Origin of the sequence: Variovorax sp. 54, from assembly GCF_002754375.1 — a bacterium.
Lineage (GTDB): Bacteria > Pseudomonadota > Gammaproteobacteria > Burkholderiales > Burkholderiaceae_C > Variovorax.
Window position 1 is genome coordinate 2,838,887 of sequence record NZ_PEFF01000001.1, and the last position, 55,465, is coordinate 2,894,351.

A 55,465-nucleotide genomic window follows, 5' to 3' on the forward strand; every position below is an offset into this window, starting at 1 on the left:
CTGCAGCGGCTGCTGGAGGCCTCGGCCCGCAGCGGCCGCGCCGCCGAGCTGGCCCAGGTGCGCTACCGCGAAGGCGCCGCGCCCTACCTGAGCGTGCTCGACGCGCAGCGCACCCTGCTGCGTGCGCAAGACGCCGTGGCCGAGGCCGAAACGGCTTCTTTCACCAGCCTCGTGGCGCTTTACAAAGCGCTCGGCGGAGGCTGGCAAGCGCCCACGGATTTGAGGGGAGGCCCAACGACCTGACAATGACGCTGTTTTCCCTCCCCACGACCGAAGCTGCCATGTCCGCCCCCGATGCCACCAAGCCCACCTGGATGCCGCACCAGCCGGCAGACCGCATCCTCTCCACGCTGAAGACCCGCGGCGCGCTCGGCATCCCCGACATCGCCAAGGTGCTGAACGTGACGGTCGAGGCGGTGCGCCAGCAGATGTCCAAGCTCGAGACCGAAGGGCTGGTGGACGCCGAGAGCCGCTCCAGCGGCCGCGGCCGTCCGACCCAGATCTGGCGGCTCACCGGCGAAGGGCACAAGCGCTTTCCCGACACGCACGCCGAGATGACGGTGCAGATGATCAGTGCCGTGATCAGCGTGTTCGGCGAAAAGGGCATGGACCAGCTCATCGGCGCGCGCGAAGCCACCATGCGCGCCACCTACACCGAGGCCATGCGCGGCGCGCGCAACCTCGAGACGCGGCTCGAACGGCTGGCGGACATCCGCAGCCGCGAGGGCTACATGGCCGAGTACCGGGCCGAGGGCGACGGCTTTCTCTTCATCGAGAACCACTGCCCCATCTGCACCGCGGCGCAGGCCTGCACCGGCTTTTGCCGCAGCGAGCTGCAGCTCTTCGACGAGGTGCTGGGGCCCGAGGCCGACGTGAGCCGTGTCGAGCACGTGCTTGCAGGCGCGCGGCGCTGCGCGTACCGCGTCGTGCCCAAGGCACGCGCCTGAAGCGCCGAAGCACCATCTTGTTTTTATCCACCAACTAGAAAGAAAGACCCCCATGGAACACACCCTTCCCCCGCTGCCGTACGCCATCGACGCGCTGGCCCCCGAGTACTCGCAGGAAACGCTCGAGTTCCACCACGGCAAGCACCACAACGCCTACGTGGTGAACCTGAACAACCTGCAAAAGGGCACCGAGTTCGAAGCGATGACGCTCGAAGAGATCATCAAGAAGTCCACCGGCGGCATCTACAACAACGCCGCGCAGATCTGGAACCACACCTTCTTCTGGAACTGCATGAAGCCGCAAGGCGGCGGCGCTCCCACCGGTGCACTGGCCAAGGCCATCGATGCCAAGTGGGGCAGCTACGACGTCTTCAAGGAAGCCTTCGTCAAGTCGGCCGTGGGCAACTTCGGTTCGGGCTGGACGTGGCTCGTGAAGAAGGCCGACGGCTCGGTGGACATCGTGAACACCGGCGCCGCCGGCACGCCGCTGACCACCGCCGACACCGCGCTGCTGACGGTGGACGTGTGGGAGCACGCGTACTACATCGACTACCGCAACATGCGCCCGAAGTTCGTCGAGACCTTCCTGGCCAAGCTGGCCAACTGGGACTTTGCGGCCAAGAACTTCGGCTGAAGCCGGCGTTCTCGCCCTGAAGGAAGCCGACCCGAGGGTCGGCTTTTTTACGGGCGCTCGGTTCAGCGCGGCGCCGTCACCATCCAGTCGATCCAGCGCGCCACGTAGGCCTGGTCGAGGTCGAAGTAGTGGGTGTGGGCGCCGCGGCCGAGGCAGGCCTCGTGCTCGGCCGTGGCGCACCAGGCGGGTGGCGCCGTCACCGGCTCGTACGACTTGTCGTCAGCGCCCCAGAGCCAGCGCCCGACGTAGTCGCCGGCCGTGTAGAGGTTGACCCAGCGGTCCACGCCGACCTTGGCCGCGCTCGGCCCGCCGCCGTTCGCGTCTTCCGCCGTCACCCAGGCATAGAGGTGCGGAAAGCGCGCCGCATACAGCTGGCGCAGCGGGCAGCCGGCGGTGAGCAGCAGCAGCCGGCTCTTGTTCAGCGCCGTCCAGAGTTCCGTCACCCGCGTGTCGACCTTCTGCTCGGCGCGGAACTGCAGGTAGCGCAGCAGCTCCGTCGAGATCACCGTGCCCTGGCTGTGGGCCACGATCACGATGCGGTCGTAGCCCTGCGCCGCCACGTGCTCCAGCAGCGACACGTAGCGCGAGAAGATGCGCGCACGCGGAATGGCGCGGCGCGGAAACTCGCGGAAGTGGCCGTCGACGTCGAGTGCCACGTCGAGCGGCATGCGCAGGCCCGGCACGGTGCGCGACAAGAACCCGCCGAGCAGCGAGACGGCAGCCGTCAGCGTGGCGGCGGTGAAGATCAGCGGCTTGAGGCCGGTCTGCGACACCCCCGACAAGGCGATCACCACGCCGTCGAGCCACGCGCCGACCTCGACATCGCACTGCTTGAGCACCAGCAACAGGGCGACCACGCAGGCGCCGAACACGCTGAGGGTCGTGAGGAAGGTGACGAAACAGTCGAGCCGCCGGTAGCCTGCGCCGAGCCACAGGCCCAGGCCCTCCGACGTGCCGAAGGCCACCTTGAGCTCGGCGAACAGGCTGGGCACCAGCACCGCCACGAGGTAGGCCAGCAGCGACAACGTGAGGCCCGCCGTCAAGGCGAAGGTTTGCGTGCTTCGTTCATAGCGGTCGTGCAGAAAGTTCGCACCGTCGCCCCAGCACATGTCCTTGGAAAACCAGAACGGCGCATAGGCCACGCCCCGTGCGCCGAGTTCCACCAGGTTCGTCAGCACGGCCCACGCCACCATCGTCAGTGCCACGAACGCCGCCAGCGACACGAACAGCCCGAGCCGCCCCGTCGCGATGCTGCCGCGCGCGGCCGGGCTGCGGTCGGGCACGGCCTCCCCGGCGATGAGCCAGGCGATGAGCAGCAAGGCGGCCCCGCCCCACCAGACCACGACGCCTATCAGCAGGTACTCGACCACCCGCATGCCGGCGCGCACCCAGTGGCGCAGGTCGTCGATGGCGCCCGCCGCCGCGGCGTTGATGGCCACGTGCACGAGCAGCGCCGCCACGGTCAGCGCCATCAGGCCCAGCCCCCAGGTGCGTGCGGCCGGAAAGCGGTCGCGCGCGATGCGCAGGGCGCGGTCGGCCAACGCCACGAGCAGTGCCACCCAGGTCACGCCGACCACCCAGTGCGCGGGCACCTGGGTCCACAGGAACACCACCGCCACACAGGCGTACAGGCCCACCACGATGCGTGCGGACGCAGTGCTGCGCGCCTGGTAGCAGTACCACCAGAAAGCCAGCACCGGCACGACGACGGCCAGCACCCGTCGCAGCAGTTCGGTGAGCGAGAACGCGTCAGGTGCGGGCTCGGCCCGCGCCAGGCCGCCGAGCCCCGCGATCACCAGCCCGACGAGCAACAGCTGCAGGAAGATGTTGGCCAGCAGGTTGGCAAAGACCCAGTCGAGCGCGGTCTGCAGCTTCGCCAGACAGGCCCAGGGCCGCGCGTCCGGAGGTCTGGGCTTCTTGTTCGCACCCGCCGCTTCGGCCGCCCGGTCCACCGCGTCGCGGCCGAGCTGCGACAAGCGGAACACGATGGTGAACAGCTCGGCGACGATGCGCGCCACCGAGCCCGGCAGGCGCGACAGGTCGGCCCAGTACATCTCGTGCACGTCGATGCGCTGCTGCACCGGCTGCCCGTTCGCATCGGTGGCGTCGCGCGTCATGCGCACGCGCGTGGCCTCGTAGGCCTCGTGGTCGGGTTCGGCGCGCTGCGACTTGAACAGCAGGTAGTCGCTGAAGGCGATGTCGGGGTTGCTCTTCTTCAGCTCGCGCGGCGTGAGCGGTCCGTGTCCCTTGGCGGCGCGCACCACGCCCGCGTCCTCGGACTCGGCGGTCGAGATCCAGTCGTCGGCGCTGAAGTCGGAGGTCTTCGACTGCCGCATCGCCTTGCGCACGGGCGGCACGTAGGCCTTCTGCGCGGCGGCGCCTTCCGTGGCGGCCTTCTCATTCTTGTCCTGATGCTGGGTGCGCTGTTGCACCATCGAGGTCAGCGGCGGCACCGGCAGCAGGTGGGTGTCGCAGTCTGCCTGCCGGTAGGCCGTGCCGGGGCCGGGGTTGTTGAGCATCAGCGAGGCGATGGCGCGGGCTGTGTCGCCGGCCTTCTGGTCAGCCACGCCGTGGATGGCGATGACCGCGACGCGCTCGGGACGTGCGGGTGGCTCAGACGTTGACGGCTCGGGCGACGGTGCGCGCATGGAGTGACTCCTCATGCCACGCGGGTGCATGGCAGGAGGGATTGTCCGCAGCGCGTCGCGCTTGGCTTCCCCCAAACGAGGGATGCCGGACGGCCAGTGCCTCAGCCGCCGATCAGGTGCAGGATGTTCCCGTCCGGGTCCTTGAACCACGCCATCTTCATGCCGCCCGCGACGTGGAGGTCGCCTTCGCGCTTCGTACCGGGCATGTCGTAGTGCTCGAAGCGCACGCCCTTGGCCTTGAACGCGGCGACGAGGCGCTCGATGTCCGCGCCGACCTGCCAGCTCACGGCCGTGGCCTGGTTCGTGCCTGCGAACGACGAGCGGTACACCTGGACGCGCGTGTTGCCGCTTTGGTAGACGACGACCTCGTCGCCCTCCGAATCGACCTGCGCAAGGCCCAAGGTGTCTTCGTAAAAACGGCGCGCCACGGTCATGTCTTTCACCGCGAGATTCGCCACCGCATCGATGTTTCCGAGCATGGGTGTCTCCTGTGGGGGGAATGGACTTTTCATCTTCGGCGGCCAGATGGCCCTGTCAAGTCGGCGCCGTCCGATACGGGGCCCATCGCAAACCACGAAAATGGGGGGATGCCCCTTCCGGCACACTGCACCGTGGGTGCAGTGAGGTCGAAAGACCTCCACCGACACTGCCGCCCCCCGATCCGCTCAGACCGAGAGAGACAAACCCATGATCCGAAGAAAACTCACCCGCTCGCTGGCCCTCGTGCTCGCACTCCCCCTGGCCTTCGCCGCCGTGGCCGCGCAGGCCCAGACCGCCGCCTACCCCGCCAAGCCCATCCGCATGGTCGTGCCCTTCCCGCCCGGCGGCGGCACCGACATCCTGGCGCGCCTGGTCGCGCAGAAGCTCACCGAGGCCAACCACTGGACCGTGGTGCCCGACAACCGCGGCGGCGCCGGCGGCACCATCGGCATCGCCGAGGCGGCGCGCGCCGCGCCCACGGGCTACGACATCGTGATGGGCCAGAAGGACAACATGGTCGTCGCGCCCTGGCTCTACAAGAGCCTCAGCTACAACCCGGTGAAGGACCTCACGGCCGTGGCCCACGTGGCCTACACGCCGGTGGTGATCGTCACGCAGGCCAACTCCAAGTTCAAGACGCTCGACGACGTGGTGAAGGCCGCGCGCGCCGCGCCCGACACCGTCACCTACGGCTCGCCCGGCAACGGCACCACCATCCACCTGGCCGGCGAGATCTTCAACGGCGCCGCCAAGATCAAGATGCGCCACGTGCCCTACAAGGGCTCCAACGCGGCCATGATGGACGTGCTCGCGGGCAACGTCGACCTGATGGTGTCGTCGGTGCCTTCGGCACTGGCGCAGATCAAGGCCGGCAAGCTGCGCCCGCTGGCCGTCACCTCCGCCAAGCGCAGCACCTCGCTGCCCGACACGCCCACCGTGGCCGAGCTGGGCTACAAGGACTTCGACGTGAGCACCTGGTACGGCGTCTTCGTGCCGGCCGGCACGCCCAAGGACATCGTCACCACGCTGAATGCGGCGGTCAACAAGCTGCTGGCCACGCCGGAGATGAAGGCGGCCATCATTGCGCAGGGCGCGGAGCCGCAGAGCATGACGCCGGAGCAGTTCGGTGCGCTGCTGAAGACGGACTATGAGAAGTGGAAGGGGATCGTGCAGGCCTCGGGGGCGACGATCGAGTAAGAACAGCGATGCTGTCTTTCTCCTTGCCCTCTTGGGGGCAAGGAGCAACGCTCAGACTCGAACGAGATCCATGCCCAGCTGTGTTCAGTGCACACCCTGAATACAGTTCAACGGCTTCACGCCGGAACCCATGCTCGTAGGCGCGCGTTTACTTCGTCCATCGGAAGCCGGCATCGCCTATGGGAACACACCCGTGTAAGCCCCTCCCACAAGGCAAGGCTCGAAACCAGACCAGATGCAGCCATCTGATCGAGCAACCAAAGCAAGCCAAAAGTAGGGACGTGGCGTCCCACTGCTTCATTGCGAAGCGCTCGATCGCCAGTTACCAGTGCATGAGCGGGCCTTGTCGCGCAGCTCAACGCAAAGCAATCTGCCAGTGACAGCCCGGCTCTTTGTGCTTTCACCTGCTGCACAAGCGTCATTTCATCTGGCGTCAATGCCACAACCCCCAAGCCTAGCGCGCGCAGGTAAGGACCGTTCTCTGCTTCAAGTTCATTCGCGTAAAGCAGATCAGGCACCACCATAGTCAAGCCGCAGCCGAACGCGGCCTCCAACAGGCCTCCTCGCTCCAGATCCACCAAGACAGACGTGTCCGAGACGAGGATGATCATGTTCGATCAAACTCCTTGTGCCATCAATCTGCGATCCAGCTCCCGAACACTGATTTTCAACAGCTCCGCAGCTTTCGACTCAGACAACGCGTTTTCAGCGACAGCGCGCAGGCACATCCGCTCCATCCTCTGAGGCACCTCAGGCGGAAATTTATTCGGCTCATTTGAGTCCGGGCCATTCCACCCAAGTGCTCGGATTTGACCCCACAGGCGACCGTATGCCCCCTTGGGAAGCACACCCAGCTGAGCGCACCGCACCACTAGCGCCGCAACAGAAACCTTAAAGAGCTTCTTCAATTCAACGAGTTCGCCTAGAGAGATTGACGTCCGGTGCGCGCCGAGAAGTCGATGCATCATGTCCTGGGCCATCAAGAAAGCCCCCGCAAAACGATCTGCGGCCTTCTCTTGGTCGGCATCATCTAGCCCGGAGAATCGCAGCACCAAATGAGCGAGCTCGTGCGCAAGGGTAAATCTCTGGCGCTCACCGTTGTGCCGTTGGTTCACAACGATCACTGGGACGTCGTACGCGTGGGGACGCGTAACAAAGGCTTTCGAACCCGACACCTTCTCAGGAAGATCAAGAGCGATCACTTTGACCCCCTTGTCTTCGAGTATTTCGGCCAAGATCGGAATCGGATCGATTCCTAGCGACCATATGCGTCGCAACGACTCTGCCGCTTGTTCTGCATCCTCAATGCAATGAATATCGAACTCGACACCACTAGGCGCTAGCCATGCCTCATCCACCCCGGGCATCAAATCTTCGAGTTCCAAGTAGCGCTCAACTTGATCCAGTACCCTCGCTTCGACTAGTCGCTCTTCCTTGGCTCCCGCTTGCGGTGCTTTCCGAAAATCAACGCCCGTCAACTCGATCGCACGCTCGCTAAGTAGGTATTCCGGCGCCACATTCAACGCACGCGCCAAAGCGAAAAGCACCGTTGAGCCCGGCATCATCTCGTCCCGTTCGTACTTTCCGATGGCTTGGGCAGACACTTGCCCCTGAATCGCTGCCTCCAAGTCACGCAGCGACATCCCTGCTGCGTCTCTTGCTCTTTTAAGTCGGTTTCCAATCATTGCGTTCTCCCGACGGTTGGTTTACATATTGACTTTCAAAATTGTCGTTTGTAAACTTCACTTCGTCAACTTCGAAAGGACACCAAGATGGCAAATCGCAACAACGTTCACGTAGTTCAACGCGGCAATCAATGGGGAGCGCTTCGCGAAGGCGGGCAGCGCGCAAGCCACGTTGCAGGCACTCAGGCCGAGGCCATTCAAGCAGCGCGGCAGATGGCGCGCGATGGCAAGGGGGAGCTCTTGATTCATGGTCAGGATGGGCGAATCCGAGCCCGCGACTCTTATGGCAACGATCCATTTCCACCGAAGGACGCCGCATGAACAAGTCGAGAAACGCAAAAAGCCCATGAACTGAGAGCAGTTCATGGGCCTTTGGGCAGGGTGATCCTGGGTCTACCAAGCCACCCACTTCTTCGTCTGGGGAGACGCCGCGAGTCTAGCGACTCGTGTGGGAGTGGGCAAGCCAAAACCCAGCGTGCTTCAAAAGGAGGTGGCTATGGCATACCGACAGCTGAGGAGCGTTTTTGTCAGCGCATACACGCGAGTTCGTCGAGGACGAATGGAGTTCGTATGCCAGCACTGGCGCTCGCATCCAGGTCAACTGGAACTGTTCGCGATGTAAGGGAGGCGGTGGGAAGTATCAATTCCCACCGCCCAGATACCGAAACGGGCGGGGCATCGGAAGCTCGTTCAAGAAGCCCGCAGAATTGCTCAGTAAAACCACGCTCTATTGCATTCGGGGCTGGCCTGCATCAGCCCATGCAGTTGAGCAAAACTAGCATGCCACTCAACCGGAGCAAGCCAACTTCTAGGCTTAGCAGGTGGAGCGCGAAGCTCCCAAAGGCTCAGTCCGGCACGAACTTCGTATTGAAGATCTCGACGTCCGCCGCATCCTCGAACGTCGCCACCTGCCCCATCTTCCCGTCGCTCATGCGGCAGGCCGAGAACAGGCTGAAGCGGCCCTTGAAGTAGAACTCGTCCATCACGATCAGCGCGTACGGGTAGGGCACGAACACCTGGTGCTCGAAGACGACGCGGTGCACGTTCCTCGGTGACGGGAAGAGCTTGTATTCGACGGTGTCGATGGACTTTGCGGTGGCCATGATGTGCTTCTGTCTTCGGTGCTCAGGCCGGGTCGCGCACGTCGGCCACGGGGTTGCTGCCGAAGTCGGCACGTGCCAGGTAGGCGAGCACCTTGCCTGCGGCGCTCGCGGGGCTGTCGAGCCGGCCTTCTTCCTTCATGCTCACGAAGCGCGTGCGGTCCGGGAACTGTTCGGCCGACGCGCCGCGCAGCTGCACCTGCATGTCGGTGTCGATGATGCCGGGCGCCAGCGACACGATGCGCGCGCCATTCGGTGCCACCGCTTCTTCGAGCGCCACGGCGCGCGAGAAATGGTCCATGCCGGCCTTGGCCGCGCAGTAGGGCGCCTGGCTGCCCAGGGCGTTGCGGCCCAGGCCCGACGAGATGTTCAGCACCTTGCGTGCGCCGCGCCATTCGCGCGTGGCCCCCAGGAAAGCGGCCGTGAGCAGCATCGGCGCTTCGAGGCCGATGCGCAGTGCTTGTGCCAGTTCGGCCGGCACGGCACGCGACAGCGGCGCGGGGTTGCCGACGGTGCCGGCGTTGTTGATGAGCGTGACGCTGTCGAAGCGCTGGCCGTCCAGCGTCTGGAGCCAGTCCGACAGGCGCGCCGCGGCGGCCACCGGGTCGGACAGGTCCTGCTCCCATTGCGTCAGTTCAGCGCCGCCGGCCTTCGCCGCTTCGGCAAGTTCAGACGACGGCTTGCGCGCAATGCCGAGCACCGTGTGGCCGGCCTGCAGCAGCTGTTCGGCCATGGCACGGCCCAGGCCGCGCGAGGCGCCGGTGATGACGGTGAGGTGGGAAGGGGCGGAGGTGGTCATGTTTTTTGGGGGGCAGGAGAAGGCCGCAAGGCTAAGGGATATCGAAAGGCCGCGTGCATCAGCCGGTACGGAACTGGGCGCGAAGGAAGTTGCGGTGGCGGGCGATGTGCTGCAGCTGCGCGGGTGCGATGCTGCCGCCGAGATCGACCTCGTCCGCGCCGTTGAGCACGGCATTGGCGTTCGCCATGGCGCGCGCCACGACTTCTTCCTCGCTCACGCCGAGCTGCGCCGCCAGGTCGATCGCGACGCGGCGCATGGCGCGCTGCGACAGCATCCACATTGCGCCGAAGCGGTCCCAGGCCAGCGCGGCCTCTTCCGACTTTTCGCGGTCGGCAAGGATGTCTTTCAGCGGGCGCGCCAGGATCTCGTTGAGCGCGTCGATCTGTTCGCCCAAGGCCTCGGCGCGGTCGATGGCTTCTTCGAGCGTCGGGCCGTCGTCTTCCTCGTTGCGGGCCTGCGTGGCCTGTTGCTGCTGCGGCGGCAGAAAGCTCGCCTGTGCGTCGGCGGGCACGATCTGCAGGTGGTCGGAGAGGGCCATGTTTTTTTTCTTTCAGGTTCAGGTCGAAGTGCTGTTGTTGTTCTTGCGGCTGGACATCGCGGTCGCGCGCAGGCCCGGCAGGTCGAGCACGCGCAGGCCACCGTACTCCACGCGGATCAGCCCCTGTGCCGACAGCGCATTGAGCGCCTCGTTCACGCGCTGGCGCGACAGGCCGACAAGATACGCCAGCTCCTGCTGCGTGATGCGCAAGACCTCGCCCACACCGGGGTAGAGCACGGGGTTGAACAGCGACACCAGGTTGCGCGCCACGCGCGCGTCGGGGTTGTTGAGGCGATCGATCTCCAGCGCCGCGATGAACTGGCCGAGCCGCTCGTTGAGCTGGTTCATCACGAAGCGGTTGAAGCCGATGGAGTGGTCGAGCAGCCAGTGGAAGCTCTCGATGGGCAGCCCCGCCACCACGCTGCGGCGCAGCGCCTGGATGTTGTAGCGGTAGGGCTCGCGCTTCATCACCGTGCCCTCGCCGAACCAGCCGCCGGGCGGCACGCCGGTGTAGGTGACCGAGCCGCCGTCGGCGTTGTCGTTGCTCATCTTCAAGAGGCCCTCGACCACGCCGAACCAGTAGGTGGGCGAGCGGCCGACGCGGCACACCAGGTCGCCGGGCTCGGCCTCGCCGACCACGAGCGTGGCCTCGGCGCGGCGGCGCTCGCTGGGCGTGAGCGTGGGCAGCCACGGAATGCCATCGAGTTCGGTCGCACTCGCGGGGCGCACGCGGTCCTTGATGGAACCGCCGAGCACGTTCTGTGGGTTGAGGTTGCCAGGAGGCATCGGGAAACTCCGGGGAGTAGTGTCCCTAGGATTGTCGTTGGAACGACAACCGGACGTCAAAGTGAGACCTACGATCCGGCCACTGTGCAAACCACCGCCCCCACCTTCCCCCGTCTGCTGCTCGCGCATGCCGAGGCCCGTCCCGAGGCCCCCGCCGTGCGCGAAAAAGACCTTGGCATCTGGCAAACCTGGACCTGGAACGCCGTGGCGCAAGAAGTGCGCGAGATGGCCTGCGGTCTGGCGAGCCTTGGCTTCAAGGCCTTCGACAACCTTGCCATCGTCGGTGCCAACCGGCCGCACCTGTACATGGCGGTGCTCGCCGCGCAAAGCCTGCGCGGCGTGCCCGTGCCGCTGTACCAGGACGCGGTCGCGGGCGAGATGGTCTTCATGCTGAACGACGCGGGCATCGAGTTCGTGATCGTCGAAGACCAGGAGCAGGTCGACAAGCTGCTCGAATGCCGCGAGCTGCAGCAAGGGCAAGAGGGTCAAGAGGGCCGGCCATCGGGCATCCGCCACATCATCTACGACGACCCCAAGGGCCTGCGCCACTACGACCAGCCGGGGCTCATGGGCTACGAGCAGCTGCGCGAGCTGGGCCGCGCCTTCGACAAGGCCAACGCCGGTTATTACGACCGCGCCGTGGCCAGCGGCGAGGCGGCCGACGTCGGCGTGATCCTCTACACCTCGGGCACCACCGGCCGCCCCAAGGGCGTGTGCCAGACGCACGCCAGCTTCATCGCGGCGGGCCGCGGCGGCGTCGAGACCGACAAGCTCGGCCCCGGCGACAACATCATGAGCTACCTGCCGATGGCGTGGGTGGGCGACCACCTGTTCTCGGTGGCGCAGTGGCTGGTGGGCGGCTTCACGCTCAACTGCCCCGAGTCGGCCGAGACGGTGATGAACGACATGCGCGAGATCGGACCGAGCTACTACTTCGGCCCGCCGCGCACCTTCGAAGGCCTGCTCACGGCCGTGTCGATCCGCATGGAAGACGCGGCCGCGCCCAAGCGCTGGCTGTACGCGAAGTTCATGGCGCTGGCACAGCGCGTGGGCGCCGACATCCTCAACGGTGCGCCGGTGAGCACGGGCGACCGCGTCATGTACAGCCTGGGCAACCTGCTGATCTACGGCCCGCTGCGCAACGTGCTGGGCATGAGCCGCATCCGCGTGGCCTACACGGCCGGCGCGGCCATCGGGCCCGACCTGTTCCGCTTCTACCGCTCCATCGGCGTGAACCTCAAGCAGTTCTACGGCCAGACCGAGACCTGCGCCTACGTGTGCCTGCAGCAGGACGGCAAGGTCAAGCTGCAGACCGTGGGCACGGCCGCACCGGGCATCGAACTCAAGATCGCCGAAGACGGTGAGGTGCTGGTGCGCGGCGTGTCGGTGCTCAAGGAGTACTACAAGCGCCCCGACGCCACGGCCGAGGTGCTCGACGCCAACGGCTACTTCCACACCGGCGACGCCGGCGTGCTCGACAGCGAAGGCCACCTGCGCATCATCGACCGCGCGAAAGACGTGGGCAAGCTCGTGCGCGGCGCGATCTTTGCGCCCAACTACATCGAGAACAAGCTCAAGTTCTTCCCGCAGATCAAGGAAGCCGTGTGCTTCGGCAACGCCCGCGACGAGGTCTGCGCCGCCATCAACATCGACTTCGAAGCGGTCGGCAACTGGGCCGAGCGCCGCGGCCTGGCCTACGGCGGCTATGTCGACCTGGCCGGCAAGCCCGAGGTGCTCGCACTCATTGCCGAGTGCATCGGCAAGGTCAACGCCGACCTCGCGGCCGAAGACGGCATGGGCGAAACACAGATCGCGCGCTTCCTCGTGCTGCACAAGGAGCTCGACCCCGACGACGACGAGCTGACCCGCACGCGCAAGGTGCGCCGCGGCTTCATCGCCGAGAAATACGCCGTGCTGGTCGACGCGCTCTATGGCGGCAAGACCGAGCAGTACATCGAGACCCAGGTCAAGTTCGAGGACGGACGCACGGGGGTTGTCAGCGCCACGCTGAAGATCACCGAAGCCAAGACCTTCCCCATCGTGAAGGCCGCTGCATGAGCAACCGAAAGATTGGCGAGGTCATCCTCGACGTCCAGAACATCAGCCTGAGCTTCGGCGGCGTGAAAGCGCTGACCGACATCAGCTTCAACGTGCGCGAGCACGAGGTGCGGGCCATCATCGGCCCCAACGGCGCGGGCAAGAGCTCGATGCTGAACTGCATCAACGGCGTGTACTGGCCGCAGCAGGGCTCCATCACCTTCCGCGGCCAGACCTTCAAGCACATGAACTCGCGCCAGGTGGCCGAGATGGGCGTGGCGCGCACCTTCCAGAACCTGGCGCTGTTCAAGGGCATGAGCGTGCTCGACAACATCATGACGGGCCGCAACCTCAAGATGAAGAGCGGCCTGCTGGCGCAAGCGCTGCGCTGGGGCCCGGCGGAACGCGAAGAGCTGCAGCACCGCGAGTTCGTCGAACACATCATCGACTTCCTGGAAATCCAGGCGCACCGCAAGACGCCGGTGGGCCGCCTGCCCTACGGCCTGCAAAAGCGCGTCGACCTTGGCCGCGCGCTCGCGATGGAGCCGCAGGTGCTTTTGCTCGACGAGCCCATGGCCGGCATGAACGTCGAAGAGAAGCAGGACATGAGCCGCTTCATCCTCGACGTGAACGACGAGTTCGGCGCGACCATCGTCCTCATCGAGCACGACATGGGCGTGGTGATGGACATCTCCGATCGCGTGGTGGTGCTGGACTACGGCAAGAAGATCGGTGACGGCACGCCGGACGAAGTGCGCAACAACGAAGACGTGATCCGCGCCTACCTTGGCGTCGAGCACTGATCACGAAAGAACACGATGGGCTTTTTCCTCGAAACCCTCTTCGGCGGCCTCATGGTCGGCATGCTGTATTCGCTCATCGCGATCGGCTTCGTGCTGATCTACAAGGCCTCGGGCGTCTTCAACTTCGCACAAGGCGCGATGGTGCTGTTCGCGGCGCTGGCCATGGCACGCTTTGCCGAATGGTTCCCGCTGTGGTTCGGCTTCCAGAGCCTGCTGCTCGCGAACATCCTGGCCTTCATTGCAGCGATGGCGGTGATGATCGTCGTGGCCTGGCTCATCGAGCGGCTCGCGCTGAGCAAGCTGGTGAACCAGGAAGGCATCACGCTGCTGATGGCCACGCTGGGCATTGCGTACTTTCTCGACGGCGTGGGCCAGACGATCTTCGGCAACGACATCTACAAGATCGATGTCGGCATGCCCAAGGAGCCGCTGATGGTGCTTGAAAGCACCTTCCCTGGTGGCCTGCTGCTGAGCCAGGAAGACCTGGCAGCCGCGGCGGTGTCGGCCGCGCTCGTGGTGGTGCTGGCCATCTTCTTCCAGAAGACCGCCACGGGCCGTGCGCTGCGTGCGGTGGCCGACGACCACCAGGCCGCGCAGTCCATCGGCATTCCGCTGTCGCGCATCTGGGTGATCGTGTGGTCGGTGGCCGGGTTCTCGGCGCTGGTGGCCGGGATCATCTGGGGCTCCAAGCTCGGCGTGCAGTTCTCGCTCTCGCTGGTGGCCCTGAAGGCACTGCCGGTGGTGATCCTCGGCGGGCTGACCTCGATCCCCGGCGCCATCATCGGCGGCCTGTTGATCGGTGTCGGCGAGAAGCTGTCTGAAATCTATCTCGGCCCCATGCTCGGTGGCGGCATCGAGATCTGGTTCGCTTATGTGCTGGCACTGGTCTTCTTGCTGGTTCGCCCGCAAGGCCTGTTCGGCGAAAAGATCATCGATCGGGTCTGACATGTTCTACAGAGAAAACGGCCAGTTCAAGTCGAGCTACCGCGCCGACCAACAGATCTTCCCGATCGCGCAGGACCGCATCGCGATCCTCGTGCTGCTGCTCGTGGCGTTCGTCGTGGTGCCGATGGGCGTCTCCGACTACTGGATGCGCGCCATCCTCACGCCCTTTCTGATCCTGTCGCTTGCGGCGCTCGGCCTGAACATCCTGGTCGGCTACTGCGGCCAGATCTCGCTGGGCACCGGCGCCTTCATGGCGGTGGGCGCGTATGCGGCCTACAACTTCCAGGTGCGCATCGACGGCATGCCGCTCATTGCCTCGCTGCTGCTGGGCGGGCTGTGCGCCACGGTGATCGGCGTGCTGTTCGGCATTCCGAGCTTGCGCATCAAGGGCCTGTACCTGGCGGTGGCCACGCTGGCCGCGCAGTTCTTCACCGACTGGGCGTTCCTGCGCATCCAATGGTTCACCAACAACTCGTCCTCGGGTTCGGTGAGCGTGGCGGGGCTGAACGTGTTCGGCGTGCCGATCGAGTCGCCGGTGCAGAAGTATTTGTTCTGCCTGATCTTCGTGGTGGTGTTCGCCCTGCTCGCCAAGAACCTGGTGCGCAGCGCCATCGGCCGCGAGTGGATGGCGATGCGCGACATGGACGTGGCCGCCGCGGTGATCGGCATCCGCCCGGTGTACGCCAAGCTCACGGCCTTTGCGGTGAGCAGCTTCATCGTCGGCGTGGCCGGCGCGCTGTGGGGCTTCATCCACCTTGGCGCGTGGGAGCCGGCGGCGTTCAGCATCGACCGCTCGTTCCAGCTGCTGTTCATGGTGATCATCGGCGGGCTCGGCTCGATCATGGGCAGCTTCTTCGGCGCCGCCTTCATCGTGCTGCTGCCGCTCTTTCTGAACCAGCTGCCGGGGTGGCTGGGCTTCTCGATCTCGACCGCACTGGCCTCGCATCTGGAGACCATGATCTTCGGCGCGCTGATCGTGTTCTTCCTGATCGTCGAGCCGCACGGCCTGGCGCGGCTGTGGTCCACGGCCAAGGAAAAGCTGCGGCTGTGGCCCTTCCCGCACTGACAACGCATTGCAAGAGTTCCCGTTCGTTCGCACGTAAAAACCCGGCACCGAGGTGCCCACAAAAGGAGACAGGCATGACATTGAAATCGCTCGCTCTGACCGCCGCCCTGGTGGCCACCACCCTGGGCACGGCGCTGGCGCCGTCGCTGGTCCAGGCACAGGCCAAGGAACAGTTCTTCCCGCTGCTGGTGTACCGCACCGGCCCCTACGCACCCAACGGCACGCCCTGGGCCAACGGCAAGCAGGACTACATCAAGTACGTCAACGCCACCGGCGGCATGAACGGCGTGAAGATCACGTACGAGGAATGCGAAACCGGCTACGCGACCGACAAGGGCGTGGAGTGCTACGAGCGCCTGAAGGGCCGCCCGGGCGTTGCGCTGTTCGACCCGCAGGCCACCGGTATCACCTTTGCGCTGACCGACAAGGTGCCGACCGACAAGATCCCGCTCATCACGCTGGGCTACGGCCTCTCGGCCTCGCAAGACGGCGGCGTGTTCAAGTGGAACTTCCCGCTCATGGGCTCCTACTGGACCGCGGCCGACATCCTGATCCAGCACATCGGGAAAAAAGAAGGCGGCATGGACAAGCTCAAGGGCAAGAAGATCGCCCTCGTGTACCACGACTCGCCGTTCGGCAAGGAACCGATTCCGCTGCTGCAGGAGCGCGCCAAGCAGAACGGCTTCGAGCTGTCGCTCATTCCCGTGACCGCGCCCGGCGTGGAACAGAAGTCGGCCTGGCTGCAGGTGCGCCAGTCGCGTCCCGACTTCGTGCTGCTGTGGGGCTGGGGCGTGATGAACTCCACCGCCCTGAAGGAAGCCGTGGCCACGGGCTACCCGCGCGAGAAGATGTACGGCGTGTGGTGGGCCGGCGCCGAACCCGACGTGAAGGACGTCGGTGCCAACGCCAAGGGCTACAACGCGCTGGCGCTGAACACCTCGGGCACGCAGCCGAAGGTGATCCAGGACATCCTGAAGCAGGTGCACGACAAGGGCCAGGGCACGGGTCCGAAGGACGAAGTGGGCTCGGTGCTCTACACGCGCGGCGTGATCATCCAGATGCTGACCATCGAAGCCGTCAAGCGCGCGCAAGAGCGCTTCGGCAAGGGCAAGGTCATGACCGGCGAGCAAGTGCGCTGGGGCATGGAGAACCTCGCACTCGACCAGAAGAAGCTCGACGCACTGGGCTTCTCGGGCGTGATGCGTCCGGTGAGCACCTCGTGCCAGGACCACATGGGCTCGACCTGGGCGCGCGTCCACACCTGGGACGGCGCGAAGTGGGGCGGCATGTCTGATTGGTACGAGGCCGACAGCCAGATCATCAAGCCGATGGTGAAGGCGGCTGCCGACAAGTACGCCGGCGAGAAGAAGCTGACACGCCGCGAAGCCGCGGATTGCCAATCCTGATGCACTGACCCAAAAAAGAAAGTGCCGTGGCGGCTCGCAAGAGCCGCCATTCGCAAGGACGGCGATGTGCCGTTCTTGCGAATGCTTCGGACCACACCATGAGCGAACCCAAGATCCTTCTCAACGTCAACGGCATCGAGGTTATTTATAACCACGTGATCCTCGTGCTCAAGGGCGTGTCGCTGACCGTGCCCGAAAGCGGCATCGTCGCGCTGCTCGGCGGCAACGGCGCCGGCAAGACGACCACCTTGCGCGCCGTGAGCAACCTGCTCGCAGGCGAACGCGGCGCCGTGACCAAGGGCACCATCGAGCTGCGCGGCGAGCGCATCGAGGCGCTGTCGCCGGCCGAGCTGGTCAAGCGCGGGCTGATCCAGGTGATGGAAGGCCGTCACTGCTTCGCCCACCTGACCATCGAAGAGAACCTGATGACCGGCGCCTACACGCGCACCGACGGCAAGGCCGCGGTGCTGGAGACGCTGGAGAAGGTCTACGCGTACTTCCCGCGCCTGAAGACGCGCCGCAGCTCGCAGGCGGCCTACACCTCGGGCGGCGAACAGCAGATGTGCGCCATCGGCCGCGCGCTGATGGCCAACCCGACGATGGTGCTGCTCGACGAGCCCTCGATGGGCCTGGCGCCGCAGATCGTCGAAGAGGTGTTCGAGATCGTCAAAGACCTGAACACCAAGGAGAAGGTGACCTTCCTCCTGGCCGAGCAGAACACCAACATGGCGCTGCGCTATGCCGACTACGGCTACATCCTGGAGAACGGCCGCATCGTGATGGACGGCGAGGCCAAGAGCCTGCGCGAGAACGAGGACGTGAAGGAGTTCTACCTCGGCGTGGGCGGCGCGGACCGCAAGAGCTTCCGCGACGTCAAGAGCTACAAGCGGCGCAAGCGCTGGCTGGCCTGAAGTACCCACCGCAGAGCGACCGAATCGATAGACGAAGGGTACGGACATGAACGACCACTACGACCAACTGGAAATCCGCGACCCGGCCGAACGCGAACGTGACCTGCTGGCCGCGCTGCCCGGGCAGATCGCCCAGGCCCAGACCGCCTCCCCCGCGTTCACGAAGATCCTCGACGGCGTGAAACCCGGCGACGTCACCTCGCGTGAAGCACTCACGAAGCTTCCCGTCACGCGCAAGTCGGAACTGCTCGAGCTGCAGAAGGCACGCCGCGCCGACGACCCCTTCGGCGGCTTTGCGTCGATCGTGCGCGGGCCGCGCATGCCGCGCATCTTCGCGAGCCCCGGCACCATCTACGAACCCGAGGGCGAGGCGCGCGACTACTGGCGCACCGCGCGGGCGCTGCATGCGGCGGGCTTTCGCGGCGGCGAGCTGATCCACAACAGCTTCAGCTACCACATGACGCCGGCCGGCTCGATCATGGAAAGCGGCGCGCACGCCATGGGCTGCACCATCTTCGCGGGCGGCACAGGCCAGACCGAGCAGCAGCTCGAAGCCATCGTCGACCTCAAGCCCGATGGCTACGCGGGCACGCCGAGCTTTTTGAAGATCCTGCTGGAGAAGGCCGAAGAAAAGGGTCAGAAGCTGCCGTGGTTCACCAAGGCGCTCGTCTCTGGCGAGGCCTTTCCGCCCAGCCTGCATGACTGGATTGCCGCACACGGCGTGCAGGGCATCCAGTGCTACGCCACTGCCGACCTGGGCCTCATCGCGTATGAAACCAGCGCGCGCCAGGGCCTGGTGATCGACGAGGGCGTGCTGGTCGAGATCGTGCGCCCCGGCACCGGCGACCCGGTGCCCGACGGCGAGGTGGGCGAGATCGTCGTCACCACCTTCAACCCCGACTACCCGCTGGTGCGCTTCGGCACCGGCGACCTCTCGGCCGTGCTCGCGGGCACCTGCCCCACGGGCCGCACCAACAAGCGCATCAAGGGCTGGCTCGGCCGCGCCGACCAGACCACCAAGGTGCGCGGCATGTTCGTGCATCCGTCGCAGGTCGCCGAGGTCGTGCGGCGCTTTCCCGAGATCGTGCGTGCGCGGCTCGTGGTGTCGGGCGAGATGGGTGACGACCAGATGACCTTCAAGCTCGAATGCGCCGGCGCGCCGGCCGGGCTCGATGCACGCGTTGCCGACGCGGTGCGCGAAGTGACCAAGCTGCGCGGCACCATCGAGCTGGTGGCGCCGGGCACCCTGCCGAACGACGGCAAGGTGATCGAGGACGCGCGCAGCTACAAGTAGGGGCGGTACAGGCGGCGCGTGATGGCGCGTGTGAGCAGCACGGTCAGTGCGAGGTAGAGCACCACAAGCACGCCCGCCAGAGCGATCAGGCTGCCCAGGCCGGACATGCCGCGCGTCGACGGAAGCATCAGCAGCAGCCACGCGACAGCGATGACGGTGCAGCCAGCGGGCACCAACACGGAGGCCAGCACCGACACGGCCAGGGCCCTGAAGGGCCGGACCCGGACCAAGCCGGGCGCAGTGCCGAGCCATCCGCCCCAGAACGCCAGTGCAAAAACCACCAGCGGCGGGGCAACCCAAAGCAGCAGGAACGCGAGTGACTCCGTGGGTGCTGCCCCGAGGGACCCGCTGCTGGCGCGCATGGCCCACCGTACCTGCAGCGACACAAACACGGCGGCGACCAGCATCGCCACCGCACGGCGTGGCGATTCGCCTGCCTGCACCTCGACTGTCGCGTCGCCGTCGCCGGACCCAGCCGTGGCCGGTGCGCGCAGCGCCACCCAGGCCGCGAACCAAACGCTCAACACCAACACGGCCAGCTTCGCCGCCTGGTACACGATCGCGGACGCGGCCACCGCGAAACTGCCGAAGACACGCTGAAGCCAGCCACCTGACAGGAGCATCGGCTCCAGTTCGTAGAGAAGCGGTCCCAGCGCGAGATGGAATAAAGCCAGCATGACGAGATAGGCCCCGGCATAGCGCACCCGCGGGCTGGGCAGTCGCGCCACGTTCGCGGCGCCACGCACCTCCAGCGCCTGACGGGCATGGCTCCAGGCCAACGCCGTCACCAGCACCCAGGTCATCGCGAAGTCGGTCATCCAAGGAATCCACACCTGCGCTTGCGCAAAGGACTCAAGCATCTGCTCGCTCTCCCACGAGCCGGCGAACTGAAACAGCGCCAAGGCCACTTCAAGGGCCAAGGTGATGAGCGCGAAATCGCGCGGCAGGCGCCACGCGTTCGCCAGGGGTGAAGCGGTGGGGGACGTCATCGAAGTCAACGGTCGGCCACTTACTTCTTGCAGCTCGCCGGCAACGCCTTGTCCTTCAACCCATCCCCCGCGCTGCAATGCCACGCAATGCCCTTGTCTGTCGATGACGGCTCCATGCGCAGCGTGCCCTTGGGCGTGGCCACCTCCACCACCATGCTGTCCGGGTCGAGCGTGAGCGTCGCGCCGTTGGGCAGGTTGCCCGGCAGGCCGACGGCGGCCAGGGTGTCGGGGATCTCGGCCTTTTCTTCGTAGTGGCGCGTGAGCGCGGCGCGCACCGGCGCGCCCTCGGCCCAGGCCTGCGCGACGACGGCGCGGGTCTGGTACTCCTGGTAGGCGGGGATGGCTGCAGCCGCCATGACGCCGATGACAGCCACCACGATCAGCACCTCCGCCGCGCCGCCACCCGCACGCCCGGCGTAGGGCACGAAGAGCGCGAGCAGGTAGGCCACCGGGTTGCGCTCGGGCAGCTTGGCGCCCGGATCGATGGCGCGTGCGACGCGCTTGGTGAGCCAGGGGTAGCCGCCGATCAGCTCGTGGAACGAGCCCCAGAAGCCGCGGTTGCCGGCCGACTGGGCGGCGTAGCGCTGCAGATTCACGTTGCGCCACTGCTGTGCGCCGGCGGCCAACGCCACCAGTGCGCGCGGTGCGGAGTCGACCTCGCGGCAGCAGGCGGCGCCGTGCAGGTCGCAGGTGTATTCCTTGGCACGCGCGTAGGCCGCGCCCAGCAGCGGCAGCCAGAGCACCGGCGCGCGCCAGATGTGGCCCGTGAGGTGGCCGCGGCGGATGTGGCCCAGCTCGTGGCCCATGTAGAAGTGAATGCCGTCGGGCTGCGACTCCATGGCGTCGACCACATCGGACAGCAGCACCACGAAGTTGCGGCCGAAGAAGCGCGTGGCAAAGGCGTTGAACATGCCGTCGCCGTGCAGCAGGTAGGCCTCGGGCGGCTGCGCGATGCCCAGGCGGGTGCAGCAGTCGACAAAGCGCGCATGCAGCTCGGGCAGTTGCTGGGGCGACAGCTTCACGCCGGTGCCCTTGATCCAGGCGATGACCGCCGACTGCGCGAACACGTAGCCGATGAAGCCCAGCAGCACATAGACGAGCGCAATGCCCAGCGTGCCGACGACGATCAGCGCCCAGGCCAGCAGGCCCAGAACGAGCGTGAGTTTGCCGAGCCAGCGCTCGCGCGGATAGACCCAGGGATCCATTGGTTTCTTCTCCTCGATGCCGCCCGTCGGGCTGGCCTGTTTGTGGTTGTGGTCACCCCGGCGCGGGTGCGCGGGACGGGCGTGATCATGCCCCAGCATGGGGCGAAAACGGTGACATTCCTAAGGGCTATTCGGTATGGGTCAGCCCCCGGTCAGCCGATAAGATCGCGGCCCTTTCCATTTAAAAATTCCGTCGGAGACATCATGAAGAAACTGTTTGCCCTTGCGGCGATTGCCGCGGCCGCCGTCGGCGCACACGCCCAGGATTTCCCCGCAGGCAAGCCCGTGACGCTGGTGGTGCCGTTCTCGGCCGGCGGCCCGACCGACCGCGTGGCCCGCGACCTGGCCGAATCGCTGCAGAAGACGCTGGGCACCACGATCATCGTGGACAACACCGCCGGTGCCGGCAGCTCGATCGGCACCGCCAAGGTGGCGCGCGCCAACCCCGACGGCTACACGCTGCTGCTCAACCACATCGGCATGTCGACGATGCCGGCGCTGTACCGCAAGCTGCCGTTCAGCGTCGAGAACGACTTCGAATACGTCGGCATGGTCAACGAGGTGCCGATGACGCTGATCGGCAAGCCCGGCCTGCCCGCCAACAACTACAAGGAACTGGCAACCTGGATCGCCGCCAACAAGGGCAAGATCAACCTGGGCAACGCCGGCCTGGGCGCCGCCTCGCACCTGTGCGGCCTGCTGTTCCAGAGCGCACTCAAGGTCGAGATGACGCCCGTGCCGTACAAGGGCACCGCGCCGGCCATCGCCGACCTGCTGGGCGGCCAGATCGACCTGCTGTGCGACCAGACCACCAACACCACGTCGCAGATCGAGGCCAAGAAGGTCAAGGCCTACGCCGTGACCACCAGCAAGCGCCTGACGACGCCCGCGCTGAAAGACCTGCCCACGCTGGACGAGTCGGGCCTGAAGGGTTTTGAAGTGTCGATCTGGCACGGCGTGTACGCCCCCAAGGGCACGCCCGCACCGGTGCTGAAGAAGGTCAACGAGGCCATCAAGGCCGCCATGAAGGACCCGGCCTTCATCAAGCGCCAGGAAGGCCTGGGCGCCGTGATCATCACCGACAAGCGCGTCGAGCCCGCCGAGCACAAGAAGTTCGTCTCGGCCGAAATCGCCAAGTGGGGCCCGATCATCAAGGCCGCCGGCGTGTACGCCGACTGAGCTGTTGCTCGCCCCCAGGCTGCGCGCACTTCGTGTCGCTGCGCCAACCCCGTACCGGGGGCAACACCTGAGGCCCGGCAAAGCCGGTTCCTCGGTGTTCCTGGAACTGCATGAAAAAGCCGCCGGCCCGAAAGGACCGGCGGCTTTTTCAATTGCGGTGACAGCAGGAAGAATCAGGGTGCCGGGACGGTCCACACCTCGAAGTTCTTGCGCACCTCGACCTGGCGCGCGGTGCGTGCCGTGAAGATGAAGCTGCTGACCGACGCGCCCTGCGCATATTGGTAGGCGTTGTTGCCGACGCTCGTGCAGTGGTTGTCGCTCTGCGAGTTCACCGGCTGGCAGGTGATGACGGCCTTGCGCGCCGAGGTGCGCACGGTGATCGAGTCGGTGAAGCGGTTGTTGTTGGGACCGCGGCCGGCCACCAGGAAGGTGGTCGGGGCGTAGGCGCCGCTGGGCACCGACCAGCCGTCCTGGTTGCCCTCGGCGCTGAAGTCGATGTTGTTGGCGTCGGGGTCGGACGGAACCGGCGCGCCGAACACGATGCCGCGCGGAACGCCGTCGATTTCCGACATCAGCTCGGCGCGCAGGGCCGGCGTCATTTCCACGGTCGGCAGTTGCGCGGCTTCGGCGACGGTCGGCACGCGTGCAAAGGTGCGCGCGTACTGCACGGGGTTGGTTCCGCCGGCTGCCAGGAAGAACTCGAACTTCCACACCGTCTGGTCGGGAATGGCACGCAGCTGCGCGTCGTCGAACTGCGGCGAAGCGAAGAGATTGCCGCTCTCGAAGCTGGCCGGGTTGCCGGTCTGCGCCGGATCGACGTAGCGCCCCGCCATGCGCCAGACCGACGTGCCCAACGCCTGGCCGCCGGCGGTGCCGTCGCTCGTGAGCACCAGGCTGTTCATCCCGGCCCGGGGCACGAGGACCACCTCGCGGCCCGCCAGCGCGGGCGAGGTTGCCACCACCTTCGAGAAGATCGGGTTGCCGCTGCCGTCGACCAGGTTGTCGACCGTGAAGTTGTAGCCCGCGGCGTGGTACTTCAGGTTCGCGTGCTTCAGGTAGTCCTTCTGCTCCTGCGTCGGGCGCACCCCCACGCGGTAGGCGTTGCTGTTGCCGGTGAGCTTGAGCGCGCCATTCACGACCTTGGCGTTGAACACGTCGTTGTCGGTGTTGCCAATGCTGTCGGTCCAGCGGTAGGTGAGCGCGACGTCGCCGCCCGGGTAGAAGTATTCGAAGTTGCCGCGGTCGTGCTTCAGGTTCGTGGGGCCGAAGCGGAACAGGCTTTCGAAGGGCCGGCGCGGGCCGCTCGACGCGCGCCCGATGTGCAGGCCGGCCGTCACGAAGCCGGCCGGGTCGTCGCCCACGAACAGCGTGCGGCAGGCCGGCGCGACCACATTGACGGCTTCGCCGAAGGCATTGCCGTCGGCGCCGATGGTGCTGTCCACGCGCTCGTTCAGCGGCAGCGCATAGCAGGCGTTGAGGCGGTCCAGCAGGTCTTTCACCATCGCCGGCGTGGGCGGCTGCACGAGGGCTGCGGCATCGACCGCGGGCAGCGGTGCGATGGTGCTCTCGCCGGTGCGGAAGACGATGGACACCGGCGCGCTCTCTTCGCTCGCGGGCTGCGCCTTGACGGTGATCTCGATGTTGGCGGCCGTGCCGTCGGGGCGCACCGAGACGTTCAGCGTGTCCAGCACGCGGTCTTGTCCCGTGCCGTTGGCCTGGAAGGTGCCGTTCATCGGGTCGATGCTGAGGTTAAGCGCGTCCAGCAGCGGCTTCAGCGCGGCCACGAGCCTGGCCACCTGGTCGCTGATGGCGCCCGGCGTCACGGCGCCGGCATCGGCCTGCACGGCGGCGGCCAGCTTCGAGGGGTCGCCGTTGGGCGACAGCTGGGCCACCACGACGGTGGTCAGCGGCGTCACGTTGGTGGTGCCGGTGGCGGTGCTGGCGGTGGTGCTGTAGAGCGTGAGGTCGTCGCGCACGGCCTGGATCACCAGCGGCGCCTTGGTGCCCGCGGGCAGCACGCAGCTGTAGGTGCCTTCGGCCGGCACCGTCACTTCGCAGACCTTGGCGCCGGTCTGGTCGAACACGGTGAGCGCGGCGCCGGCAAAGGCCGCGCCGGTGGCCACGGTGCCGCTCAGCGTGCCGGGCGATTCGGCGGCGGGCGGCGTGCCGCCATTGCCGCCCGTGCCGACCGGGAATGCAAAGCCACCGCCGCCTCCGCCACCCCCTCCGCCGCCGCAGGCGCCGAGGATCAACAGGGTGGCAAGGGACAGGGCATGGGGAATTCTGGAGGTGGAGTGAGGCATCGTGGGTCTCTCGAAAAGGGAAAGGGCCTGGGCAGCAACCGAGGGCGCTGCAAACAATAGCTTTCGCTTTTGGAAATCAAATGATGCAAATGCACCATTCTTGAAACCCTGCGGCCGAGCCCCGCGCGCGTCCCCGGAACATGGGATGGGCAGGGGGCGAGGCGGCTGGAAGACTCCGCGCATGACTTCCCCGGCCCCTGCTCCGCGCGATTTCAGCGAGCTCCTGTTGCGGCTGTACCGCCTCTCGCACGAGCTGCCCATCGATGCCTTCCAGGACGCGGCGCTCGACCTCATCAAGCCCGTGCTGCCCTTCGATTCGTCGATGTGGGGCACCGCCACCCGCACCGACCACGGCATCGACATCCACACGATCCACCTGCACAACCAGCCGCTCGAGATGGTCACGGCCTACGAGCAGGTCAAGCACATGGACACGGCCGCCGGCGAGGTGGCCAAGCAGTCGAACGCCACGCTCGCCTTCAATGCGCAGGCGTGGTTCTGCCGCGACGACCAGGCCGAGCTGCGCGACTACGGCCGCCGCTTCGAGCAGGCCAACTTCTTCATCACCTCGGACTCGAACCCGCAGACGAGCTTCGTCCACTGGCTCAGCCTGTTCCGCGCCGACCCCGACGCCCGCGGCACGGAGGAAGAGCGGCAGCTGCTCGCCAGCCTCTCGCCGCACGTGATGCAGGCACTGGCGATGAACCGCGTGATGCACCTCGATCGCCTCGAAGCGGGCGGCGCGTCGCCCAGCGGCTCGGCCATCGGCGACCTGCGCGGCGTGCTGTACCACGCCGACCGCCTGTTCGAAGCCACGCTGAGGGCCGAGTGGCCGTCCTGGCACGGCCGCACCCTGCCCGATGCGCTGCTGCAGCACTTTCTGCAGGGCCATGCGCGCTTCAACGGGCGCGAGATCGTGGTCACGCACCGCGTGGAGCAGCACCTGCTGTTCCTGCGCTGCCGCCCGCGCTGCCGCGCCGACAGCCTCACGCCGCGCGAGCACACGGTCGCCGAGCTGCTGGCGCGCGGCGACACGCACAAGGACATCGCCGCCATCCTGAACCGCTCGCCGGCCACGGTGCGCAACCACATCCAGTCGATCTACGACAAGCTGCAGGTGGGCAACGTGGCGGGGCTGATCCACGAGCTGCGGCTGGCGGGCTGACGAGCGCCCAGCCCCAAAAGAAAAGGCGCCGATGGCGCCTTTTCTGTTTGCATCCGCGCGCTGCGCCCTACTTCGGCCGGATCGCGTCCGCCGTGCCCTGGATGAAGGCCTTGATGCTCTCGATGTCGTCGCCCGAGAGCTTGCCCGTGAAGTCGGGCATGCCGCGCGACATGGCCGGGCCCTTGAGCACGAACTTGTCGAGGTTCTCGATGTAGGCCGGATCGAGGTAGCCCAGGTTCGGGATGTTGCCGCCGCGGTCCACGCCCGGCACGCCGTGGCAGAACACGCAGTTGCTCACGTACAGCAGGGTGCCGGCCTGGACCTTGGCGGGGTCGTACTTCACGCCCTGCACCAGCTTGGCCATGCGGTACTCGACGAACGCGGGCATCTTGGCCGTGCCGCCGACCGCGAAGGTGTAGACCGTGCCCGGCCCCTGCCGCTCGGTGGCGCGCTGCGCCAGGCCGTACACGCCGCCCCAGCCCACGGCCACCGACACGTACTGCTTGCCGTCCACCATGTAGGTCGCGGGCGCCGCCACCACGCCGGTGCCGGTGGGCGTTTCCCAGAGCTTCGTGCCGTTCTTCGCGTCGTAGGCCACGAGCCGGCCGTCCGCCGTGCCCTGGAACACGAGGTTGCCCGCGGTGGTCAGCGTGCCGCCGTTCCATGGCGAGGCGTAGTCGACGCCCCAGGCTTCCTTCTGCTTGATCGGGTCCCAGGCCACGAGGCGGCCGAATGGCTTGCTGGTGGGCGGCTCGACATTGGCGAGCTTGCCGAGGTTCCAGCCCAGCGCCGCGTGCGGCCGGCCGGGGACGTTCTCGTCGAACTTCCAGTCCTTGTCGTCCATCAGGTTGATCGGCACATGCTGGGCGGGCAGGTAGGCCAGGCCGGTCTGCGGGCTGTAGGACATCGGGTGCCAGTTGTGCGCGCCAAAAGGCCCGGGAATGGCGTCGTTGGGCTTGGTGCCGTCGCGTGCGGCGGCGACGCCGATCGGCCGGCCGTTCTTGTCGTAGCCCGTGGCCCAGTTCACTGCGGTGAAGTTCTTCGCCGAGATGAACTTGCCGTTGGTGCGGTCAATGACGAAGAAGAAGCCGTTCTTCGGCGCGTGCAGCAGCACCTTGCGCGCCTTGCCGTCCAGCTTGACGTCGGCCAGGATCATCGACTGCGTGGAGGTGTAGTCCCAGTTGTCGCCGGGCGTCTCCTGGTAGTGCCACTTGTACTTGCCGGTGTCGGGGTCGAGCGCGACCACCGAGCCCAGGTAGAGGTTGTCGCCGCCACCCGGGCTGCGCGCCTTGTGCGACCACGGCGAGCCGTTGCCGGTGCCCACGTACATCAGGTTGAGTTCGGGGTCGAAGGCGAAGCTGTCCCAGGCGGTGCCGCCGCCGCCGGCTTCCCAGTACTTGCCGCTCGGGTCCCAGGTCTTGGCGGCGCGCGCCATCGACTCGTCTTCGAAGGGCTTGCTCGGGTCACCGGGCACCACGAACCAGCGCCACTTCTGGTCGCCGGTCTTCGCGTCGTAGGCGGTGACGTAGCCGCGCACGCCGTACTCGGCGCCGCCGTTGCCGATGATGACCTTGCCCTTGAACACGCGCGGCGCGCCGGTGATGGTGTAGCTGCCCTTCTGGCCGTCGATGGTGTTCTTCTCCCACACCTTCTGGCCGGTGGCGGCGTCGAGCGCGATCAGGCGGCCGTCGTAGGCGGCCACGTAGACGCGGCCTTCGTACAGCGCCACGCCGCGGTTGACCACGTCGCAGCAGCCCCGGAAGCCCTTGGAACGGTCAACCTGCGGATCGAAGCTCCAGATTTTTTGCCCGGTGCGCGTGTCGATCGCATGCACGATGCTCCACGAGGCCGTGACGTACATGATGCCGTCGACCACCAGCGGCGTGGCTTCCACGCCGCGCGTCGACTCCAGGTTGTACGACCAGACCAGCCCGAGCTGCTTCACGTTGCCGGCGTTGACCTGGTCGAGCTTGCTGAAGCGCGACTCGGCGTAGTCGAGCCCGTAGCTGGGCCAGTCGGGCGTCTTCTTCGCCGCGTTGGCGCGCACGAAGTTGCTGTCGACGCGCTTGGCGGCCGCGCCGGCGCGGTCCTGCGGGGTGGCCGCGGTCTGGGCCAGCGCCGGGGCCGCAAGGCCCAGGCACAGCAAGGCGCCCGCAAGCAGGCGCCGCCCGGAAAGAGGCTTTGTTGTCGTCTTCATCGTGGTCTGTCTCCTTCGTCGTTCTGCCCCAAGGATCGTTCGCACGGCACCGGCCTTCACCCCCGGGATTTCCCCAGTCCAGCCTTGTTCCATTGCGGAACACATTCGAGACGGTCCTTGAATCCAGAAGAGGCGGCGAACCCATGGCGCTCGACAGGCTCGGCACGGCGGATGCGCCGCGCCAACTCTTTGCCAGCACGCCGGCGCAGCGCGTGGCGCTGGCGCGGCAGCAGTTCTTCGAAGAAGGCGTGCGCCCCTCGGGGCTGGTCGGTGAGGCGGTCATCCAGTCGTGGATGCGCTGCAGCCGCACCCACGCCGACCGGCAGCGCGTGGTGTCCTTCGACGCGGTCACGCCCAGCCGGCTGCACACCACGCTCGCGCGCAACCGCGAGCTGCTCGACGTGGCGCGGCACGAGCTCGCGCAGATGGAGCACATGCTCGCGGGCACCGACTGCCGTGTGATCCTGACCGACCGCGACGGCGTCGTGGTGCACGTCACGAGCCAGCCCGCCGGCACGCACCAGCCCGTGCTGCGCCAGACCGCGCGCCTGGGCGTGAACATCTCCGAGCGCGTCGTGGGCACCACGGCGCCGGGCATCGTGGCCAGCACCGGGCAGGCCTGCACCGTGGACGGCGCCGAGCACTACTACGACGTGCTGTGCCACATGCAATGCGCGGCGGCGCCGATCCGCGACGTGAGCGGCCAGCTCGCGGGCGTGCTCGACCTCACGGTGGAGGCGCGGCGCTTCGGTTTCGACGCGGCCTCGATGGTGGCGCTGCACGCCACCATCATCGAGAACCGGCTGCTGCAGGCGCAGTCGCGCGACCACCTGATCCTGCGCTTCCAGGCCAGCCCCACGCTGCTCGGCACGCCGCTAGAAGCCCTCGCCGGCATCGCGCCTGACGGCACCATCGCGTGGCTCAACAACGCCGGCGCGCGGCTGCTGGGGCGGCTGCCCGAGGCGCCCGACGATCGCGACGTCGAATGCCTGCTGGGCCACGACTTGGCAAGCCTGCTGCGGCTGGGCCGTCGCGAGGCCGCGCAGCCGCTGCGGCTGGCGAGCGGGCTCGGCGTGTGGATGCAGGCGCAGCTCAAGGGCGCGGACGGCGCGGATTTTCGGCATGCGGTGGCGATGCCCGACGTGGCGAGCGTGCAGGTCGAGTCACCCGCGGCGCTCGAGGTTCATGCGGAACCGCCTGCGGCGCTGCCCCCTGTCAGCGACACCGAGCCGACGCCGCCCACCGAAACGTTGCGCGAGCACAGCCGCAAACTGATCGAAGACACGCTCGCGGCGCACGGCGGCAACGTGTCGCAGGCGGCGCGGCAGCTGCGCGTGTCGCGCGGCACGCTGTACCGCCGGCTGCGCGGCTGGCGCGACGACGACGGCAGCGCCGCGGACTGACTGACGGACAGCGAAGGTTCAGGCGCCGGCGCGCGCCAGTGCCCGCGCGCGGCGCGCCTTCGCATCGGGCTGCAGCGGCCGCAGGTAGTCGTGCAGCGCCAACGCCGCCGCCCCCACCGCGGGCGCCAGTGCTTCATAGCGCGCAGTGCGCAGCTCCGGCGCCGGCATGCCGGCGCGCTCGGCGTGGCCCTTCACGCCTTCGAACGCGGCCTGCGCGAACTCCGGATGGTCCGCGCAGACCTTGCCCCCGAGCACGATCGCGCGCGGGTTGAAGGTGACCCACAGGTTCTGCAGCAACACGCCGAAGAAGGCGGCGGCGCGCGCCATGTCCGCGCCCTCGCGTGCCAGCACGCGCGAGCCGAAAAAAGCCTCGGCGCAGCCGCGCCGGCCGCACGAGCACAGCGGCCCGTCGAGCTGCAGGATGGTGTGGCCGATCTCGCCGGCCATGCCTTGTGCGCCCGTGAAGAGGCGGTCGTTCAGCACCACGCCCGCGCCCACGCCGACGTCGCTGTTGACGAAGATCAGCGGGTCTTCGCCCTCGCCCGCCGCGAACTCGTACTCACCGAGCGCAGCCGCATCGGCGTCGTTCTGCAGCTGCACGGTGACGCCCGGCAGGCCTGCTGCAGCCAGCGCCTTCTCGAGCGCAGGCAGCAGGTTCACGTTGCGCCAGCCGAGGTTGGGCGCGAAGCGGACCACGCCCGTGCAGTCGTCCACCGCGCCGGGCACGCACACGCCGATGCTCGACAGGCGCAGGCCGCGCTCGTCGAGCTGCGCGTGCGCAGCCGCCGCCATGCGCGCGAGCTGTGCACACACGCGGCCGGGCTCGCCGTCGTCCAGCGGCTGGGCTTCCGCATGCAGCACCTCGCCCTGCAGCGAGACGCAGACGAGGCGCAGCGTTTCGACGGCGATCTCCACGCCCATCAGCGCGCGCACGCCGACGTTGATCTGCAGCGGCGTGGACGGCCGCCCGAGCCCGTCGGCCACGGCCGCGCCCGATTCGCTCAACCAGCCTTCGTCGAGCAGCTCGCGCACCAGCAGGCTCACCGTCGATTTGGTGAGCCCGCTTTCGCTCGCGAGCCGCGCGCGCGACAAGCCCGGCTGCGCGCGCAGCAACCGCAGCAGCACGCTGCGGTTCATGCGCTTCAACAGCTGCTGGTCGCCGATGGTCTTCATGTCATGCCGCTGCAGTGGCCGCAGTTGCGGCGTGGTGCGCCTGCTCCCGACCCTCGGGCCGCTTGCCGGCAATGATCATTCCGAGCACCTCGTCCTCGGTGACATCGGCCGTGCGGTAGGTGCCCACGAGCTTGCCGTTCTTCATCACCGCGAGCCGGTCGCTCAGCGAGAACACGTCGGGCATGTCGTGCGTGATCAGGAAGATGCCCACGCCGTCGGCCTTGAGCTGCTTCACCAGCCCGCCGACCATCGCGGTTTCTTCCGGCCCGAGCGCGGCGCAGGGCTCGTCCATGATCAGGATGCGCGCATTGAAGTACAGCGCGCGCGAGATCGCCACCACCTGCCGCTGCCCACCCGACAGGCGCCGCACCGGGATGCGGATGTTGGTGAAGTTCTTGTTCAGGCGCTGGAACACCTTGCGCGCCTGCACTTCCATGAAGTGGTCGTCCAGCGTGTTCCACGCTGTCATCTTCTCGCGGCCGAGAAAGAGGTTCGCCACCGAGTCGAGGTTGTCGGCCAGCGCGAGCGTCTGGTAGATGGTCTCGATACCCTGCGCCTGCGCTTCGGCGGGCGTGCGGATGTGGACCTTCTCGCCCGCGATGAGCGTGTCGCCCGAATCGATCGGGTAGGCGCCCGCGAGCATCTTCATCAACGTGGACTTGCCGGCGCCGTTGTGGCCCAGGAGCGCGACCACTTCGCCGGGGTAGAGGTTGATGCTCACGCCGTCCACGGCCTTCACGCCGCCGAAGGCCTTGCGGATCTCGCGCAGCTCGACGAGGGGTTTGGTGTTGTCGATGTCGGCCATGTCAGTTCTCCCCGAACTTGCGGCGATAGAGCACGTCGAATACCACGGCGACGATCAGCACCTGGCCGATGATCACCATGCGCTTGCCGATCGGCACGTCGAGCAACAGCATGCCGCTGTCGAGCGATTGCATGATCAGCGCGCCCAGCACCGAGCCGAAGATCGAGCCGCTGCCGCCCGCGAGCGCCGTGCCGCCGATGACCGCTGCCGCGATCACGTACAGCTCCATGCCCGTGCCCAGCGAGTTGGTGCCCGCATTGAGCCGCGCGATCGACACGATGGCCGCCACCGTCACCAGCACCGCCAGCAGCGCGAACAGCATGAGCGTGACGCGCTTGACGGGAATGCCCACCAGCGCCGCCGCGTCGGGGTTGCCGCCCATCGCGAACACATAGCGCCCGAAGCGCGTGCGGTGCACGATGAACGACAGCACGATCGCCACCGCCGCCCAGATCAGCACCGGAATCGGAATGCCCTGCGGCTCGCTCTTGGACGAGATCTGGTAGCTGTTCATCACCCAGGCGAAGCCGGCCACCACCGCCACCGGCACTGCGGTGAGCAGCACGTCGAGCCACAGCGCCTCGGTCGGCATGTCGTAGCGCTGGCGCGCGCGGCGCTTTTGCACCATGCGCCCGAACAGCACCAGCGCCACCAGCCCCGCGAGCACCCAGCTCGCCGTGACGCCGATGCCGCCGTCGTAGCCGCCGCCCAGGCGCTGGAAGAACTCGTCGTTCACCGGCTGCGTCTTGCCGTCGGCCACCAGGAAGGCCGCGCCGCGAAACGACATCAGGCCGCCCAGCGTGACCACGAACGACGGCACGCCCAGCACCGCCGTGAGCCAGCCCTGGTAGATCGACACCAGCAGCGCCACCGCGAGCCCCGCGAGGCAGGCCGTGGGCCACGACCAGCCCGAGGTGTATTGCAGGTAGGCGATGAGCACGCCGACAAAACCCATCACCGAGCCCACCGACAGGTCGATGTGGCGCGCCACGATGACCAGCACCATCACCGTGGAGACGATGCCGACCACGGCCGTCTGCTGCGCGACGTTGTAGAGGTTCTCGGGCGAGAGGAACACGCCGCCCGACATGACGCTGAACGCCACCGCCATCGCGGCCAGCAGCACGCACATCAGGATCAGGCGCAGGTCGATGCCGGTGCGGCGCCACCAGCCGGGTGTTGGATCGCTCATTTTTTTCAAGCCCCCTCAGGACGGACTACAGGTGCGCAACCGCCTACCGGCAGGCCCTTGCGGGTCTGTCGGAAGCGTGTTGCGAAGAAATGGAGGGGCGCGTTCAGCAAGCGGCTGAACGCGCCGGTGATTGCTGCGTTACTTGCAGGCCGCGGGCGCGTTCGCACCCGAGACGCCCTTGCAGAGCTCGTCCTTCTTGATCCAGCCGGCCTTGACGATCACGTCGAGGTTGTCGCGCGTGATCGGCACCGGCGTCAGCAGGCGCGAGGACAGCGAGATCTTCTTGGCGCCGCCGGCCCAGGGCGCGGCCTTCTCGACCGCCTTGCCCGCTGCGAGCGACACCGCGGCCGTGGCAGCTTCGCGACCGAGTTCGCGCGAGTCCTTCCAGATCGTCGCGGTCTGCGTGCCCAGCGCCACGCGGTTCAACGCGGCAAAGTCGGCGTCCTGGCCCGACACCGGAATGCCGCGCAGGCCCTTCGCCGTGAGCGCCGCCACCGCGCCGCCGGCGGTGCCGTCGTTGGCCGCCACCACCGCGTCGACCTTGTTGCCGTTCTTGGTGAGGATCTGCTCCATGTTCTTCTGCGCGACCTCGGGCTTCCAGCCTTCGGTGTACTCGTCGCCGACGATCTTGATGTCGCCCTTCTTGATCGAGGGCTCGAGCACCTCTTGCTGGCCCGCGCGCAGGAAGTCGGCGTTCGGGTCGCTCGGCGAGCCCTTGATGATCACGTAGTTGCCCTTGGGCTTGACCTTGAGCACCTCGCGCGCCTCCATGCGCCCGACCTCGACGTTGTCGAAGGTGATGTAGAACACGCCCGGCGCCTCGATCAGCCGGTCGTACGCCACCACCGGCACCTTCTGCCGCGTGGCCTTCGTCACGGCGGGCAGGATCGCGTCCTTGTCCATCGCCAACACGATGAGCGCCTTCGCGCCCTTGGACATCAGGCCCTCGATGTCGCCCAGCTGCTTCTCGGGCGAGCCGCCCGCATCGGCACTGATGTACTTCGCGCCGAGTTTTTCAAGCTGCGCCTTGATCGCGGCCTCGTCGGTCTTCCAGCGTTCTTCCTGGAAGTTGGACCAGCTCACGCCGACCACGGTCTGCGCCATCGCGCCCACGGCCGTGAGACCGAACGCCAGGGCGGCCAGGGTGTGTTTCGTTGTCAGTTGCATCGGTGTCTCTCCTCAGAACGGTTTGCCGAGCGTGACGCTGGCGTGCCGGGGTAGTTAGTTTGAGTGGCGAACTAACTATCCCATCGGGTGGGGATTCCGGGCACCCGGGAATTCCCGGACGGCGCTGGGCGCCGCAGATACAAATGGAAAACTCTGGGGACAGTTTCCGGACAAGCCCCCTGTTATCCACAGCGGAAGCGACCGCGCCCAAGTTGTTCCTTTTTTGATAGCACCTCGGAAGCAGGGGAGCACACAGTGTCCAAGGTGCGGCAAGTCGTTGTCAGGCAAGGAAAAAAGTGCCCTGTCCACAGGGCGGGTTTACCCTTATCTACTACTACTAACTTAAATAAGAAGAATAAATAGAGAAGAGAGCCGGAAGCCCGCAGGCGCAAGGGCGCCCCTGAAGGGGTGGCAATGCCGCCCCAGCGCTCGCGCGGGTCAGGCCTTTTTGCGCCGGGTCGTGGCGCCCGCCGTCGCCTTGCGCGCGGGCAACTCCGCCTCCACCAACGCCAGCGTGCGCGCCGAAGGCGGCGCTTCGAGCACGCCTTGCAGCGTGTCCATCACGTTGGAGATGGTGTAGCTGCGTTCCCAGAAACGGCTGGGGTCCTCGCTGTCTTTCGAAGACTCCCAGGCCGCCCACACGGCGTTGCCGTAGATGTTGCCCGCCAGGGTCAGGCGTTGCTCCAGGATCGGTGCGGGCATGTCGGGCAGCAGCCGCGCCAGGTGCGCGAAGCAGCGCTTGTAGCCGGCGTTCCACTTGTCCTCCAAGGCCTCGCGCAGGAACGCACGGTTGTTGAGCTGCAGGTTCGCGATCAGGCGGATGTAGGTGGCCTGACCCGTGCGCTCCGACAGCTCGAGCAGCGGCAGCGTGAGCGCGTCCAGCACGCTGGGCAGGGTCACGTTGCCCTCGCGTTCAAGCACGTCGAGCATGGCCTGGCGTATCTCGTCGATGACGCGCGCGCCGTCCACGACCAGCTCGCGTGCCAGCTCCAGCTTGTTGCCGAAGTAATAGCGCAGCGACGCGTTGTTGCGCTGCTCGGCGGCCGAGACGATGTCCTGCACCGACACGCCGTCGATGCCGCGCAGCGCAAACAGCCGCTGCGCTTCTTCCTTCAGTCGCGCACGCGTCTCGATGCCGTCCGCACGAAGGGTTTTTACCGATGGGGCCATGAGTTTATCGAGTTAACTTAACTAACCGAACTCGGTTAACTATACGGAAAACAGGTGTCCAAAATGAAGATTCTCATTGTGGGTGGCGGCATTGGCGGCCTGACGACAGCGCTGGCGCTGCGGCATCACGGCATCGACGCGATTGTGCTGGAGCGTGCCGCGCAGATGGCCGAGATCGGCGCCGGCGTGCAGATCGCGGCCAACGGCACGCTGGTGCTGCGCGAGCTCGGCCTGGAGCCCGCGCTGGCGCAGGTCGCCACGGTGCCCGAGCGCTACGACTACCGCGACCTGCACACAGGCCGCCTGCTCTACCTCGCGCCGCTGGGCGCGGAGGCAGCGCAGCGCTATGGCGCGCTCATGTACAACGTGCACCGCGCCGACCTCGTCGCCCTGCTCTACAACGCGCTGCCGCGCGACACCGTGCGCCTCGGCGCCGAATGCGCCTCGATCTCGCAAGACGCCAAGGGGGCTCGCGTGGTTCTCAAGACCGGCGAGGTCATCGAGGCCGACGCGGTGATCGGCGCCGACGGCATCCACTCGGCCGTGCGCACCGCGCTGCGCGGCCCCGAGGAAAAGCAGTTCGCCAACATCCTCATGTGGCGCGCGCTGATCCCGGCCGCACGGCTCGAGGGGCTGGCGCTGCCGGTGGCCGGCAACAACTGGTTCGGCCTGCGGCGCAGCGTCGTGTCGTACTGGGTCCGCAAGGACCTGTACAGCATCCTGGCCGCCGTGCCCGCCACCGAGGTGCGGCGCGAATCGTGGACCGAGAGCGGCGACATCGGCGAAATGCTCGACTCGTTCCGCGGCAGCGAGCCGACGGTGCAGCACATGCTCGAGCAGGTGGACTCGAGCTTCATCACGGGCATGTACTACCGCGACCCCATCGAGCACTGGACCACGGGACGCATCACGCTGCTGGGCGACGCGGCGCACGCGATGGTGCCGTACCTCGCACAAGGCGCCTGCCAATCCATCGAGGACGCCTGGGTGCTCGCGACCTGCCTGCACCGCCATGGCGCCAAAGGCGGTGACGGCGTGGAGGCCGCGCTGCTCGAATACGAACGCCGCCGCCAGCCGCGCACCACGCGCATCCAGGCCGGCGCACGCTTTGCTGTGAAGCAGTCGCACGAGCCCGACGAGGAATCGGTGCGCCACCGCAACGGCCGCTGGCGCGGCCTCTCGCGCATCGATCCGCTCGCCGAAACCTCGTGGGCGTTTGCGTGGGGCCACAACATCCTGGAAGCGGCCCAGCAGCCAGCCGGCGAAGTGGTGGGCCTGAGCGCGGCACGCGAAGGCAAGCGCATGGCGCGGCCCGAGAGCCAGCGCGCCTTCGACCTATGGAAGAGCGCCATCGGCTCCGAAGACATCGCGCGCGGGCACCGGGGCCAGCGCGAGGCCTACGAACGCTTCCTCACGATGCACTTTCCCGCGCCCGCCACGCTCGGCGTCACGCCGGTCGAACTCAACGGCGTGCCGGCCTTGCGCGTGGACGGCGGCGCGCCGCAACCCGCCGGCTCCGTCGTGCTGCATTTCCACGGGGGCGCCTATGTGATGGGCTCGGCCGCGAGCTCGGCCGAATACGCCGGACGGCTGTCCGCGGCCCTGGGCGGCGACTGCTACACGGTCGACTACCGGCTCGCCCCCGAGCACCCCTACCCCGCCGCGATCGACGACGCCTTCCAGGCCTACCGCGGCCTGCTCGCGCGCGGCGTGGCGGCATCGCGCATCGTGCTGAGCGGCGAGTCTTCGGGCGGCGGGCTGGCGCTCGCGCTGGCCCTGGGGCTGGCGCGCGCAGGGCTGCCGCAACCGGCGGGCGTGATCGCGGTCTGCCCGTTCACCGACCTGACGCTGTCGGGCCCCACCGTGCGGCAGAACTCGGGGGACGATCCGGCGGCGCATCGCGATTCACTCACGCAGCTCGCGGCGTCGTATTTCCAGGGCCACGAGCCCACCGACCCCCTGGTGTCGCCCCTGTTCGGCGACCTGCGCGGCCTGCCGCCCCTGTTCCTGTCGGCCGTCCAGGGCGAAGTGCTCGAAAGCGACACGACGCGCTTCGCCGAAGCGGCCCGCGCGGCGGGCGTCGACGTGCGCCTGGACCTCGTGCCCGATTCGGTCCATGTCTTCACGCTCTTCCCGTTCCTGCCGGAGGCGCAGCGCACGCTGGCCGAGGCCGGGCACTGGGCGCGCGGCCTGCGCGCGTCGTCGCAACAGAAGGAGGCCGCATGAGCACGTTGCATCGCATGACCGCCTGCGCACTCGCGTGCGCGTTGTCGCTGTGCGCCCCCGCGGCCGTCGCGGCGCCGGGGCTCTCGGACCAGGTCGTGAAGGTGGGCGTGCTCACCGACATGAACAGCATCTTCTCCGAGCTCGGCGGACGCGGCTCGGTGGTGGCCACGCAGATGGCCATCGACGACTTCAGGCGCGACGCCAAGCCGGCCTTCGCCATCGAGATGGTCTCGGCCGACCACCAGAACAAGGCCGACATCGGTGCCAACAAGGCGCGCGAGTGGTTCGACACGCAGCGCGTCGACATCGTGGTGGACGCGATCAATTCGGCGGTGGCGCTGGCCGTCTCGAACGTGGCGCGGGAGAAAAAACGCCTGCTGTTCGCCACCGGGCCCGGCTCGATGCGCCTGACCAACGAAGAATGCTCGCCCTACACGGTGAGCTACACGTGGGACGCCTATGCCACGTCGCGCCCCACCGTGGCGGCGCTGACGAAGGCCGGCACCGACAGCTGGTACTTCATCACCGTGGACTACGCGCTCGGCCAGTCCATCGAACAGGAAGCCACCGCCGCCATCACCGCGGCGGGAGGCAAGGTGATCGGCAGCGCGCGCCATCCGTTGAGCGCCTCGGACTTCTCGTCCTTCGTGCTGCAGGCGCAGTCGTCGAAGGCCAAGGGCGTGGCCATCGCCAACGCGGGCGGCGACCTGATCGGCGCCGTGAAGGCCGCGCGCGAGTTCGGCCTCGGCAAGGCGCAGACCCTCGTGCCGCTGAGCGGCACGCTCAACGACGTCCAGGCCATGGGGCTGGCAACGGCCCAGGGCATGGTGCTGACCGAGGCCTTCTACTGGAACCTCAACGCGCAGACGCGCGAGTGGAGCCGGCGCTTCTTCGAGAAGCAGAAGAAGATGCCCAACCTCATCCACGCCGGCACCTACTCGGCGGTGACCAACTACCTGAAGGCCGTGCAGGCTATCGGTACCGACGACGCGGACGCCGTCATGAAGCAGATGAAGTCGGTGCGCATCAACGACATGTTCGCGGCCAACGGCCACATCCGTGACGACGGGCGCATGGTGCACGACATGCTGCTGGTGCAGGTCAAGAAGCCGTCGGAGTCGAAGGAGCCCTGGGACTTCTACAACGTGAAGGCCGTGGTGCCCGGCGATCAGGCGTTCCAGCCGCTGGCGGAATCTCGCTGCAACCTGGTCAAGAAGCCCTGAGGAAGATCGCTGGGGAGCGGCGGGTAAGCCCGATACCTGATTCCGTCACGTTTGATACGATTTTTCTCCAAGCGCAGCCCCGACAGGCGCCGGAGACCATATGGAATCGAATCTTCCCCCCCACGCCGGCGAGGTGCTGTACCGCGTCATGGTGCGCATCCGCGCCTTCGAGAACGCCGCCGAAACCGCCAGCCAGGGCGGGGTCAGTGCCTACGGCCAGCAGGCGGGCGGCGCCGCCAAGGTGCGCGGGCCGCTGCACCTCTCGACCGGGCAGGAGGCCGTGCCGGCGGGCGTGTGCGCCCACCTGCGCACGAGCGACTACCTCACCTCCACGCACCGCGGCCACGGCCACACGCTGGCCAAGGGCGCGGACCTCACGCGGATGATGTGCGAGCTGTTCGGCAAGGCCACGGGCTTCAACGGCGGCAAGGGCGGCTCGATGCACATCGCGGACTTCTCGGTCGGCATGCTGGGCGCCAACGGCGTGGTCGCGGCGGGCTTGCCGATCGCCGTCGGCGCGGCGCATGCGCAAAAACTCTTGAAGCGCAGCGACGACATCACGGTCTGCTTCTTCGGTGATGGCGCGATCAACCGCGGACCGTTTCTCGAAGCGCTGAACTGGGCGCGCGTGTACGACCTGCCCGTGCTCTTCGTCTGCGAGGACAACCGCTGGAGCGCGACCACCGCGAGCGGCCCGATGACGGCCGGTGATGGCGCCTCGGCGCGCGCTGCGTCGATGGACATCGCGGCGACGCAGGTCGACGGCAACGACGTGTTCGCGGTGCATTCCGCCGCGCAGCGGCTGGTGGCCGAGGTGCGCAGCGGCGCGGGGCCGCGCCTGCTGCACGCGCTCACCTACCGCGTGAAGGGCCATGTGTCGGTCGACCTCGCGGCGTACCGCGACCCGGCCGAGCTGGCGGCCGCGCTGGAGACCGACCCGATCGCGCGCGCCCGCGGCCACCTGCTCGACACGGGCGTGGCCGCTGCGACGCTCGACGCCATCGAGAACGCCGCGCGCGACGAGGTGGACACCGCCCTCGCCGTGGCCGACGCGGCGCCCTGGCCCGAGGCGAGCGCCGCCTTCACCGACGTGCAGACCACGGGAGCAGGCCAATGGCTGTGACGACGCTGAGTTATTCCGAAGCCGCCGTGCGCGCGCTGCAGCAGGAGATGGACGCCGACCCGCGCGTGGTCGTGCTCGGCGAGGACGTGGGCCGCGGCGGCATCTTCGGCCAGTACAAGGGCCTGCAGCAGCAGTACGGCGCCGAGCGCGTGATCGACACGCCGATCAGCGAGGCCGCGATCATGGGCGCCGGCGTGGGCATGGCGCTCGCGGGGCTGCGCCCCGTGGTCGAGATGCGCGTGGTCGACTTCGCGCTGTGCGGCATGGACGAGCTGGTGAACCAGGCGGCAAAAAACCGCTTCATGTTCGGCGGCCAGGGCCGCGTGCCGCTGGTGGCGCGCATGCCGGGCGGCATCTGGGACGCGTCGGCGGCGCAACATTCGCAGTCGCTCGAAGCCTGGTTCGCGCACCTGCCGGGCGTGGTGGTGGTGAGCCCCTCGACGCCGCAGGACAACCACGGCCTGCTGCGCGCGGCGCTGCAGTGCGGCGACCCGGTGGTCTACATCGAACACAAGACGCTGTGGGGCCTGCGCGGCGAGGTGGACGACACGCTGGTGGTGCCGCTGGGCCAGGCGGCGCGCGTGCGCGAGGGCAATGCGCTCACGCTCGTGAGCTGGAGCAAGCAGATGCAGCCTTGCGCCGCGGCCTGCGACGCGCTGGCGGCCGAGGGCATCGCGGTGGACCTGATCGACCTGCGCACGCTGTGGCCCTGGGACCGCGAGACGGTGCTGTCGTCGTGCGCGCGCACGGGGCGGCTGCTGGTCGTGCACGAGGCGGTGCAGGCCGCGGGCTTCGGCGCCGAGATCGCCGCGAGCGCGGCCGAGGCCACGGGCTGCCGCGTCGCGCGGCTGGGCGCGCCGCGCATTCCGGTCGGCTATGCGCCGGTGCTGGAGGCGCAGTCGCGCGTCGGCGTGGACGCGATCGTGGCGGCGGCGAAGAAGCTGGCCGGCTGACACGCGAGAACCAAAGCACGAACGTCCATGGACCCGCTTTTCTTCAAGCTGGTGCGGGTGGTCAACCTCACGGCGCGGCCGTTCCATGAGCGCGTGGGTCGCGAGCACCAGCTCACGCTGAACGAGTGGCGCACGCTGGCCGTGCTCGCCACGCAGCCGGGGCTCACGGGCGCGCAGGTGGCCGACCTCACCGGCCTGGACAAGATGGCCGTGAGCCGCGCGCTGGCGGGCCTGAAGCGCCACAAGCGCGTGCAGCGCCGCGGCGACCCGACCGACCAGCGCTGCAGCCGGCTCTACCTCACGGCCGCCGGCAAGGCGCTGCACGCGACGGTCGGCGCGCTGGGCCGGCAGCGCGAGGCCGAGCTGTTCGCGGGCGTCGATGCGGGCGAGCTGGCCCGGCTGAGCGCGACGCTCGACACGCTGATCCGCGCGGTGGAGCGCGCGCCCGACCACATCACTGTCGATCAGACCGTGTAGCCGCCGTCCACGCTCAGGCTGGCGCCGGTGACGAAGCCGCCGTCGGGGCCCACGAGGTAGGCGACCATGCCGGCGATTTCTTCGGCACGGCCGTGGCGCGGCAGCACCATCACGTCGTGCATCGAGGCGGCACGCGGGCCGGTGGCGGGGTTCATGGCGGTGTCGATGGGGCCGGGCTGCACGTTGTTCACCGTGATGCCGCGCGGGCCGAGGTCGCGTGCCAGGCCGCGCGTGAGGCCGACGATGGCGGCCTTGCTCATCGCGTAGACGCTGGCGCCCGCGTCCAGCACGCGCTCGGCGTTGATGCTGCCGATGTTGACGATGCGACCCGTGCCGTCGCCCATGTGGCGCGCGGCAGCCTGGACGGCCACGAAGGTGGCGCGCACGTTGACGTCGATGGTGCGGTCGAAGTCGTCGAGCGAGAAGGTGTCGAGCTCGCCGCCAAGGTACACGCCGGCGTTGTTCACCAGGATGTCGAGGCGCTCGAAAGCGCGCGCGCCCTGGGCAATGGCGGCCGTCAGCGCGGCGGCGTCGCCGGCGTCGGCACGGATGGCCAGCGCGCGGCCGCCGGCGGCCTGGATTTCGCCGGCGAGCTTCTCGGCCTCGGCCTGGGCACTGACGTAGGTGAAGGCCACGGCCGCGCCGTCGCGCGCCAGCCGGCGCACGATGGCGGCGCCGATGCCGCGCGAGCCGCCGGTGACGAAGGCGACCTTGCCGGCCAGGACGGGAGAAGACGACGAAGAGGACACAGAGGTGGAAGCCATGATTTTTCCGATCAGTTGGAGGAGGAAGGCCTTCAGTGTCGGAATTCCATTCCCTTTGCGGTAGCCATCAATCGGCCCGATCAGATTCAACCCAAAGTTGAAGATGAGCGCCAGAATCGCGGCATGGAACCGCTCAATCACCTCGAATCCTTCGTGCAGAGCGCCGAGGGCGGCAGCTTCTCGGCGGCCGCGCGGCGCCTGGGGCTGACGCCGGCAGCGGTCAGCAAGAACGTGGCGCGGCTCGAGGCGCGGCTGGGCGTGCGGCTGTTCCAGCGCAGCACGCGGCGGCTCACGCTGACCGAGGCCGGCGAGCGCTTCCTGGCGCAGGTCGGCGGCGCGCTGGCCACGCTGCAGGACGCGGTGGCGGGCCTTGCGCAAGACGACGGCCAGCCCTCGGGCACGCTCAAGGTGAGCATGGGCCAGGCCTTCGGGCGCGAGCACGTGCTGCCGTTCATGGGCGACTTTCTGGCGCGCTACCCGGGCATCGTGCCCGACTGGCATTTCGACAACCAGCAGGTGGATCTGATCGGCGAGGGCTTCGACGCGGCCATCGGCGGCGGCATCGCGCTGTCGCCCGGCGTGGTGGCGCGCGAGCTGGCGCGCATCCATGTGGTCGCGGTGGCGGCGCCGGCCTACCTGGCGGGGCGCGCGCTGCCCGCGCATCCGGCCGAGTTGGCGCGCTTCGACGTGCTGCTGCGCCGCTCCTCGCCCACGGGCCGGCTGCGGCCGTGGACGCTGCGGCATGCGAGCGGCGAGGAAACCATGGTCGAGTTGCCGACGCGCCCGCGCGCGATCTTCAACGACCCCGAGGCGATCGCGCAGGCGGCGCTGCTGGGGCTCGGCGTGGCGATGCTGCCGATGCCTTTCGTGGAACGCGGCCTGCGCAGCGGCGCGCTGGTGCGGCTGCTGCCCGCGTGGTACCAGGATTCGGGCGCCGTGTGGATCTACTACCCGAGCAAGAAGCTGCTGCCGCCCAAGACGCGGGTGTTCGTCGACTTCGTGCTGGCGCGTTTTCGCGAGGCGCAGTTCGCGCAGCGGATGCAGGTGGGTTGAGCGACATCCACCCTCACAGGCCGGGGTTTTTACCCGCGACGCCTGCGACGCCCCCCTGTACAAAGACGCGCATGACTTCTATCTCCCGCTCTTCTTCCACCGCTTCATCTACCCGCCGCTTCGCACTGGTCGCCACGGCGGCGGCCACCCTCGCGCTGCTGGGCGGCGCCGCGCACGCCCAAGGCACCTGGCCGACCAAGCCGGTGCGCATCGTCGTGCCCTTCGCGGCCGGCGGCACCACCGACATCCTGGCGCGCGCGGTGGCGCCCGAACTCTCGAAGGCCTTCGGCCAGCAGTTCATCGTGGACAACCGCGCAGGCGCCGGCGGCAACGTGGGCGCCGAGATCGTCGCGCGCTCGGCCAACGACGGCTACACGCTGCTGATGGGCACGGTGGGCACGCACGGCATCAACCGCGCGCTGTACCCCAAGCTGCCCTTCGACCCGATCAAGGACTTCGCGCCCATCACGCTGGTGGCCGCGGTGCCGAACGTGATGGAGATGAACGCCGAAACAGCCAAGAAGCTGAACATCCACAACGTGCAGGATTTCATCAAGTACGCCAAGGCCAACCCCGGCAAGCTGAACATGGCATCGAGCGGCAGCGGCACCTCGATCCACCTGGCAGGCGAACTCTTCAAGAGCATGACCGGCACCTTCATGGCCCACATCCCGTACAAGGGCTCGGGCCCGGCGCTGCTGGACATGGTGGGCGGCAATGCCGATGTGATGTACGACAACCTGCCTTCGTCGATGGCGCAGATCAAGGGCGGCAAGCTCACGGCGCTGGCCGTGACCAGTTCGCAGCGCTCGCCCGCGCTGCCCGACATTCCGACGGTGGAAGAAGCCGGCGGCCCTGCGCTCAAGGGCTACGAGGCGAGCTCATGGTTCGGGTTGCTGGCGCCGGCTGGCACGTCGCCCGAGATCGTGAACCGCATCCAGCAGGAAGTCGCGAAGTCGCTGGGCACGCCGGCGATCAAGGAAAAGATGCTGGCCCAGGGCGCGATCCCGAGCGGCAATTCGCCGGCAGACTTCACGAAGCTCATTGCGAGTGAGCACGTGAAGTGGGCAAAAGTCGTGAAAGAGTCCGGCGCAAAGGTGGACTGATCACGAGCCGGGGGGCTCAGGTCCCCCAGGTCACATCCTTGCTCTCGGCCTGTGAGTCCTTGAGCATGTGCAGCAGCGGCGCGGCGCGCTGGTGCAGGCCGACATGCTGCTTCTCTGCGTCGGCGTCGTGGCCTTCCACGGCGTGGTCGTCGTGGTTGTGCGCGGCGGGCTTGGTGCTTTCGCGGGCCAGTGCGGCCTCGAGGGCGGCGATGGCGCCGGGAATCTGCTCGACCGTGATGATGCCCTGCGGCGCGGCCGGCTTGCCGACGATGTCGAGCAGTTGGCGCGCATGCACCTCGAGCATCACGAAATCAGGGGCAGCCCGGGATTTGAAGCGGTAGAGCATGGTGCTGGTGTCCTCACTTATTTGTAGATGTAGTCACGGGCAAAAGGGTACACCGATTGCGCGCCGCGCAAGACACCTGCGCGCCCTACATTGCCGTCAGGCTTTGTCGACAGCATCTGGTGCAGCGAGATCCAGCCCTGCTCGAAGCTCATCGCCGAGCCCGCGAGGTACAGGCGGTAGGCACGCAGCACGCGCTCGGCGTTCTCGCCCTGGCGGCCACCGCTGCGACCCAGCACCTCGCGCGCGGCATCGAGCTGCGCCTCGAGCGCATCCGACCAGGCCCACAGCGTGCGCGCGTAATGCGGGCGCAGGCTCTCGGTGTCGACCATCTCCAGCCCGGCCGCCGCGGTCTCGCGCAGCACGTGCGTCACATGCAGCAGCTCGCCGCCGGGGAAGATGTACTTCTCGATGAAGTCGCCCATGCCCGCACCGAGCTGGCGGTAGTTCAGCTCGCCCGAGGTGATGCCGTGGTTGAGCACCAGCCCGCCCGGCTTGAGCAGCGTGTGAATCTTGCGGAAGTAGGTCGGCATGTTGGCCGCGCCCACGTGCTCGAACATGCCCACCGACGAGATCTTGTCGAAGGGCTGGTCGTCGGGCAGCTCGCGGTAGTCGCGCAGCTCCACGCGCACGCGGCCCTGCAGCCCTTTTTCTTCGATGAGCCGCTGCACATGCGCATGCTGGTTCTTTGACAGCGTGATGCCGGTGGCGTCCACGCCGTAGTGCTCGGCCGCCCACAGCAGCAGCGCGCCCCAGCCCGAGCCGACGTCGAGGTAGCGCTCGCCGGGCTGCAACATGAGCTTGCGGCAGATGTGGTCGAGCTTGGCTTCCTGCGCCTGCGCCAGCGTGAGCTCGGGCGTGCGGAAGTAGGCGCATGAATAGACGCGGCGCGGGTCGAGCCACAGCGCGTAGAAATCGTCGGAGACGTCGTAGTGGAACTCGATCTGCGCGGCGTCCTTGCGCAGCGAGTGCGAGCCGCGCGACTTGGCGCGGTGCTGCAGGCGGCTCCACCAGCTGGTGTCGGTCTCGGCGGGGTTGCCGGGCAACAGGCCGACGGTGGCGTCGATCAGGTCGCGCATGGCGCCCTCGATCTGCACCTTGCCCTCGACGTAGGCCTCGCCGAGGGCCCCGACCTGCCGGCCGGCCAGCTTGGCCAGCACCGACCACTCCTTGAAAGCCAGCGTCACGCGTGAACCCGCCTGGGCGACCCGGCGCCCGTCGGGCAACTCCAGTGCGATGGGCACGGGCAGCGAGGCCAGCTGCGACTCGATCTTGGGTATCAAGTGTTGCATGGGGCCATGGTATTGATTTTTCCAAGAATTTGCATGACATCGCACCGGCGAGCGGGTCGGGCCTCTGCTGAGAACCCCTCGTTGACAACAGATCGTTTATGCCTAAACTATTCAACCATGAACAGCTTGACCACCCCCCGCCTCGCGCCCGCCTCGGACCTCCAGCGCATCCTGTGCATCGGTGGGGGTCCGGCCGGCCTGTATTTCGCCCTGCTGATGAAGGCCCGCAACCCGGCGCTGCAGATCACGGTGGTGGAGCGAAACCGCCCCTTCGACACCTTCGGCTGGGGCGTGGTGCTGAGCGACCAGACGCTGGGCAACCTGCGCGCGGCCGACGGCCCCACGGCCGCGCTCATCGGCAACGAGTTCCACCACTGGGACGACATCCAGGTCTTCTTCAAGGGCCGCCAGGTGCGCTCGGGCGGCCACGGCTTCTGCGGCATCGGCCGCAAGCGCCTGCTGAACATCCTGCAGGAACGCTGCCTCGAACTCGGCGTGGAACTGGTCTTCGAAACCGACGCCACCGACGACCAGGCGATTGCCGCGCAGTACAAGGCCGACCTCGTGATTGCGAGCGACGGACTCAACAGCCGCATCCGCCAGCGCTACGCCGATGTGTACAAGCCCGACGTCGATCTGCGCAACTGCCGCTTCGTATGGCTGGGCACGCACCAGACCTTCGACGCCTTCACCTTCGCCTTCGAAGAAACGGAGCACGGCTGGTTCCAGGCGCATGCCTACCAGTTCGATGACAAGACCTCGACCTTCATCGTCGAGACGCCCGAAGCCGTGTGGAAGGCCCACGGCCTCGACCAGATGGAGCAGCCCGAGGCCGTCGCCTTCTGCGAGAAGCTGTTCGCCAAGTACCTGGGCGGCCACGCGCTCATCAGCAACGCCACGCACCTGCGCGGCTCGGCCAACTGGATTCGCTTTCCGCGCGTGGTGTGCGAGCGCTGGACGCACCGCATCGACGTCGACGGCCGTTCGGTGCCCGTGGTGCTCATGGGCGATGCCGCGCACACGGCGCATTTCTCGATCGGCTCGGGCACCAAGCTCGCGCTCGAAGACGCGATCGACCTGGCCAACGAATTCGAACAGGGCGGCACGCTCGACCATGTGCTCGAAGGCTATGAAGCCCGCCGCAGCGTCGAGGTGCTGAAGATCCAGAACGCCGCGCGCAACTCCACCGAATGGTTCGAGAACGTGCCGCGCTACACGGGCATGGAGATCGAGCAGTTCGCGTACTCGCTGCTCACGCGCTCGCAGCGCATCAGCCACGAGAACCTGCGCGTGCGCGACACGCAATGGCTCGGCGGCTACGAGCAGTGGCTCGCGGGCGGCAAGGCGATGGCGCCGATGCTGATGCCGCTGAAGGTGCGCAGCCTCGAACTCAAGAACCGCATCGTGGTTTCGCCGATGGCCACCTACAGCGCAGTCGACGGCGTGCCGCAAGATTTCCTGCTGGTGCACCTGGGCGCACGCGCCCTCGGCGGCGCCGCGATGGTGTGCGTCGAGATGACGAGCCCGACGCCCGAAGGCCGCATCACGCCAGCCTGCACGGGCCTGTACAACGACACGCAGCAGGCGGCGTTCAAACGCATCGTCGACTTCGTGCACACGCAGTCGAGCGCGAAGATCGCGATCCAGCTCGGCCACAGCGGTCCCAAAGGCTCGACGCGCGTGGGCTGGGAAGGCACCGACGAGCCGCTAGCAAGCGGCAACTGGCCGGTGCTCGGCGCGAGCGCCCTGCCCTATGGCGAACAGAACCAGCTGCCGGCCGCGATCACGCGCGCCGAGATGGACACGCTGCGCGACCAGTTCGTCGATTCGACGCGCCGCGCCGTCGAATGCGGCTTCGACTGGCTCGAGCTGCACTGCGCGCACGGCTACCTGCTGTCGGCCTTCATCAGCCCGCTCACCAACCAGCGCACCGACGCGTACGGCGGCGGCATCGAAGCACGCTGCCGCTACCCGCTCGAAGTGTTCCGCGCGATGCGCGCCGTGTGGCCGGCCGACCAGCCGATGAGCGTGCGCATCTCGGCACACGACTGGGCGCCCGGCGGCAACACCGATGCCGACGCCGTGGTGGTCGCGCGCCTCTTCAAGGAGGCCGGTGCCGACTTCATCGACGTGTCTTCCGGCCAGACCACGCGCGACGCCAAGCCCGTGTACGGCCGCATGTACCAGACGCCGTTCGCGGACCGCATCCGCAACGAGGTCGGCATCTCGACCATCGCGGTGGGCGCCATCACCGACGCCGACCAGGCCAACAGCATCATCGCGGCCGGCCGCGCCGACCTGTGCGCCGTGGCGCGCCCGCACCTGGCCGACCCCGCCTGGACGCTGCACGAAGCCGCCAAGCTGCAAAGCCGCGACGTCGACTGGCCCAAGCAGTACCTGAGCGGCCGCGACCAGATGTACCGCGAGATCGCCAAGCAGCAGCAGATCGCCGCGGCCACCGCCGCCGCAGGCCGCGCGGCCGACACCGAAGAGACCCACTGACATGGACCTCGAAGCACGCGCCCACAGCGAGCACCCCGAGGCGCTGCGCCTCTGGCTGCGCATGCTGACCTGCACGCAGCTGGTGGAAAAGCAGGTGCGCAACGGACTGCGTGCGCAGTTCGCCACCACGCTGCCGCGCTTCGATCTCATGTCGCAACTCGAGCGCTCGCCCGACGGCCTGAAGATGAACGAGCTCTCGCGCCGCATGATGGTCACGGGTGGCAACGTCACCGGCATCACCGACCAGCTCGTGACCGAAGGGCTGGTGGAGCGCATCAACGTCGAAGGCGACCGCCGCGCCTGGCGCGTGCGCCTCACACCGCGCGGACGCAAGCTCTTCAACGAGATGGCGCAGCAGCACGAAGACTGGATCGTCGAGGCTTTTTCAAGCCTCGCCCCCAAGGAGATCGCGCAGCTTCACAAGCTGCTCGGCAAGGTCAAGCAACATTCACACAGCAGCCAATTGGCGGAGACCGCATGAAGCACTACATCGGCGCAAGCAATCCCATGCGCGCGCAATTCGAACCCAAGGCCGACTACAAGGCCGAGCACTTTGCCTGGCGTTTCGAGGCCGGCGTCGGCACCATCACGCTGAACCGCCCCGAGCGCAAGAACCCGCTGACCTTCGACTCGTACGCCGAGCTGCGCGACCTGTTCCGCGCGCTGACCTACGCGACCGACGTGAAGGTGATCGTCATCACCGGCGCCGGCGGCAACTTCTGCTCGGGCGGCGACGTGCATGAAATCATCGGCCCGCTCACCGGCATGCGCATGCCCGAGTTGCTCGAGTTCACGCGCATGACGGGTGACCTCGTGAAGGCCATTCGCAACTGCCCGCAGCCCATCGTCGGTGCCATCGACGGTGTGTGCGCCGGCGCCGGCGCGATGATCGCGCTGGCCTGCGACCTGCGCTACGGCACGCCCGCCACGCGCACCGCGTTCCTCTTCACCCGCGTGGGTCTGGCCGGCGCCGACATGGGCGCCTGCGCACTGCTGCCGCGCGTGATCGGCCAGGGCCGCGCTTCGGAGCTGCTGTTCACCGGCCGCGCCATGACCGCCGAAGAAGGCCAGGCCTGGGGCTTCTTCAACGCACTGCACGACAGCGCCTCGCTGCTCGACGCCGCCACCAAGGTGGCGCGCGACCTGGCCGAAGGCCCGAGCTTCGCGCACGGCATGACCAAGACCATGCTCGCGCAAGAGTGGTCGATGACCATCGACCAGGCCATCGAGGCCGAAGCGCAGGCGCAGGCGATCTGCATGCAGACCGAAGACTTCAAACGCGCCTACGAGGCCTTCGCGGCCAAGCGCAAGCCGGTGTTCGGCGGAGACTGACGCGCATCATGATGACCAAGATCCCCGCCCCACCTTCGACCGCGCACCTCGCGCTGCCGTTCTTCGACGACGCGCACCGCGCGCTCGCCAACGACCTGCTGCCCTGGTGCGCCGCCCAGGAGATCGATGAGCGCGACGACCGCGCCGCCTGCCGCGAGTGGGTGCGCCGTCTCGGCGACGCCGGCTGGCTGCGCTACGCGGTGCCCGGCAGTGCCGGCGGCGCGCTCGAACGCCTCGATTCGCGCGCGCTCGTGCTGCTGCGCGAAACGCTCGGCTACCACTCGCCACTGGCCGACTTCGCGTTCGCGATGCAAGGCCTGGGCAGTGGCGCGATCACGCTGGACGGCACGCCCGAGCAGCAGTCGCAGTACCTCACAGCCGTGGGCCAGGGCAAGAAGATCGCGGCTTTCGCGCTCAGCGAACCCGAGGCCGGCTCCGACGTGGCAGCGATGGCGATGCGCGCCGAGCCCACCGCCGACGGCTGGTGCCTGAACGGCGAGAAGACCTGGATCAGCAACGGCGGCATCGCCGACTTCTACTGCGTGTTCGCGAAGACCGATCCCACGGCTGGCACGCGCGGCATCACGGTGTTCATCGTCGACGCGACGACGCCGGGGCTCGACACCTCGGCCCACATCGACGTGATGGCGCCGCACCCGCTGGCCACCTTGCGCTTCGACAACTGCATCGTGCCGCGCACGGCGCAGCTGGGCACGCTGAACGGCGGCTTCAAGCTCGCGATGCGCACGCTCGACATCTTCCGCGCGTCGGTGGCTGCCGCCGCACTCGGCATGGGACGCCGTGCACTGGCCGAAGCCATCGCGCATGCCAAGGGCCGCCGCATGTTCGGCCAGACGCTGGCCGACTTCCAGCTCACGCAGGCCAAGCTCGGCGAGATGGCCGCGCTGATCGACAGCGCCGCGCTGCTGACCTACCGCGCCGCGTGGATGCGCGACGACGCCGAGCGCCGTGGCGCGCCGGCGGTCGGCGATGTGTCGGCGGCTGCCGCCATGGCCAAGATGTGCGCCACCGAGAACGCGAGCCGCGTGATCGACATGGCGCTGCAGATGCATGGGGGCCTCGGCGTGAAGGTCGGCACCAAGATCGAAAGCCTGTACCGGGACATCCGCTCGCTGCGCATTTACGAAGGCGCGACGGAAGTCCAGCAACTGATCATCGGCAAATCCGTTTTGCGGGGGTGAAATCGTGTCTGCCCAAGTCGATCGCTTCGTTCATGACCGCCTGCCGCCTGCTGCGCAGTTGCCGGTCTTTCGCTACGACCTGCCCGAGCTGCAGTTCCCCGACCAGCTGAACCTGGTCGAGGAGCTGCTGGACAAGGCGGTCGCCAAGGGCTTCGGCGACCGGCCGATGCTGCGCTCGCCCGCCGGCGTGCTCACCTACGCCCAGGCGGGCGTCGAGGTGAACCGCATCGCCCAGGTGCTGGTCGAGGATCTCGGGCTGGTGCCTGGCAACCGCGTGCTGCTGCGCGGCGGCAACTCGGTGTGGATGGCGCTGTCGTGGCTGGCCGTGGTCAAGGCCGGGCTGATCGCAGTGGCGACGATGCCGCTGCTGCGCGCCAAGGAGCTCGGCGAGATCATCGAGAAAGCGCAGCCCGTGGCCGCGCTGTGCGAAGGCCGCCTGCTCGAGGAGCTGGTGACTGCACAGCAGGCGCACCCGGTGCTCGCTACGGTGATTGCCTTCAACCAACCTGATGCCCCGGATTCACTGTCGGCACGCGCGGCCGGCAAAAGCGGCGTGTTCCCCGCCTGCCCCACGGCGGCCGACGACATCGCGCTGCTCGCCTTCACCTCCGGCACCACGGGCAAGCCCAAGGCGCCCGTCACCACGCACCGCGACGTGGTCGCCATGTGCCAGACCTGGCCGCGCCACGTGCTGCGCGCGCGCAGCGACGACATCGTGGTCGGCACGCCGCCGCTGGCCTTCACCTTCGGGCTCGGCGGTCTGCTGATCTTCCCGATGTGGGCCGGTGCGTCGGTGTACTTCCCGGACGGATCGTTCTCGCCCGAAGCGCTCGTGAAACTCATCAACGAGGTCGGCGCGACCCTCTGCTACACCGCGCCCACCTTCTATCGCCAGATGGCGCCCTTCGTCCGGCAGCACGGAGCGCCAAGCCTGCGCATCTGCGTGAGCGCAGGCGAGGCGCTTCCCGACGCCACGCGCCAACTCTGGAAGGACACCACTGGCATCGAGATGCTCGACGGCATCGGCGGCACCGAGGTGTTCCACATCTACATCTCGGCCGCCGGCGACGACGTGCGCCGCGGCGCCGTCGGCAAGGCGGTGCCGGGGTTCACGGCGAAGGTGGTCGACGACCAGGGCAACGAAGTGCCGCGCGGCACGGTCGGCAAGCTGGCGCTGCAAGGGCCGGTCGGCTGCCGCTACCTCGACGACGCGCGCCAGGCCGACTACGTGAAGAACGGCTGGAACTACCCCGGCGACTCGTTCGTGCAGGATGATGACGGCTACTTCTTCTATCAGGCGCGTGCGGACGACATGATCATCACGGCCGGCTACAACGTCGGCGGCCCGGAAGTGGAAGACGCGCTGCTCAAGCACCCGGCCGTGGCCGAGTGCGGCGTGATCGGCAAGCCCGACGCCGACCGCGGCATGATCGTGAAAGCCTTCTGCGTGCTCAAGCCCGGCAACACCGGCGATGCAGCGATGGCGAAGGCGCTTCAGGACCACGTGAAAGCCACCATCGCCCCCTTCAAGTACCCGCGGGAGATCGAGTTCGTGACGGCGCTGCCGCGCACCGAAACCGGCAAACTCCAGCGCTTCAAATTGAGACAACTCAACAGCGAGACACCATCATCATGACGAACAAACTCATTCAGCCTCCCGGCTGGCTGCCCCCGAAGGGCTATGCAAACGGCATCGCCGCGCGCGGCACGCAAGTGTTCGTCGGCGGCCAGATCGGCTGGAATGCCCAGCAGCAGTTCGAATCCGACGACTTCATCGACCAGTGCGGCCAGGCGCTGCGCAACATCGCCGAGGTGCTGCGCGAAGCCGGCGCCGGCCCCGAGCACATGGTGCGCATGACCTGGTACGTGACGGACCGCGACGAGTACAGCCGTCGCCTGTCCGAGCTCGGCCCGGTCTACCGCGACGCGCTGGGCCGCAACTTCCCGGCCATGACCTGCGTGCAGGTGGCGGCGCTGGTGGAGCACCGCGCGAAGGTGGAGATCGAGGTCACGGCGGTCATTCCGGACTGATCTGAGTGGGCTGCGCGCCAGGCGCAGTCCCTCAGGCGCCTTCGCTGCGCACGTTCTCGAAGCCGGCCTCTTTGCGGGCCGGCCCAGAAACAGAAAAGCCCTCTTCACGAGGGCTTTCTTTTGCGTCGAATCTCGACCACGAATTTCCAAAAGAATTCGGCCAAAGAAAAAGGCCCTTTGATTTCTCAAAGGGCCTTTTAAATTGGTTGCGCGAGCAAGATTTGAACTTGCGACCTTTGGGTTATGAGCCCAACGAGCTACCAGGCTGCTCCATCGCGCGGCAAGTATAAATTATAGCTTATTCAGCGGCGTTTTGCTCAGCGCCAGCATCTTTAATTTCAGCACGGTCGACCAGTTCGACGAGCGCCATCGGGGCATTGTCGCCCACGCGGAAACCCATCTTCAGGATGCGGGTGTAGCCGCCCGGACGCGCTGCGAAACGCGGGCCGAGTTCGCCGAAGAGCTTGACGACGCTGTCGCGGCTGCGCAGGCGGTCGAAGGCCAGGCGCTTATTGGCGAGCGTGGGCTTCTTGGCGAGCGTGATCATCGGTTCGATGACGCGGCGCAGTTCCTTGGCCTTGGGGACCGTGGTCTTGATGACTTCGTGCTCGATGAGCGAATTCATCATGTTCTGCAGCATCGCAAGGCGGTGCGAGCTGGTGCGGTTGAGTTTGCGAAGTCCGTGTCCGTGACGCATGGTGCTTTTCCTTTACTTTATTAAACAGGCAGCCGTATCAGGTACTGCCCGGGCACGAGCCCTCAGGGGCTCAATTCAAACAAAAATCAACGCTTGTCGAGACCGGCCGGCGGCCAGCTTTCAAGCTTCATACCAAGGGTCAGACCGCGCGAAGCGAGGACTTCCTTGATTTCGTTGAGCGACTTGCGACCCAGGTTCGGGGTCTTGAGCAGCTCGTTTTCGGTGCGCTGGATCAGGTCACCGATGTAGTAGATGTTTTCGGCCTTCAGGCAGTTGGCCGAACGCACCGTCAGTTCGAGTTCGTCGACAGGGCGCAGCAGGATCGGATCGAATTGCTGGGCGCTGCGCGGTGCGGGTGCATCGAATGCAGCGAGTTCGCCGCCTTCGAGCTGCGCAAACACGGCGAGCTGTTCAACCAGGATTTTAGCCGATGCGCGAACCGCATCTTCGGCGCTGATCGCACCGTTGGTCTCGATCTCGACCAGCAGCTTGTCCAGGTCGGTACGCTGTTCGACACGGGCGCTTTCGACGGTGTAGCTCACGCGCTTGACGGGCGAGAACGACGCGTCCAGAACGATACGGCCGATCGACTTGGTCGGCTCGTCAGCGTAGCGGCGCATCGTGCCGGGCACATAGCCGCGACCCTTTTCGACCTTGATCTGCATGTCGAGCTTGCCGCCTTGCGACAGGTGCGCGATCACGTGGTCAGGGTTGATGATCTCGACGTCGTGCGGGGTCTGGATGTCCGATGCGAGGACCGGGCCTTCGCCGTCCTTGCGCAGGCTCAGCGTGACTTCGTCGCGGTTGTGGAGCTTGAACACCACGCCCTTGAGATTCAGCAGGATGTTGACGACATCTTCCTGCACGCCGTCGATCGACGAGTACTCATGCAGAACGCCAGCGATCGTGACTTCGGTGGCCGAGTAGCCGACCATGGACGACAGCAGAACGCGACGCAGCGCGTTGCCGAGCGTGTGGCCGTAGCCGCGCTCGAAAGGTTCGAGCGTGACCTTGGCCTTGTTGGCGGCAAGTTGCTCGACCTGGATGGTCTTGGGTTTCAGCAGGGTGGTTTGCATGCAGACTTCCTCTCAATACCCCCGGCTCGTTACACCGGTAAGGCTGGTGAAGCGCCTGATCCGCAACAGAGTGCGGAGCAGGAACGTGAACAACAATATCAATCTCCCGCCGGCGCAAAGACGCGCAGGCGGGTAGAGAAAATCAACGCGAATACAGTTCGACGATCAGCGATTCGTTGATGTCGGCTGCGAATTCGTCGCGATCCGGGACCTTCTTGAAGGTGCCTTCGGCCTTGTCGGCGTTCACATCGACCCATGCCGGCATGCCGACTTGTTGGGCGAGTTGCAGCGCTTCGACAATGCGGTTCTGCTTCTTCGACTTTTCGCGCACGGCGATCACGTCACCGGTCTTGACCAGGTACGACGGGATGTTGACCGACTGGCCGTTCACGGTGATCGCCTTGTGCGACACGAGCTGGCGTGCTTCGGCGCGCGTCGAGCCGAAGCCCATGCGGTAGACCACGTTGTCCAGGCGCGACTCAAGGATGAACAGCAGGTTGGCGCCGGTGTTGCCACGGCGGCGATCGGCTTCTTCGAAGTAGCGGCGGAACTGCTTCTCGAGCACGCCGTACATGCGCTTGACCTTCTGCTTCTCACGCAGCTGCAGACCGTAGTCGGAGGTGCGCTGACCCGAGGTGCGACCGTGCTGGCCGGGCTTGGAGTCGAACTTGGCCTTGTCCTGGATCGAACGGCGGGCGCTCTTCAGGAACAGGTCGGTGCCTTCACGGCGGGAAAGTTTGGCCTTGGGGCCGAGGTAACGTGCCACGGTATTTCCTTGGTGTCATCTGCCGCAGTTGCCTGCGGGAGCCGTCGGCGAATGTGCCGATGGCGGTGGGCTTAG

51 protein-coding genes and 1 tRNA gene (1 of these 52 only partly in view) are annotated in these 55,465 nt (G+C 67.3%); 28 read left to right on the forward strand and 24 right to left on the reverse strand.

Annotated features, from left to right (window positions below; genetic code table 11):
• The 3 genes in view from CLU95_RS13130 to CLU95_RS13140 are tightly spaced (at most 52 nt apart) and all read left to right on the forward strand, a layout consistent with a single transcriptional unit that may run on beyond the window.
• Positions 1-243 carry the end of an efflux transporter outer membrane subunit gene (locus tag CLU95_RS13130; protein WP_099793718.1) on the forward strand. Its footprint begins 1,197 nt before the window's first position, so 243 of the gene's 1,440 nt are visible here — the last part of the coding sequence; its start codon lies beyond the left edge, outside the window; its stop codon occupies positions 241-243.
• Positions 244-281: 38 nt separating this feature from the next.
• Positions 282-947, forward strand: a complete 666-nt coding sequence (locus CLU95_RS13135; protein WP_099797273.1) for a helix-turn-helix transcriptional regulator — start codon at positions 282-284, stop codon at positions 945-947.
• A gap of 52 nt (positions 948-999) precedes the next feature.
• Positions 1,000-1,581, forward strand: coding sequence for a superoxide dismutase (locus CLU95_RS13140; protein WP_099793720.1), 582 nt, complete (start codon positions 1,000-1,002; stop codon positions 1,579-1,581).
• Between the two features lie 62 nt (positions 1,582-1,643).
• Here the strand turns inward: CLU95_RS13140 and CLU95_RS13145 are convergent, their stop codons facing one another.
• Together CLU95_RS13145 and CLU95_RS13150 are read right to left on the reverse strand one after the other, a co-directional pair.
• Positions 1,644-4,229 (reverse strand): hypothetical protein, encoded by a 2,586-nt coding sequence (locus CLU95_RS13145; protein WP_099793722.1) that lies wholly within the window; start codon positions 4,227-4,229, stop codon positions 1,644-1,646.
• A gap of 101 nt (positions 4,230-4,330) precedes the next feature.
• Complete coding sequence (locus CLU95_RS13150) at positions 4,331-4,708, reverse strand: VOC family protein (RefSeq protein WP_099793724.1); 378 nt, start codon at positions 4,706-4,708, stop codon at positions 4,331-4,333.
• Positions 4,709-4,919: 211 nt separating this feature from the next.
• Between CLU95_RS13150 and CLU95_RS13155 the strand changes: the two genes are divergently transcribed.
• Entirely contained in the window at positions 4,920-5,906 is a 987-nt protein-coding gene (locus CLU95_RS13155; protein WP_099797275.1) for a Bug family tripartite tricarboxylate transporter substrate binding protein, read from the forward strand.
• A gap of 116 nt (positions 5,907-6,022) precedes the next feature.
• On the opposite strand, the gene CLU95_RS30625 is transcribed toward CLU95_RS13155, so the two are convergent.
• Together CLU95_RS30625 and CLU95_RS13160 are read right to left on the reverse strand one after the other, a co-directional pair.
• Positions 6,023-6,517, reverse strand: a complete 495-nt coding sequence (locus CLU95_RS30625; protein ID WP_143605992.1) for a hypothetical protein — start codon at positions 6,515-6,517, stop codon at positions 6,023-6,025.
• 6 nt (positions 6,518-6,523) lie between these two features.
• Positions 6,524-7,591, reverse strand: coding sequence for an XRE family transcriptional regulator (locus CLU95_RS13160; RefSeq protein WP_099793726.1), 1,068 nt, complete (start codon positions 7,589-7,591; stop codon positions 6,524-6,526).
• 87 nt (positions 7,592-7,678) lie between these two features.
• Here CLU95_RS13160 and CLU95_RS13165 point away from each other — a divergent pair, with 87 nt between their 5' ends.
• Positions 7,679-7,912 carry a DUF2188 domain-containing protein gene (locus CLU95_RS13165; protein ID WP_099793728.1) on the forward strand — a complete coding sequence of 78 codons (234 nt, stop codon included), beginning with the start codon at positions 7,679-7,681 and terminating at the stop codon, positions 7,910-7,912.
• Between the two features lie 524 nt (positions 7,913-8,436).
• On the opposite strand, the gene CLU95_RS13170 is transcribed toward CLU95_RS13165, so the two are convergent.
• The 4 genes from CLU95_RS13170 to CLU95_RS13185 are packed head-to-tail and all read right to left on the reverse strand — an operon-like array spanning position 8,437 to position 10,814.
• On the reverse strand, positions 8,437-8,694 hold the full coding sequence (locus tag CLU95_RS13170) for a hypothetical protein (RefSeq protein WP_099793730.1): 258 nt from the start codon (positions 8,692-8,694) through the stop codon (positions 8,437-8,439).
• 22 nt (positions 8,695-8,716) lie between these two features.
• Positions 8,717-9,490, reverse strand: coding sequence for an SDR family NAD(P)-dependent oxidoreductase (locus CLU95_RS13175; RefSeq protein WP_099793732.1), 774 nt, complete (start codon positions 9,488-9,490; stop codon positions 8,717-8,719).
• Positions 9,491-9,548: 58 nt separating this feature from the next.
• Positions 9,549-10,028: a hypothetical protein gene (locus CLU95_RS13180; RefSeq protein WP_095747132.1), complete on the reverse strand. Its 480-nt coding sequence runs from the start codon at positions 10,026-10,028 to the stop codon at positions 9,549-9,551.
• Positions 10,029-10,046: 18 nt separating this feature from the next.
• On the reverse strand, positions 10,047-10,814 hold the full coding sequence (locus CLU95_RS13185) for a Crp/Fnr family transcriptional regulator (protein WP_099793734.1): 768 nt from the start codon (positions 10,812-10,814) through the stop codon (positions 10,047-10,049).
• A gap of 84 nt (positions 10,815-10,898) precedes the next feature.
• On the opposite strand from CLU95_RS13185, the gene CLU95_RS13190 reads away from it, so the two are divergent.
• The 7 genes from CLU95_RS13190 (at position 10,899) to CLU95_RS13220 (ending at position 19,276) form a co-directional block, all read left to right on the forward strand.
• Complete coding sequence (locus CLU95_RS13190) at positions 10,899-12,872, forward strand: AMP-dependent synthetase/ligase (RefSeq protein WP_099793736.1); 1,974 nt, start codon at positions 10,899-10,901, stop codon at positions 12,870-12,872.
• Entirely contained in the window at positions 12,869-13,654 is a 786-nt protein-coding gene (locus CLU95_RS13195) for an ABC transporter ATP-binding protein (protein WP_099793739.1), read from the forward strand. The genes CLU95_RS13190 and CLU95_RS13195 overlap by 4 nt, the downstream gene beginning before the upstream one ends.
• 15 nt (positions 13,655-13,669) lie before the next feature.
• Positions 13,670-14,599 (forward strand): branched-chain amino acid ABC transporter permease, encoded by a 930-nt coding sequence (locus CLU95_RS13200; RefSeq protein WP_099793741.1) that lies wholly within the window; start codon positions 13,670-13,672, stop codon positions 14,597-14,599.
• A 1-nt stretch (position 14,600) separates the two neighbouring features.
• A complete protein-coding gene (locus CLU95_RS13205; protein ID WP_099793743.1) occupies positions 14,601-15,665 on the forward strand; it encodes a branched-chain amino acid ABC transporter permease in 1,065 nt (354 codons plus the stop codon).
• Between the two features lie 74 nt (positions 15,666-15,739).
• Positions 15,740-17,071: an ABC transporter substrate-binding protein gene (locus CLU95_RS13210; protein WP_099793745.1), complete on the forward strand. Its 1,332-nt coding sequence runs from the start codon at positions 15,740-15,742 to the stop codon at positions 17,069-17,071.
• Between the two features lie 98 nt (positions 17,072-17,169).
• Positions 17,170-17,982 (forward strand): ABC transporter ATP-binding protein, encoded by an 813-nt coding sequence (locus CLU95_RS13215; RefSeq protein WP_099793747.1) that lies wholly within the window; start codon positions 17,170-17,172, stop codon positions 17,980-17,982.
• 46 nt (positions 17,983-18,028) lie between these two features.
• Positions 18,029-19,276 (forward strand): phenylacetate--CoA ligase family protein, encoded by a 1,248-nt coding sequence (locus CLU95_RS13220; protein ID WP_099793749.1) that lies wholly within the window; start codon positions 18,029-18,031, stop codon positions 19,274-19,276.
• Here CLU95_RS13220 and CLU95_RS13225 read toward each other — a convergent pair.
• Positions 19,267-20,265: a hypothetical protein gene (locus CLU95_RS13225; protein ID WP_099793750.1), complete on the reverse strand. Its 999-nt coding sequence runs from the start codon at positions 20,263-20,265 to the stop codon at positions 19,267-19,269. The genes CLU95_RS13220 and CLU95_RS13225 overlap by 10 nt on opposite strands.
• A 20-nt stretch (positions 20,266-20,285) precedes the next feature.
• On the reverse strand, positions 20,286-21,470 hold the full coding sequence (locus tag CLU95_RS13230; protein WP_099793752.1) for a M48 family metalloprotease: 1,185 nt from the start codon (positions 21,468-21,470) through the stop codon (positions 20,286-20,288).
• Between the two features lie 204 nt (positions 21,471-21,674).
• On the opposite strand from CLU95_RS13230, the gene CLU95_RS13235 reads away from it, so the two are divergent.
• Entirely contained in the window at positions 21,675-22,649 is a 975-nt protein-coding gene (locus CLU95_RS13235) for a tripartite tricarboxylate transporter substrate-binding protein (protein WP_099793754.1), read from the forward strand.
• Between the two features lie 173 nt (positions 22,650-22,822).
• On the opposite strand, the gene CLU95_RS13245 is transcribed toward CLU95_RS13235, so the two are convergent.
• Entirely contained in the window at positions 22,823-24,952 is a 2,130-nt protein-coding gene (locus tag CLU95_RS13245) for a hypothetical protein (protein WP_099793758.1), read from the reverse strand.
• 181 nt (positions 24,953-25,133) lie between these two features.
• Between CLU95_RS13245 and CLU95_RS13250 the strand changes: the two genes are divergently transcribed.
• Positions 25,134-26,117 (forward strand): helix-turn-helix transcriptional regulator, encoded by a 984-nt coding sequence (locus CLU95_RS13250; protein ID WP_099793760.1) that lies wholly within the window; start codon positions 25,134-25,136, stop codon positions 26,115-26,117.
• Between the two features lie 67 nt (positions 26,118-26,184).
• Here the strand turns inward: CLU95_RS13250 and CLU95_RS13255 are convergent, their stop codons facing one another.
• On the reverse strand, positions 26,185-28,314 hold the full coding sequence (locus tag CLU95_RS13255; protein ID WP_099793762.1) for a PQQ-dependent dehydrogenase, methanol/ethanol family: 2,130 nt from the start codon (positions 28,312-28,314) through the stop codon (positions 26,185-26,187).
• 143 nt (positions 28,315-28,457) lie between these two features.
• Between CLU95_RS13255 and CLU95_RS13260 the strand changes: the two genes are divergently transcribed.
• Positions 28,458-29,717: a helix-turn-helix domain-containing protein gene (locus CLU95_RS13260; RefSeq protein ID WP_099793764.1), complete on the forward strand. Its 1,260-nt coding sequence runs from the start codon at positions 28,458-28,460 to the stop codon at positions 29,715-29,717.
• 18 nt (positions 29,718-29,735) lie between these two features.
• Here CLU95_RS13260 and CLU95_RS13265 read toward each other — a convergent pair whose 3' ends face one another.
• The 5 genes from CLU95_RS13265 to CLU95_RS13285 all read right to left on the reverse strand — a co-directional run bounded on the left by CLU95_RS13265 (position 29,736) and on the right by CLU95_RS13285 (position 35,224).
• Positions 29,736-30,890 (reverse strand): ROK family transcriptional regulator, encoded by a 1,155-nt coding sequence (locus CLU95_RS13265; RefSeq protein ID WP_099793766.1) that lies wholly within the window; start codon positions 30,888-30,890, stop codon positions 29,736-29,738.
• Position 30,891: 1 nt separating this feature from the next.
• Entirely contained in the window at positions 30,892-31,695 is an 804-nt protein-coding gene (locus CLU95_RS13270) for an ATP-binding cassette domain-containing protein (protein ID WP_099793768.1), read from the reverse strand.
• A gap of 1 nt (position 31,696) precedes the next feature.
• A complete protein-coding gene (locus tag CLU95_RS13275) occupies positions 31,697-32,887 on the reverse strand; it encodes a sugar ABC transporter permease (RefSeq protein WP_099793770.1) in 1,191 nt (396 codons plus the stop codon).
• 138 nt (positions 32,888-33,025) lie between these two features.
• Complete coding sequence (gene xylF / locus CLU95_RS13280; RefSeq protein ID WP_373670038.1) at positions 33,026-34,048, reverse strand: D-xylose ABC transporter substrate-binding protein; 1,023 nt, start codon at positions 34,046-34,048, stop codon at positions 33,026-33,028.
• A 444-nt stretch (positions 34,049-34,492) separates the two neighbouring features.
• A complete protein-coding gene (locus tag CLU95_RS13285; protein WP_099793774.1) occupies positions 34,493-35,224 on the reverse strand; it encodes a TetR/AcrR family transcriptional regulator in 732 nt (243 codons plus the stop codon).
• A 63-nt stretch (positions 35,225-35,287) separates the two neighbouring features.
• Here CLU95_RS13285 and CLU95_RS13290 point away from each other — a divergent pair, with 63 nt between their 5' ends.
• From CLU95_RS13290 to CLU95_RS13310, 5 genes are all read left to right on the forward strand, one after another.
• The gene (locus CLU95_RS13290) at positions 35,288-37,450 is read left to right on the forward strand and encodes an alpha/beta hydrolase fold domain-containing protein (protein WP_099793776.1); all 2,163 of its coding nucleotides are present in this window, start codon (positions 35,288-35,290) and stop codon (positions 37,448-37,450) included.
• Entirely contained in the window at positions 37,447-38,673 is a 1,227-nt protein-coding gene (locus CLU95_RS13295; protein WP_218967440.1) for an ABC transporter substrate-binding protein, read from the forward strand. The genes CLU95_RS13290 and CLU95_RS13295 overlap by 4 nt, the downstream gene beginning before the upstream one ends.
• Positions 38,674-38,773: 100 nt before the next feature.
• Complete coding sequence (locus CLU95_RS13300) at positions 38,774-39,796, forward strand: thiamine pyrophosphate-dependent dehydrogenase E1 component subunit alpha (protein WP_099793778.1); 1,023 nt, start codon at positions 38,774-38,776, stop codon at positions 39,794-39,796.
• Positions 39,787-40,749, forward strand: coding sequence for an alpha-ketoacid dehydrogenase subunit beta (locus CLU95_RS13305; RefSeq protein WP_099793780.1), 963 nt, complete (start codon positions 39,787-39,789; stop codon positions 40,747-40,749). The genes CLU95_RS13300 and CLU95_RS13305 overlap by 10 nt, the downstream gene beginning before the upstream one ends.
• A gap of 27 nt (positions 40,750-40,776) precedes the next feature.
• Positions 40,777-41,226, forward strand: a complete 450-nt coding sequence (locus tag CLU95_RS13310) for a MarR family winged helix-turn-helix transcriptional regulator (protein ID WP_099793782.1) — start codon at positions 40,777-40,779, stop codon at positions 41,224-41,226.
• Here the strand turns inward: CLU95_RS13310 and CLU95_RS13315 are convergent.
• Positions 41,214-41,990 carry an SDR family oxidoreductase gene (locus CLU95_RS13315; RefSeq protein ID WP_099793784.1) on the reverse strand — a complete coding sequence of 259 codons (777 nt, stop codon included), beginning with the start codon at positions 41,988-41,990 and terminating at the stop codon, positions 41,214-41,216. The two genes, CLU95_RS13310 and CLU95_RS13315, sit on opposite strands and share 13 nt — an antisense overlap.
• A 123-nt stretch (positions 41,991-42,113) precedes the next feature.
• Here CLU95_RS13315 and CLU95_RS13320 point away from each other — a divergent pair, with 123 nt between their 5' ends.
• Positions 42,114-43,043 (forward strand): LysR family transcriptional regulator, encoded by a 930-nt coding sequence (locus CLU95_RS13320; RefSeq protein WP_099793786.1) that lies wholly within the window; start codon positions 42,114-42,116, stop codon positions 43,041-43,043.
• Between the two features lie 71 nt (positions 43,044-43,114).
• Positions 43,115-44,149, forward strand: a complete 1,035-nt coding sequence (locus tag CLU95_RS13325) for a Bug family tripartite tricarboxylate transporter substrate binding protein (protein ID WP_099793788.1) — start codon at positions 43,115-43,117, stop codon at positions 44,147-44,149.
• Positions 44,150-44,165: 16 nt separating this feature from the next.
• Here CLU95_RS13325 and CLU95_RS13330 read toward each other — a convergent pair whose 3' ends face one another.
• Both CLU95_RS13330 and CLU95_RS13335 read right to left on the reverse strand, forming a co-directional pair.
• On the reverse strand, positions 44,166-44,495 hold the full coding sequence (locus CLU95_RS13330) for a DUF1840 domain-containing protein (protein ID WP_099793790.1): 330 nt from the start codon (positions 44,493-44,495) through the stop codon (positions 44,166-44,168).
• A 17-nt stretch (positions 44,496-44,512) separates the two neighbouring features.
• Positions 44,513-45,784: a class I SAM-dependent methyltransferase gene (locus tag CLU95_RS13335; RefSeq protein ID WP_099793792.1), complete on the reverse strand. Its 1,272-nt coding sequence runs from the start codon at positions 45,782-45,784 to the stop codon at positions 44,513-44,515.
• A gap of 117 nt (positions 45,785-45,901) precedes the next feature.
• Here CLU95_RS13335 and CLU95_RS13340 point away from each other — a divergent pair, with 117 nt between their 5' ends.
• The 6 genes from CLU95_RS13340 to CLU95_RS13365 are packed head-to-tail and all read left to right on the forward strand — an operon-like array spanning position 45,902 to position 52,851.
• Entirely contained in the window at positions 45,902-48,286 is a 2,385-nt protein-coding gene (locus CLU95_RS13340) for a bifunctional salicylyl-CoA 5-hydroxylase/oxidoreductase (protein WP_099793794.1), read from the forward strand.
• 1 nt (position 48,287) lies between these two features.
• Positions 48,288-48,767, forward strand: coding sequence for a MarR family winged helix-turn-helix transcriptional regulator (locus CLU95_RS13345; protein ID WP_099793796.1), 480 nt, complete (start codon positions 48,288-48,290; stop codon positions 48,765-48,767).
• Positions 48,764-49,618 carry an enoyl-CoA hydratase family protein gene (locus CLU95_RS13350; protein ID WP_099793798.1) on the forward strand — a complete coding sequence of 285 codons (855 nt, stop codon included), beginning with the start codon at positions 48,764-48,766 and terminating at the stop codon, positions 49,616-49,618. Before CLU95_RS13345 ends, CLU95_RS13350 begins: the two co-directional genes overlap by 4 nt.
• Before the next feature lie 8 nt (positions 49,619-49,626).
• Complete coding sequence (locus tag CLU95_RS13355; RefSeq protein WP_099793800.1) at positions 49,627-50,820, forward strand: acyl-CoA dehydrogenase family protein; 1,194 nt, start codon at positions 49,627-49,629, stop codon at positions 50,818-50,820.
• A 4-nt stretch (positions 50,821-50,824) separates the two neighbouring features.
• Positions 50,825-52,456, forward strand: a complete 1,632-nt coding sequence (locus tag CLU95_RS13360) for an AMP-binding protein (RefSeq protein WP_099793802.1) — start codon at positions 50,825-50,827, stop codon at positions 52,454-52,456.
• The gene (locus CLU95_RS13365; protein WP_056576966.1) at positions 52,453-52,851 is read left to right on the forward strand and encodes a RidA family protein; all 399 of its coding nucleotides are present in this window, start codon (positions 52,453-52,455) and stop codon (positions 52,849-52,851) included. The genes CLU95_RS13360 and CLU95_RS13365 overlap by 4 nt, the downstream gene beginning before the upstream one ends.
• Positions 52,852-53,054: 203 nt before the next feature.
• On the opposite strand, the gene CLU95_RS13370 is transcribed toward CLU95_RS13365, so the two are convergent.
• The 4 genes from CLU95_RS13370 to rpsD form a co-directional block, all read right to left on the reverse strand.
• Positions 53,055-53,131 (reverse strand) — tRNA-Met (locus CLU95_RS13370).
• 18 nt (positions 53,132-53,149) lie between these two features.
• A complete protein-coding gene (gene rplQ, locus CLU95_RS13375) occupies positions 53,150-53,548 on the reverse strand; it encodes a 50S ribosomal protein L17 (RefSeq protein WP_056576970.1) in 399 nt (132 codons plus the stop codon).
• A gap of 86 nt (positions 53,549-53,634) precedes the next feature.
• Positions 53,635-54,624, reverse strand: a complete 990-nt coding sequence (locus tag CLU95_RS13380; protein ID WP_056576973.1) for a DNA-directed RNA polymerase subunit alpha — start codon at positions 54,622-54,624, stop codon at positions 53,635-53,637.
• Positions 54,625-54,766: 142 nt separating this feature from the next.
• Positions 54,767-55,390: a 30S ribosomal protein S4 gene (gene rpsD, locus CLU95_RS13385; protein ID WP_056576976.1), complete on the reverse strand. Its 624-nt coding sequence runs from the start codon at positions 55,388-55,390 to the stop codon at positions 54,767-54,769.
• Positions 55,391-55,465 lie beyond the last annotated feature (75 nt).

What these genes read in the sequence shown, in the direction of transcription:
- CLU95_RS13135 (WP_099797273.1), top strand. Translation starts at nt 282, where the DNA reads ATGTCCGCCCCCGATGCCACCAAGCCCACCTGGATGCCGCACCAGCCG.
- CLU95_RS13140 (WP_099793720.1), top strand. Translation starts at nt 1,000, where the DNA reads ATGGAACACACCCTTCCCCCGCTGCCGTACGCCATCGACGCGCTGGCC.
- CLU95_RS13145 (WP_099793722.1), bottom strand. Translation starts at nt 4,229, where the DNA reads ATGCGCGCACCGTCGCCCGAGCCGTCAACGTCTGAGCCACCCGCACGT.
- CLU95_RS13150 (WP_099793724.1), bottom strand. Translation starts at nt 4,708, where the DNA reads ATGCTCGGAAACATCGATGCGGTGGCGAATCTCGCGGTGAAAGACATG.
- CLU95_RS30625 (WP_143605992.1), bottom strand. Translation starts at nt 6,517, where the DNA reads ATGATCATCCTCGTCTCGGACACGTCTGTCTTGGTGGATCTGGAGCGA.
- CLU95_RS13160 (WP_099793726.1), bottom strand. Translation starts at nt 7,591, where the DNA reads ATGATTGGAAACCGACTTAAAAGAGCAAGAGACGCAGCAGGGATGTCG.
- CLU95_RS13165 (WP_099793728.1), top strand. Translation starts at nt 7,679, where the DNA reads ATGGCAAATCGCAACAACGTTCACGTAGTTCAACGCGGCAATCAATGG.
- CLU95_RS13170 (WP_099793730.1), bottom strand. Translation starts at nt 8,694, where the DNA reads ATGGCCACCGCAAAGTCCATCGACACCGTCGAATACAAGCTCTTCCCG.
- CLU95_RS13175 (WP_099793732.1), bottom strand. Translation starts at nt 9,490, where the DNA reads ATGACCACCTCCGCCCCTTCCCACCTCACCGTCATCACCGGCGCCTCG.
- CLU95_RS13180 (WP_095747132.1), bottom strand. Translation starts at nt 10,028, where the DNA reads ATGGCCCTCTCCGACCACCTGCAGATCGTGCCCGCCGACGCACAGGCG.
- CLU95_RS13185 (WP_099793734.1), bottom strand. Translation starts at nt 10,814, where the DNA reads ATGCCTCCTGGCAACCTCAACCCACAGAACGTGCTCGGCGGTTCCATC.
- CLU95_RS13195 (WP_099793739.1), top strand. Translation starts at nt 12,869, where the DNA reads ATGAGCAACCGAAAGATTGGCGAGGTCATCCTCGACGTCCAGAACATC.
- CLU95_RS13200 (WP_099793741.1), top strand. Translation starts at nt 13,670, where the DNA reads ATGGGCTTTTTCCTCGAAACCCTCTTCGGCGGCCTCATGGTCGGCATG.
- CLU95_RS13205 (WP_099793743.1), top strand. Translation starts at nt 14,601, where the DNA reads ATGTTCTACAGAGAAAACGGCCAGTTCAAGTCGAGCTACCGCGCCGAC.
- CLU95_RS13210 (WP_099793745.1), top strand. Translation starts at nt 15,740, where the DNA reads ATGACATTGAAATCGCTCGCTCTGACCGCCGCCCTGGTGGCCACCACC.
- CLU95_RS13215 (WP_099793747.1), top strand. Translation starts at nt 17,170, where the DNA reads ATGAGCGAACCCAAGATCCTTCTCAACGTCAACGGCATCGAGGTTATT.
- CLU95_RS13220 (WP_099793749.1), top strand. Translation starts at nt 18,029, where the DNA reads ATGAACGACCACTACGACCAACTGGAAATCCGCGACCCGGCCGAACGC.
- CLU95_RS13225 (WP_099793750.1), bottom strand. Translation starts at nt 20,265, where the DNA reads ATGACGTCCCCCACCGCTTCACCCCTGGCGAACGCGTGGCGCCTGCCG.
- CLU95_RS13230 (WP_099793752.1), bottom strand. Translation starts at nt 21,470, where the DNA reads ATGGATCCCTGGGTCTATCCGCGCGAGCGCTGGCTCGGCAAACTCACG.
- CLU95_RS13235 (WP_099793754.1), top strand. Translation starts at nt 21,675, where the DNA reads ATGAAGAAACTGTTTGCCCTTGCGGCGATTGCCGCGGCCGCCGTCGGC.
- CLU95_RS13245 (WP_099793758.1), bottom strand. Translation starts at nt 24,952, where the DNA reads ATGCCTCACTCCACCTCCAGAATTCCCCATGCCCTGTCCCTTGCCACC.
- CLU95_RS13250 (WP_099793760.1), top strand. Translation starts at nt 25,134, where the DNA reads ATGACTTCCCCGGCCCCTGCTCCGCGCGATTTCAGCGAGCTCCTGTTG.
- CLU95_RS13255 (WP_099793762.1), bottom strand. Translation starts at nt 28,314, where the DNA reads ATGAAGACGACAACAAAGCCTCTTTCCGGGCGGCGCCTGCTTGCGGGC.
- CLU95_RS13260 (WP_099793764.1), top strand. Translation starts at nt 28,458, where the DNA reads ATGGCGCTCGACAGGCTCGGCACGGCGGATGCGCCGCGCCAACTCTTT.
- CLU95_RS13265 (WP_099793766.1), bottom strand. Translation starts at nt 30,890, where the DNA reads ATGAAGACCATCGGCGACCAGCAGCTGTTGAAGCGCATGAACCGCAGC.
- CLU95_RS13270 (WP_099793768.1), bottom strand. Translation starts at nt 31,695, where the DNA reads ATGGCCGACATCGACAACACCAAACCCCTCGTCGAGCTGCGCGAGATC.
- CLU95_RS13275 (WP_099793770.1), bottom strand. Translation starts at nt 32,887, where the DNA reads ATGAGCGATCCAACACCCGGCTGGTGGCGCCGCACCGGCATCGACCTG.
- CLU95_RS13285 (WP_099793774.1), bottom strand. Translation starts at nt 35,224, where the DNA reads ATGGCCCCATCGGTAAAAACCCTTCGTGCGGACGGCATCGAGACGCGT.
- CLU95_RS13290 (WP_099793776.1), top strand. Translation starts at nt 35,288, where the DNA reads ATGAAGATTCTCATTGTGGGTGGCGGCATTGGCGGCCTGACGACAGCG.
- CLU95_RS13295 (WP_218967440.1), top strand. Translation starts at nt 37,447, where the DNA reads ATGAGCACGTTGCATCGCATGACCGCCTGCGCACTCGCGTGCGCGTTG.
- CLU95_RS13300 (WP_099793778.1), top strand. Translation starts at nt 38,774, where the DNA reads ATGGAATCGAATCTTCCCCCCCACGCCGGCGAGGTGCTGTACCGCGTC.
- CLU95_RS13305 (WP_099793780.1), top strand. Translation starts at nt 39,787, where the DNA reads ATGGCTGTGACGACGCTGAGTTATTCCGAAGCCGCCGTGCGCGCGCTG.
- CLU95_RS13310 (WP_099793782.1), top strand. Translation starts at nt 40,777, where the DNA reads ATGGACCCGCTTTTCTTCAAGCTGGTGCGGGTGGTCAACCTCACGGCG.
- CLU95_RS13315 (WP_099793784.1), bottom strand. Translation starts at nt 41,990, where the DNA reads ATGGCTTCCACCTCTGTGTCCTCTTCGTCGTCTTCTCCCGTCCTGGCC.
- CLU95_RS13320 (WP_099793786.1), top strand. Translation starts at nt 42,114, where the DNA reads ATGGAACCGCTCAATCACCTCGAATCCTTCGTGCAGAGCGCCGAGGGC.
- CLU95_RS13325 (WP_099793788.1), top strand. Translation starts at nt 43,115, where the DNA reads ATGACTTCTATCTCCCGCTCTTCTTCCACCGCTTCATCTACCCGCCGC.
- CLU95_RS13330 (WP_099793790.1), bottom strand. Translation starts at nt 44,495, where the DNA reads ATGCTCTACCGCTTCAAATCCCGGGCTGCCCCTGATTTCGTGATGCTC.
- CLU95_RS13335 (WP_099793792.1), bottom strand. Translation starts at nt 45,784, where the DNA reads ATGCAACACTTGATACCCAAGATCGAGTCGCAGCTGGCCTCGCTGCCC.
- CLU95_RS13340 (WP_099793794.1), top strand. Translation starts at nt 45,902, where the DNA reads ATGAACAGCTTGACCACCCCCCGCCTCGCGCCCGCCTCGGACCTCCAG.
- CLU95_RS13345 (WP_099793796.1), top strand. Translation starts at nt 48,288, where the DNA reads ATGGACCTCGAAGCACGCGCCCACAGCGAGCACCCCGAGGCGCTGCGC.
- CLU95_RS13350 (WP_099793798.1), top strand. Translation starts at nt 48,764, where the DNA reads ATGAAGCACTACATCGGCGCAAGCAATCCCATGCGCGCGCAATTCGAA.
- CLU95_RS13355 (WP_099793800.1), top strand. Translation starts at nt 49,627, where the DNA reads ATGATGACCAAGATCCCCGCCCCACCTTCGACCGCGCACCTCGCGCTG.
- CLU95_RS13365 (WP_056576966.1), top strand. Translation starts at nt 52,453, where the DNA reads ATGACGAACAAACTCATTCAGCCTCCCGGCTGGCTGCCCCCGAAGGGC.
- rplQ (WP_056576970.1), bottom strand. Translation starts at nt 53,548, where the DNA reads ATGCGTCACGGACACGGACTTCGCAAACTCAACCGCACCAGCTCGCAC.
- CLU95_RS13380 (WP_056576973.1), bottom strand. Translation starts at nt 54,624, where the DNA reads ATGCAAACCACCCTGCTGAAACCCAAGACCATCCAGGTCGAGCAACTT.